Source organism: Peribacillus sp. YIM B13482, from assembly GCF_042787975.1.
In the GTDB taxonomy this organism is placed as follows: domain Bacteria; phylum Bacillota; class Bacilli; order Bacillales; family DSM-1321; genus Peribacillus; species Peribacillus simplex_A.
In genome coordinates, this window is the sequence record NZ_JBHZPF010000043.1 from 1 (window position 1) to 46,569 (window position 46,569).

General features: G+C 38.6%; 39 protein-coding genes and 2 pseudogenes. 8 read left to right on the forward strand and 33 right to left on the reverse strand.

The window, feature by feature from the left end; all coding sequences use genetic code 11:
• A pseudogene (locus tag ACFX4L_RS18305) lies at positions 1–808 on the forward strand (IS3 family transposase); the annotation flags it as partial.
• 538 nt (positions 809–1,346) lie between these two features.
• On the opposite strand, the gene ACFX4L_RS18310 reads toward ACFX4L_RS18305, so the two are convergent.
• Positions 1,347–2,174 carry a TrmB family transcriptional regulator gene (locus ACFX4L_RS18310; RefSeq protein ID WP_061462872.1) on the reverse strand — a complete coding sequence of 276 codons (828 nt, stop codon included), beginning with the start codon at positions 2,172–2,174 and terminating at the stop codon, positions 1,347–1,349.
• Positions 2,175–2,313: 139 nt separating this feature from the next.
• Between ACFX4L_RS18310 and ACFX4L_RS18315 the strand changes: the two genes are divergently transcribed.
• From ACFX4L_RS18315 to ACFX4L_RS18325, 3 genes are all read left to right on the forward strand, one after another.
• Complete coding sequence (locus ACFX4L_RS18315) at positions 2,314–2,943, forward strand: homoserine/threonine efflux transporter (RefSeq protein ID WP_061462871.1); 630 nt, start codon at positions 2,314–2,316, stop codon at positions 2,941–2,943.
• A gap of 313 nt (positions 2,944–3,256) precedes the next feature.
• The gene (locus ACFX4L_RS18320; protein ID WP_089363114.1) at positions 3,257–4,432 is read left to right on the forward strand and encodes an SLC13 family permease; all 1,176 of its coding nucleotides are present in this window, start codon (positions 3,257–3,259) and stop codon (positions 4,430–4,432) included.
• Between the two features lie 330 nt (positions 4,433–4,762).
• A complete protein-coding gene (locus tag ACFX4L_RS18325; protein ID WP_377383094.1) occupies positions 4,763–5,785 on the forward strand; it encodes an NAD(P)H-dependent amine dehydrogenase family protein in 1,023 nt (340 codons plus the stop codon).
• A gap of 350 nt (positions 5,786–6,135) precedes the next feature.
• On the opposite strand, the gene ACFX4L_RS18330 is transcribed toward ACFX4L_RS18325, so the two are convergent.
• From ACFX4L_RS18330 to ACFX4L_RS18460, 27 genes and pseudogenes are all read right to left on the reverse strand, one after another.
• Positions 6,136–6,891: an IclR family transcriptional regulator gene (locus tag ACFX4L_RS18330; RefSeq protein WP_377405823.1), complete on the reverse strand. Its 756-nt coding sequence runs from the start codon at positions 6,889–6,891 to the stop codon at positions 6,136–6,138.
• 206 nt (positions 6,892–7,097) lie between these two features.
• Complete coding sequence (locus ACFX4L_RS18335; RefSeq protein ID WP_377405825.1) at positions 7,098–8,825, reverse strand: PAS domain S-box protein; 1,728 nt, start codon at positions 8,823–8,825, stop codon at positions 7,098–7,100.
• A gap of 20 nt (positions 8,826–8,845) precedes the next feature.
• On the reverse strand, positions 8,846–9,307 hold the full coding sequence (locus ACFX4L_RS18340; RefSeq protein ID WP_284471003.1) for a GAF domain-containing protein: 462 nt from the start codon (positions 9,305–9,307) through the stop codon (positions 8,846–8,848).
• Positions 9,297–9,950, reverse strand: coding sequence for a response regulator transcription factor (locus ACFX4L_RS18345; RefSeq protein WP_061462865.1), 654 nt, complete (start codon positions 9,948–9,950; stop codon positions 9,297–9,299). Before ACFX4L_RS18345 ends, ACFX4L_RS18340 begins: the two co-directional genes overlap by 11 nt.
• A gap of 102 nt (positions 9,951–10,052) precedes the next feature.
• Positions 10,053–10,703 (reverse strand): sensor histidine kinase, encoded by a 651-nt coding sequence (locus tag ACFX4L_RS18350; RefSeq protein ID WP_284471005.1) that lies wholly within the window; start codon positions 10,701–10,703, stop codon positions 10,053–10,055.
• Positions 10,704–10,881: 178 nt separating this feature from the next.
• Positions 10,882–12,387 (reverse strand): nitrate/nitrite transporter, encoded by a 1,506-nt coding sequence (locus ACFX4L_RS18355; protein WP_284471006.1) that lies wholly within the window; start codon positions 12,385–12,387, stop codon positions 10,882–10,884.
• Positions 12,380–12,667: a hypothetical protein gene (locus tag ACFX4L_RS18360; protein WP_284471007.1), complete on the reverse strand. Its 288-nt coding sequence runs from the start codon at positions 12,665–12,667 to the stop codon at positions 12,380–12,382. The genes ACFX4L_RS18355 and ACFX4L_RS18360 overlap by 8 nt, the downstream gene beginning before the upstream one ends.
• On the reverse strand, positions 12,654–12,965 hold the full coding sequence (locus ACFX4L_RS18365; RefSeq protein WP_089363119.1) for a hypothetical protein: 312 nt from the start codon (positions 12,963–12,965) through the stop codon (positions 12,654–12,656). The genes ACFX4L_RS18360 and ACFX4L_RS18365 overlap by 14 nt, the downstream gene beginning before the upstream one ends.
• Positions 12,966–13,152: 187 nt before the next feature.
• Positions 13,153–13,680, reverse strand: a complete 528-nt coding sequence (locus ACFX4L_RS18370) for a QcrA and Rieske domain-containing protein (RefSeq protein WP_377405828.1) — start codon at positions 13,678–13,680, stop codon at positions 13,153–13,155.
• Between the two features lie 11 nt (positions 13,681–13,691).
• Positions 13,692–14,252, reverse strand: coding sequence for a 4Fe-4S dicluster domain-containing protein (locus ACFX4L_RS18375; RefSeq protein ID WP_377405830.1), 561 nt, complete (start codon positions 14,250–14,252; stop codon positions 13,692–13,694).
• The gene (locus ACFX4L_RS18380; RefSeq protein ID WP_377405832.1) at positions 14,253–16,421 is read right to left on the reverse strand and encodes a molybdopterin oxidoreductase family protein; all 2,169 of its coding nucleotides are present in this window, start codon (positions 16,419–16,421) and stop codon (positions 14,253–14,255) included.
• Entirely contained in the window at positions 16,408–17,490 is a 1,083-nt protein-coding gene (locus ACFX4L_RS18385; RefSeq protein ID WP_284471010.1) for a hypothetical protein, read from the reverse strand. The genes ACFX4L_RS18380 and ACFX4L_RS18385 overlap by 14 nt, the downstream gene beginning before the upstream one ends.
• Before the next feature lie 310 nt (positions 17,491–17,800).
• Positions 17,801–18,796 (reverse strand): 5-oxoprolinase subunit C family protein, encoded by a 996-nt coding sequence (locus ACFX4L_RS18390; protein WP_317778674.1) that lies wholly within the window; start codon positions 18,794–18,796, stop codon positions 17,801–17,803.
• Positions 18,796–19,560, reverse strand: a complete 765-nt coding sequence (pxpB, locus tag ACFX4L_RS18395) for a 5-oxoprolinase subunit PxpB (protein ID WP_377405835.1) — start codon at positions 19,558–19,560, stop codon at positions 18,796–18,798. The genes ACFX4L_RS18390 and pxpB overlap by 1 nt, the downstream gene beginning before the upstream one ends.
• 13 nt (positions 19,561–19,573) lie before the next feature.
• On the reverse strand, positions 19,574–20,365 hold the full coding sequence (locus tag ACFX4L_RS18400; protein WP_284471013.1) for a putative hydro-lyase: 792 nt from the start codon (positions 20,363–20,365) through the stop codon (positions 19,574–19,576).
• 76 nt (positions 20,366–20,441) lie between these two features.
• On the reverse strand, positions 20,442–21,581 hold the full coding sequence (locus tag ACFX4L_RS18405; protein ID WP_089363149.1) for an NRAMP family divalent metal transporter: 1,140 nt from the start codon (positions 21,579–21,581) through the stop codon (positions 20,442–20,444).
• A 119-nt stretch (positions 21,582–21,700) separates the two neighbouring features.
• Positions 21,701–22,462, reverse strand: a complete 762-nt coding sequence (locus ACFX4L_RS18410; RefSeq protein ID WP_284471014.1) for a LamB/YcsF family protein — start codon at positions 22,460–22,462, stop codon at positions 21,701–21,703.
• 553 nt (positions 22,463–23,015) lie between these two features.
• The gene (gene solA / locus ACFX4L_RS18415) at positions 23,016–24,140 is read right to left on the reverse strand and encodes an N-methyl-L-tryptophan oxidase (RefSeq protein WP_377405837.1); all 1,125 of its coding nucleotides are present in this window, start codon (positions 24,138–24,140) and stop codon (positions 23,016–23,018) included.
• Positions 24,141–24,312: 172 nt separating this feature from the next.
• Complete coding sequence (gene hutH, locus ACFX4L_RS18420) at positions 24,313–25,872, reverse strand: histidine ammonia-lyase (RefSeq protein ID WP_377405839.1); 1,560 nt, start codon at positions 25,870–25,872, stop codon at positions 24,313–24,315.
• Between the two features lie 95 nt (positions 25,873–25,967).
• A complete protein-coding gene (locus ACFX4L_RS18425; protein WP_284471017.1) occupies positions 25,968–27,353 on the reverse strand; it encodes an MFS transporter in 1,386 nt (461 codons plus the stop codon).
• 325 nt (positions 27,354–27,678) lie between these two features.
• Positions 27,679–28,328: pseudogene (locus tag ACFX4L_RS18430) on the reverse strand (amidohydrolase family protein); the annotation flags it as partial.
• 59 nt (positions 28,329–28,387) lie between these two features.
• Positions 28,388–29,710 (reverse strand): MFS transporter, encoded by a 1,323-nt coding sequence (locus ACFX4L_RS18435; RefSeq protein WP_377383115.1) that lies wholly within the window; start codon positions 29,708–29,710, stop codon positions 28,388–28,390.
• A 253-nt stretch (positions 29,711–29,963) separates the two neighbouring features.
• Positions 29,964–31,262, reverse strand: coding sequence for an imidazolonepropionase (gene hutI, locus ACFX4L_RS18440; protein ID WP_377405841.1), 1,299 nt, complete (start codon positions 31,260–31,262; stop codon positions 29,964–29,966).
• Positions 31,259–32,935: a urocanate hydratase gene (gene hutU, locus ACFX4L_RS18445; RefSeq protein WP_125162074.1), complete on the reverse strand. Its 1,677-nt coding sequence runs from the start codon at positions 32,933–32,935 to the stop codon at positions 31,259–31,261. Before hutU ends, hutI begins: the two co-directional genes overlap by 4 nt.
• A 180-nt stretch (positions 32,936–33,115) precedes the next feature.
• A complete protein-coding gene (locus ACFX4L_RS18450; RefSeq protein ID WP_377405843.1) occupies positions 33,116–34,195 on the reverse strand; it encodes a helix-turn-helix transcriptional regulator in 1,080 nt (359 codons plus the stop codon).
• A gap of 21 nt (positions 34,196–34,216) precedes the next feature.
• Complete coding sequence (locus tag ACFX4L_RS18455; RefSeq protein WP_377405845.1) at positions 34,217–34,609, reverse strand: response regulator; 393 nt, start codon at positions 34,607–34,609, stop codon at positions 34,217–34,219.
• A 292-nt stretch (positions 34,610–34,901) separates the two neighbouring features.
• Positions 34,902–36,221, reverse strand: coding sequence for an MFS transporter (locus tag ACFX4L_RS18460; protein ID WP_377405847.1), 1,320 nt, complete (start codon positions 36,219–36,221; stop codon positions 34,902–34,904).
• A 477-nt stretch (positions 36,222–36,698) separates the two neighbouring features.
• Here ACFX4L_RS18460 and ACFX4L_RS18465 point away from each other — a divergent pair, with 477 nt between their 5' ends.
• From ACFX4L_RS18465 to ACFX4L_RS18475, 3 genes are all read left to right on the forward strand, one after another.
• Positions 36,699–37,025, forward strand: coding sequence for a TetR/AcrR family transcriptional regulator (locus tag ACFX4L_RS18465; RefSeq protein ID WP_377383121.1), 327 nt, complete (start codon positions 36,699–36,701; stop codon positions 37,023–37,025).
• 124 nt (positions 37,026–37,149) lie between these two features.
• On the forward strand, positions 37,150–38,580 hold the full coding sequence (locus tag ACFX4L_RS18470) for an FAD-binding protein (protein ID WP_377383123.1): 1,431 nt from the start codon (positions 37,150–37,152) through the stop codon (positions 38,578–38,580).
• Complete coding sequence (locus ACFX4L_RS18475) at positions 38,577–39,134, forward strand: MFS transporter (protein ID WP_377383124.1); 558 nt, start codon at positions 38,577–38,579, stop codon at positions 39,132–39,134. The genes ACFX4L_RS18470 and ACFX4L_RS18475 overlap by 4 nt, the downstream gene beginning before the upstream one ends.
• A gap of 307 nt (positions 39,135–39,441) precedes the next feature.
• On the opposite strand, the gene ACFX4L_RS18480 is transcribed toward ACFX4L_RS18475, so the two are convergent.
• Both ACFX4L_RS18480 and ACFX4L_RS18485 read right to left on the reverse strand, forming a co-directional pair.
• Complete coding sequence (locus ACFX4L_RS18480) at positions 39,442–40,326, reverse strand: DMT family transporter (protein ID WP_377405849.1); 885 nt, start codon at positions 40,324–40,326, stop codon at positions 39,442–39,444.
• Positions 40,327–41,283 (reverse strand): DMT family transporter, encoded by a 957-nt coding sequence (locus tag ACFX4L_RS18485; RefSeq protein WP_377405851.1) that lies wholly within the window; start codon positions 41,281–41,283, stop codon positions 40,327–40,329. It abuts the gene before it with no gap.
• 117 nt (positions 41,284–41,400) lie between these two features.
• Between ACFX4L_RS18485 and ACFX4L_RS18490 the strand changes: the two genes are divergently transcribed.
• Complete coding sequence (locus ACFX4L_RS18490; protein WP_377405853.1) at positions 41,401–42,744, forward strand: aminotransferase-like domain-containing protein; 1,344 nt, start codon at positions 41,401–41,403, stop codon at positions 42,742–42,744.
• Positions 42,745–42,893: 149 nt separating this feature from the next.
• Here the strand turns inward: ACFX4L_RS18490 and ACFX4L_RS18495 are convergent, their stop codons facing one another.
• The 3 genes from ACFX4L_RS18495 to ACFX4L_RS18505 all read right to left on the reverse strand — a co-directional run bounded on the left by ACFX4L_RS18495 (position 42,894) and on the right by ACFX4L_RS18505 (position 45,923).
• Complete coding sequence (locus ACFX4L_RS18495; protein WP_377383174.1) at positions 42,894–43,493, reverse strand: nitroreductase family protein; 600 nt, start codon at positions 43,491–43,493, stop codon at positions 42,894–42,896.
• Positions 43,494–43,602: 109 nt separating this feature from the next.
• The gene (locus tag ACFX4L_RS18500) at positions 43,603–44,580 is read right to left on the reverse strand and encodes a ring-cleaving dioxygenase (protein WP_377383129.1); all 978 of its coding nucleotides are present in this window, start codon (positions 44,578–44,580) and stop codon (positions 43,603–43,605) included.
• A 419-nt stretch (positions 44,581–44,999) separates the two neighbouring features.
• Positions 45,000–45,923, reverse strand: coding sequence for a DMT family transporter (locus ACFX4L_RS18505; RefSeq protein ID WP_377383131.1), 924 nt, complete (start codon positions 45,921–45,923; stop codon positions 45,000–45,002).
• Positions 45,924–46,569: the final 646 nt, after the last annotated feature.

Consider the following 46,569-nt stretch of genomic DNA (forward strand, 5'->3'; position numbering starts at 1 on the left):
GCATTCCCGGTGAAAGCACTTATACAGCTCGCAGACATTCCGCGTAGCACGTATTACTATTGGGTGAAAAACTTCGGACGTCCTGATCCAGATGCAGAACTGAAAGTATTGATTAAATCTGTTTTCGATGAACATGAAGGTCGGTTTGGTTACCGTCGTATTCGTGATGAACTTAGAAATCGCGGACACCTAGTAAACCACAAAAAGGTACAGCGTATCATGAAAGAACTAGGGCTAAAATGTCTTGTCCGTATGAAAAAATATCGCTCTTACAAAGGAACTGTGGGCAAGATTGCACTAAATATTTTAGATCGGAATTTCAAAGCTGAAAAATCAAATGAGAAATGGGTTACGGATATTACAGAGTTTAAATTATTTGGAGAAAAGCTATATTTATCGACGATATTGGACTTATTTAATGGAGAAATCATTACGTATACAATCGGTTCAAGACCAACCTACTCACTCATTTCAACGATGTTAGATCAAGCTTTTGAACGTTTAACAGACGACGATACTCTCCTTATTCATTCCGATCAAGGCTGGCATTATCAAATGAAACAATACCGTAATGCCGGAACGTGGCATTACGCAAAGTATGTCTCGCAAAGGGAATTGTTACGATAAAATCTGTTATGGAAAATTTCTTTGGTATCATGAAATCGGAACTTCTTTATCTAAAAGAATTTTAAAGTGTGGAACACTTTAAACAAGAACTAGCAAAATATATAGAATACTATAATCACAAACGAATCAAGGCAAAATTAAAAGGGATGAGCCCGGTATACAATACCGAGCTCATGACTAACAAGCTGCCTAACGAGATAACCTGTCTAACTTTATGGGGTCAGTTCACGTTAAGGAATCGGCTTTTTTTAGTTTGCTTCTTCAAGTAAAGCACTGTGAGATTGAGAAGATTTATACTTCAAATACCTTATTTTTTGCTTTCGGGCTTAACACTTCTTCCGGCTTTAACACTGCTAATAGCTCTCCATTATTGACTTTATTGACCCAATCGCATCGGCTTCACCTTTTTCAATGAAATTTTCTGGAACTTCTTATTGTCCATTGACTATTGCAGGAACTCTCCCGTATTTTTTCGCTATAGGTGAAAATGATGCTTCCGCTAATGCGAGCTTCCATGCTTCAAATCCATTCATATTCATCAATCATTGTTAGTAATTCCCATCTAGCAATATTCGCCACTTGGGATTGCCCATAGACGCTGGATGCTGGTGTTAAAGCTTGAATTTGTACTGTGCCCCATACTACTTCCTCAAAACGTTGATTAATAAAAAAGTAATGCTTTTCTTTTTGTTGTTAAAACAGGAAAAAATAGTACAAATTTAGTCAATGTAATGTTTCTTAAAATCTGGATGGATAGAAAATTTTTTACGTAAATTGGCAAGGTTTTCACCAAAACTTTCTTCTAAAAGCTCTCTATGTTTCTCCATAATTTCCATGAGATACAAATCATGAATCATGACTTCTGTAATTGGCATTACCAAACCTACATGCATTGTCCATGCCGCACGACTATCTTTACCCAGCGAGACAATACCTGCTACTACTTCTGAGTCATCTCCACTAATAACAAGCCATCGTCCACCATACTCTTCTGTAATTTCATGACCCATATAATGGAGGTAAACATTAGCAAAATCACATACGATTTCCCCATAAGCAATAATTGTTACATTGACCCCTCTAGTTGCTGCCTGTCTTAGTTCAGACTCCAATTCTTCGAATTCCTCTTCCCAAATCTCTAAGAGGATTCTTTTTTCAGCAGATAATATACAAGCTTTAACCTTTTCGAGTATTTCATTGCGTCCAGTGATATTCCAGATATTTTCACGGTCATTTGCAGAACTTTCAAACTCTGCTAATGATTTTTCTGCCAGTTCAAAATTCTCTTCTGCTTTCATTCGACGGTTTTTTATTAGCTCCTTTGCAGGTACAGGAGTATACTGTGGTGTGTTACCAGGACTAACCAGAATATCCCCTCTTATTGCGAGACCGTCCAGAATTTCATATATTCTTGAACGTGGTACACCGGAGTTTTTTGCTACTGCATAGCCAGTCAATGGCGATTCTTCCAATAAGGTAAGATATGCTTTCGCTTCATATTCGGTAAAATTTAGATTTTTTAATGTTTCTAAAATGTTTTCTTTCATAAATCCTCCAACACAACCTTAGTTGCTACCTTAGTAACTAATATCTTAGCAAAATCTGTTGACCTTTTCCATAAGCATCCAATATAATTAATAAGTAGTTACTTGAGTAGCCACTAACAAACGAGAAGGGAGAAATAGTATGGATAGCTTACTAACTTACATATCAATAGTTGCAATGATGGTTATTATACCCGGAGCAGATACTATGCTCCTAGTGAAAAACACGCTTCGCTATGGTCCAAAAGCTGGACATTATACCGTTCTCGGAATGGCAACGGGACTTTCTTTTTGGACGCTTATTGCTATTCTTGGGTTATCTGTCGTCATTGCAAAGTCTGTGATTCTTTTCAGTACAATCAAATATTTGGGAGCCGCCTACTTAATTTATTTAGGGATTAAAAGTTTTTTTACTAAAAGCGCTTTTTCTTTAAAAGAAATACAAGCACAAGCAAATACACCCACGAAGTATTTAAATCGGCATAATAAGGATTCCTTTATGCAAGCATTACTTAATAATATTCTTAATCCAAAGACTATTTTAGTTTATATAACAATCATGCCGCAATTTGTCAATTTGAATGGAAATGTAAACCAGCAATTGATTATATTAGCCTTCATCTTAACCTTACTCGCTGTATTATGGTTTCTATTTCTTGTTTATCTAATTGATTACGCAAAAAAATGGTTGAACAACTCCAAATTCCAGAAAGCGTTCCAAAAATCAACTGGCTTAATTTTAATAGGTTTTGGCATTAAAACAGGAATATAAATTGTATAAAATAACTAATTTGATTCAATCCGTTCAAAAAATTGAACGGTTTTTCTATTCACTCCATATGTTTCTAACAAACTTGTTAACTACCTGCCCATTTAGTTCCATAAGAAAAGTGCTGCCCTTATAAACAGCTCTGATTTCAGCTAACGCACCGTTAGTTCATTAATAGGTACCACCTAATCCCCATCAAGCCAAGACAAATCATTACCCCCATAACTAAAAAAAGCTATTTTTCTGTAATTCCATGGAAATGATGGTGTTTTTTAAGTGTATATTTCAAATGTAAGAAACAGAGTAATGTAGTAGAATAGATAGTACTGGAGGGGGATTTGATGAAAGAATATATTTATGTGAAGTACGAAAAAAAGTGAACTTGAAATTTGGAATTTTAAAAAAAGACATTGTATTTACCATATCACTCTTGTTTGCAATCGTAAGCTGTTTATTCCATTCACCAAAACTGGAATATATTGATTTTAAAGTATTAGTCAGTTTATTTAATCTTATGCTCGTAGTTAAGGCTCTGGAAGATCTTAAACTATTGGATAAGTTCGCCATTGCCATACTGAGTAAATGTCATAATAGTAAAAGTGTTTCAGCAATCCTAATTTTATTATGCTTTTTTAGTTCCATGCTTGTAACGAATGATGTGGCATTAATAACATTTGTACCATTAACACTTATAATTAGTAAGATTATACAAACTTCTATGTTAGATACTATTATACTAGAGACAATTGCGGCTAACATCGGAAGCAGCCTAACTCCTATGGGAAATCCTCAAAATCTTTATATATTTACTAACTACGGAATAAGGCCCATACAATTTTTTACAACAATCCTTCTATTAGTGGTTCTTGGAATTATTCTATTATTCTTTCTTAATCAAAGATTGAATAGTAAAACACTGGAAATGGAACTTCCGTATATTTCTATAAAAAATAAAAAAAGGGCAACAGTATGGGGAATTCTATTTGGCATCATATCTGCATCCATACTTGGGGTTTTAAGCTACAAACTTGCGTTCATCATCGCTTTGGGAACCGCATGTTTACTTGATATAAAATTATTGAAGAAAATTGATTATTTATTGCTTATTACTTTTATATGTTTTTTTATATTTATAGGAAACATATCGGATTTAAAGGTAGTACACACATTTGCAAGCGAACATCTCAAAAGTCCTACATCTATCTTTTTCAGTTCCATAATTTTAAGCCAACTGATAAGCAATGTACCAGCTGCGATCTTTTTATCAAAATTCTCCGTGAATTGGCAGCCTTTATTAGTAGGTGTAAATTTAGGTGGACTTGGTACGATAGTTGCTTCCCTCGCAAGTGTAATTTCATTTAAACTTTTTATTAAGAGAGATCCACAAAAAAGTAAAATGTACCTTATAAGGTTTAGCTTTTATAACTTTTCGATTTTAGCTCTTTTAACTCTTGTTTATTACTTTACAATGAAAAATCAAAATTTCTTTTAATATAGGTTTAAACAACTTTGGGTTTTTTATATTGGATTTGCCTTAACATATGCCTATAGGGGTGCCGCCATATGCCCAGCAAGCTAGGGCATATCATTACCCCAAAAACAAAAAAACGCTATTCTTTCTGTAATATGTAGAAAGGATGGTGTTTTTTTATGTGTCACGCGGTTTCAGGTGAAGCAACCTCTTTTGCATATAGCCACACATTCATTGCGGTTATTCCTTTTATAACGATTATTTATAAATATATAAAAATTAACTATTTTTATTATTTATCTCTCAATGTTAACATTTTGTTATACCTTATTTTGAAAGGATGAGAGATGAATGGCTAAACAATATTCTGAATTTACAGTATTCGGACTCGGCCCCATTGGCATTGAAATACTACGCAGTGCTTACCAAACCAATCCACAATCGATTTTCGGAGTTGTTGATATTGATCCCGATAAGATAGGTAAGGACATTGGCTCACTCATCAATGAAAAGGAAACGAATAAATGTGTAGTCTCCCATATAAAGGAAGTAAGGCCTGACGCTGACCACCCTGTCGCCCTTCATGCAACTGGATCAAACGCACAGCAAGTATGGCCTCAAATCAAAGAGCTTCTAGATCATGGATTTTCAGTGGTTTCCACCTGTGAGGAGCTTTCTTTCCCTTGGCATCGCTATCCTGTACTTTCACAGGAAATAGATGATTACGCTAAAGAAAAGGGACTTAGTGTCATTGGGACCGGAATTAATCCAGGCTACATAATGGATACTATGGCCATTTCTTTTTCTACAGTATTGACGACGGTTAATAAAATTAGGGTCAATCGTAAAGTGGATGTTTCGAAAAGGCGCCTTCCCTTACAAAAGAAGGTCGGAATCGGGATGACCAAAGAAGAGTTTGAATTTTTAGCTGAACAAAATAAAATTGGACATGTAGGACTTGAGGAGTCTGTCAGATTAATCGCTTATGGGCTCAATTGGAAACTTTCAAGTGTACTCAATACAATTGAACCAACGATTGCAAGCGAAAATATTACCGTTCCCCTAACTAGCTTAAAACCTGGGGATGTTAAGGGGCTTCATCAAATTTCTACGGGCAAGACCACGGACGGAAAGGAAATTCACCTGGATTTAACGATGTCTGCAGGTATTAAACAAGAAGATGAAATCGTTATCGAGGGGAACGAAACCCAAAGATTGATAGTTCCAAACGGCATCTTTGGGGATACTGCAACCGCTGCAATGATTATCAATACCGCTAAGCAAATTGATGCCCTCCGTAAACCAGGTTTACTTACAATGGCTGACATCGGGGTGCCGAGAAATATAAATCAATCAGACTTTGTGCATATTTAGAGGCAGACCAACGATCATCCGTATGATTGTGACCAGATTCAAAAACTTGAATATAGCGATGTAGATTGCTTACTTTATTTGCATAGGTGAACCATCCCAAATTGTTCACCTATGCATCTTGGCTCAGTTAGTATGGTTGATGATATGCGCTTTCCTAAAGCTGCTAACATCAACCATTTTACTGCTGAGCAGCCCATAAAAGACAAAAAACCACCATGATCGGTGGCTTTGCAGGTTATTCCCTATTCATTTTTTTATATAGGAATCAACCAGCTTATGTAAGTCATCGTAATTAAGGAAACTATCGATTTAAAAGATGATTGTTTGGAAAATATCATTTTCTAGTTTCTTTAAGATTTTTTAGAACCTAGTTTCATGGAAATTTCCTTGGCAGCTTTCGTTACTTTGTCAATCAATTCAGGCAAACGACCTTCCTGAAATCTAGCCTCTATCCCAGCCACACTAATGCCAGCTACTATTTGATCTTTGCCATTGAGTATCGGCGCACTCACCGCTTTCGTATAATTCTCCAGTTCAGATGAAGTTATCGTGTAACCTTTCATTCTAGCTTCATCTAAAGCATGACGAAGTATATCTTTATCCATTATCGTTCCAATGGCAATTGGTTTTAATTCAATACTTTCCAAATAAGCTTCACGCTCTTCTTCTGGCAAATGCGCTAGTATGATTCGAGAATCGCCAGCGTATAATGGCGAACGCCTTCCAATAGATGTATAAAGTCGAACAGGATGCAATGTGTCCACCTTTTCAATGTACATGGCTTCGTCCTTATCCCTCACAATTAAATTCACTGCTTCTTCTACATCATCCCGAAGGTCTTTCATGATGGGATAGGCAATTGATCTGATATCCAAACGCTCCCCTACCAGTTGACCAAACTGCAAGAATATCAGTCCAAGTGAATAATGGCCGTCATCGTCCCTTGTTAAAAATCCCATTTCTTCTAATGATCCCACCATACGGTGCAAAGAGGTTTTCGGCAGGTCGGAAAGTTCCACCATCTCATTAAAGGTGAGTTTCGGATGATTTATGAAAAGGGTAAGGATCTGCATGGACTTCACGACGGTTTTGTTATGTGCCTGCATACTTTTTCTCCTTCATGTTTTTAAGTTTTTAGTTAATAATTCATTAGATAGGTGTTTTCTATTATAAAACATGAGCACTTAATCCTATTAGCTTCTTAGCGTTTTTCTTCAAAACTTTCAGCTTTAGTTTTTGAGGCATAGTTCTAACTGCAGCCCCAATGGGACCCCCCCAGGAATTCCTTGTATATAAATTGACTTGGATTTCTCTACAAAGGTATTTCCAAAAATACTTTTGTCCCTCTTTCCTCTACTGAATGAATGGAAAGGTTTCCACCGGCAGCTCTGGCTCTCTCCTCCATACTGAATAAGCCTACGCCACGGGTAACCTTTTTAATATCAAAGCCCTTTCCTTTATCCTCTATGACCACACGAATTTCTTCATCAATTTCCCGAATCGTGACTGTTGCTTCTTGAGTATGAGCATATTTACGAATATTCGTTAATGCTTCTTGGATTATACGGTAAATGGTAATTTCTTTGTTTGTGTTCAGACGGCAATTTAAATAACAGTCAAAATGGACCCTGATATGATGATGCTCTGAAAACCGGACCAAATAAGAGCGAATGGCAGGAAATAAACCAAGATCATCGAGTACTGATGGCCGCAGTTCCCATGATAGGTGTCGAAGTTCTTCGATTATTTCAGTCGCTTCATCTCGCATCTGATCTAACAGGGGATGACTCATTTCTGCCTGCAGCCTGTTAATCGTGATGAGATGGCTGTACAGGTTCTGTCCGATACCATCGTGAAGCTCGCGGGAAAGGCGTTTCCTTTCATCTTCCTGAACATCAATGATTTTACCCGTCATTTTCTGAATCTCTTCTTCCGCAATCTTCCTATTGGTCACTTCATGGCGAATCGCCAAATACTGGTAAGGTTTTTTGTGCTCATCAAGAAACGGAACTATTGTCGTATCTACCCAATAATAAGTTCCATCCTTGGTCATATTTTTAATCTCGCCTTTCCATACATTCCCGGATGAAATCATTTTCCATAGATCATTGAAAAATTCTCTAGAATGAAATCCCGAGTTAATAATTCGGTGATTCTGTCCAATCAGCTCTTCCTTTGAAAATTTGGAAATCCTGCAAAATTGATCATTAACATATTTGATGGTCCCTTTTTGATCGGTTATTGCTACAATTGATGAAGCATCCAAAGCAAATTGAAAATCGACCAGTTTGTGTACGGATTTTTTCAGTTCCTCTACAACTCGTTTATATTCGGTAATTTCCTTCCGAATTGCCAGGTATTTATACGGTTTCCCCATTTCATTTAAGAAAGGGACAATTGTGGTATCTACCCAATAATAGGTTCCATCCTTTGCTCTGTTCTTAACCTCGCCTTGCCATACACTTCCTGCTGAGATTGTTCTCCAAAGATTTTGCATAAATTGCTTTGAATGATGACCTGAATTGATAATTCGATGATCTTTCCCTAAAAGCTCTGATGCTGAATATTTGGATACCTCACAAAATTTCTTATTGAAGGATTTTATCTTGCCTTTTTCATCTGTAAAAGCAACAATCGTTGATTCATCTATTGCGTACATTATATCAACCAGCTCATTTATGGGATAGGATTGATTTTGATTAAGCCGTGATTGGTCTTTCACTTTATGGAACACGACTAAGTAATGGACCTCTTTTTCAAGAGAAAAGGCATTCATCCTGAAAAAAAGGGAAAAAGCATGACCATCCTTGTGAATTCCGAGCTGGTGGATTATTTCTCCTTCCCCACTTGCCTGAAGGTTTGCTCCTGGCATAAGATTCAAAATTTTTTCTCCTATTAATTCATGATTTGAATAACCAAAATTTTCATATACCCGTTGATTCGCAAAAGAGATGATGCCAGATTCATTGACGAGAATTGTCGCATCGCCGGACCCAGAAAAATTCTCTTTTTCCTTTTCCAAATGATTATTCCAGTCCATACATAGTCCTCCTGTTGCCGTTAAATTGAGCTGTTTAATTCCTTTTCCAATTTTTTCGCTGCATCAAGGATCGTTTGCTGGTCACTTTCAGAAATAGGCTGAGTTGTTCTATTACCTACCAATAATACTCCTTTGAGAACACCTTTAAATTGAATTGGAACTGCGAAAGCGAATCTAAGATTTTCCGCGAGCATGATAGGGTATTCTAGTGCTTTGCCGAGGATATTATTAGGAAAATCTTCAATTTTCATCGGCCTGCCTGTAGAGATGACCTTACCTGCTATCCCTTTCCCATATCGAACAGTTATTCTTTTGTATTTATCATTTCTGTTCCCTGCGGCATAATGCCAGCTTACATCTGGACCGTTACTGTTTTGTAAAGCAAGACCAACAAAATCACAGTCCAACTCTTTTAATACTTGTACACACGTTTGTTTAAATGGTTGATCTTTTCTTGATTTATTGTACACGTTAAATTCCATGCCCTAATAACCCCTTTTTTAAAGCAAATGCAACAAGTTCAGGTCTTGTTTTCATCTGAAGCTTCTCCATCAGGTTTCCTTTATGGGTTTCAACCGTTTTCACACTTATGACAAGTTGTCCGGCAATTTCTTTATTGGAAAATCCTTTCGCAATCAATGTCAGCACCTCTTTTTCACGGTCCGAAAGCAGATTGAAAATATCAGAGGTCCCCTGCTTCACACTGCCTATGTATACTTCCATTAACCTTTTTGTTGCAGATGGATGAAGGTAAGCATTTCCGGTCGAGACAGAGCGAATAGCTAGTAATAATTCTTCATGTGGTGCACTTTTTAAGATACAGCCTGAAGCCCCTGCTTGAATGGCTCTGAATAAATATTCTTCATCATCATGCATTGTAAGTATTAATATGGATACTTCAGGCATTAGTTTTTTCAGTTCTGAAGTTGCTGATAAGCCATCTTTCCCATGAGGCATGCTTAAATCCATGACTACCACATTAGGCTGGTGCTCTAGCGCTTGCTGTATTCCTTCGTTCCCTTCAGAAGCTTCCGCTATGACTTCCATATCAGCATGATTATTTAATAGCATCTTTAAGCCCATTCTTACAACGGCGTGATCATCGCAAAGCAAAATTTTTATCAAAGCCTGCTCCCCCTTAGCTCTGTTCGTATATGTATTGTTATTAGTTGAATATGAAACAACAACGGGGATTGCTTAATTAGCAAACCCCTTGTTTAGTACATTTTAATATAATGGAAGGGAAATCTCTATAGAAGTCCCTTCATCTATTTTTGAAAATATGAAACATTTTCCTCCAATCAAATGCATTCTTTCACTCATGGCTGCAAGCCCGCTCGACTTATTCATAGCGGTTTCCACCTCAAACCCTTTTCCTGAATCTTTAATCATGATCAATAACCTGCTTTTTTTCCATTTGAATAGTATACTTGCCTTCATCGTATCAGCATATCTGGCTATATTCACTAATGCTTCCTGGCAGACTCTGAAAAGTGTAATGCTATCTCTATCAGATATTTTCGATTCAACACCCAGATTCTCTACCTCAACTTCAATGCCATATGTTGAAGTGTATAATTTTATATAGCTTTTCATAGCAGAAATCAGACCCAGAGTTGTAAGGGTAGGAGGATGCAATTCCACAGCCAAGAGCCTGATTTCTTGAATTGTCTTTTCCAATAGCTGGTTCATATCGCCTGCATAGCTTTTCATGGCAGGCTGTTCGATTTCCTTTTCAATGAGCTGCATACCTGTAAAGAGACTGTAGAGGGACTGTCCCACACCTTCATGAAGCTCCATTGCAATTCGTTTAATCTCTTCTTCATGAGTTTGAATAATGTAAGAACTAATGTTTTTTTTGAGTGGCTGAGTATTCATTCCCACCCTCCTTACTTGTTTGTCGCAAATTATCGGTCAGACCGACTTACGCCACGTCCTCCCAAAAGTTACGCTTTCTATCGAGCGATGTATTCTTGTTCAGTGGGAAAGTTTGCACTAAATTTTTGTACGTCAAAAGCTCCGCTTCAAGACTGAGAATTTACGATATATAATTTCTTTATGCTTTTTTCACTATATTACTTGAAATGTCACTAAACATCCCGGCATATTGAACGACATCCCCGGCATCATTTTTTATTGCACTTATTGTCAGCCATTGTAGATATTGTTGTCCATCCTTCCGGCTATTCAAGATTTCACCTTGCCAGAAACCATTTTTTTTAATAGAATTCCATAATTCCTCATAAAAAGTTTGAGGTTGTTTACCAGACTTAAGTATACTAGGATTCTTTCCAAGTACTTCATTTTCCTGATAGCCCGTAATTTTAGTAAATGCAGGGTTTACTGAAATGATTTTACCACTGATATCGGTGATCAAAATGCCTTCTATTGTATGGTCAATCACTTCTTTGGCAAGCCCCATTTTACCTTGGAAATACATCCAGACAACTAAAATCAAACTTGCGAGGGCAACTTCGGACAATGCCATGAACCCGATTGCATAATGACCTGTAATATTGAATAACAAGGATAGAATTAACGGAGGAAAAAAACCTCCCAAACCACCCATTGCTGACACAATTCCATTCACAATACCAGCCTGCTTTTGAAAATACATCGGCACAAGCTTAAAAATAACACCGTTTCCTATTCCAGCACAGAGAGCAATGCTTAAACAGCCGAATGTGTACCATCCGAATGATGGAGCAAAGGATAGGATCATGGCTGAAATCGTATAAACACCAAAAACAAACATGAGCAGAATAAGAGAATGGAAGCGGTCGGCTAGCCACCCGCCAATTGGTCTCATAAGAGTAGCAAGGACAATAAAGCCAGCTGTCCTTACTCCGGCATCAACTTTATCTAATCCAAAATTCTCTACAAGAAAGTTTGGCAGATAAATAGTAAATGCAACAAAAGAACCGAATGTTATAAAGTAAAATAAGCTTAGCAGCCACAGTTTTTCATTTTTGTAGACACCCTTAATTTGTTCTAAAAGCGGGGTTTTTACTTTCGGTTCCTTTTTATCCCCCAATAGGAAGTTACAAACGATAAAGACTGACAAAATCACAAGATAAAGCTGTACGGTTGTCGACCAGCCAAACTTCGTAGCTACAGCGGGGGCTGCGAACGCTGAAATGGCCGTTCCGAGGTTTCCTGCACCATAAATACCGTTAATAAAGCCATGGCGTTCCTTAGGATAATACTTCGGTAAAGAAGTTACTCCAACAGAGAATACGGCTCCCCCAATTCCCAGGAAAAGCCCCCCAATCAACAAATCAGCAAGAGAATCCGCGATACTGATATAATAAACAGGGAATAACAGCGATATAAAGCTAATCAGGAAAATTTTCCTGGCCCCGAACTGATTGGCGTAAAATCCAAGGGGTATGCGAAGGATAGATCCTAAAATAACCGGGACAGCTGTTACCAGTGCAAGCTGACCATCCGGTATATTGATATCTTCTTTAATAAAAGGCAGCAGGGAAGAAATTAATACCCATACCATAAATCCTACAACGAGATTTAAGGTGTGTAATGGCAGCTGAATTTTTTTAAACATCCTGACCACTCTCTCTTCTAATTATATATTGTAAACCCGAATTTTCATCAAAAGCTACCCACTCATTTACACTTTTAGTCAAAATCGATTTCAATGGGACAGCAAAAAAGTTAATGTCGTCAAAATAAATGCGCAGATGTGTGATGTCAGGACAAAGCTCCACCTTAACAATCGTTTTTGTAACGAAAGAAGCTTTATCCTGGCCACCATCATCTAGGATGGCTACACTCGCTTTTTCTGATACTAATGGTTGTATATCTTCTATTTTAATGGGCTCCACAGGTATTGCACCCCCTCTTTGTCATGTAAACGTTTAGTTGATACCCGTGCAAATGTTTCCAGAATAAATCTCCTGCATGAATCTCGATAAATTCAATTGCTTCCTCTTCAGACTCCCATCTGCTCATTCCTTTTACTTCAGCAACTACAATATCGACCCCATCGATTGACTTTTCATCTAAATACCAGTTTAGTCGGACATCTTTAAAAAGATCTGAAAGGAGCATATCGATTTCAACAGCAAAATTTCCAGATGCTTCTTTTATAAAACAAAAATCAAGGTACGTTTCACTGTTCATTTACATTCACGCCTTTTCATTTTTCGTTTTTTTATATGTAAATAACGCTAAGGGAAACACCAGTATGTTTAATCCCACAAATATTAAAACATTCACATAATTTTCATAATAATATTGGTGAACCATAAATTGGGTAAATACTATATTCATCATAAAGAAAGCACAGAGCAACGCGACACCAATAAACTTAAGCCTCATAACGCTTCACCCTTACTGCGTATACCGCTCCATTTTCCACTTTCAGCTGAATCTCTGGCAGCGGCCTTCTTGGCGGACCCGCAGTTGGAACACCTGTTTCAACATCAAATTTCCCATGATGGCAAGGACAAACCATCTCTCCCTCTTCCTTCACCCAGAAAACCGGGCAGCGAAGATGTGTGCATGCATTTTGGTAAGCTGCGTATTTCTTTTCTGATAATCTGATCAAAATGGCATCATCATGATCACCTGGAAATTTAAAATTCATTGCGTCACCAATTGCAAGTTTGCTTACATCTGTGATTTTTTTGTGAGGATACTCCTTCTCCCCAAGCCCCAGCAATTCTTTAGCCGCTACCGCCCCCCAAGGGAGGGAGGAAATGGCGAATACGCCAGCAGCACCCACTAATGTTTTCATGAACCCACGTCTGTCAAGCTTTCTTTCATTATTCCGTTCAATATTATGAGTGTAATTATCTTCATTAAAGGGAATTTTATTATTTTTATCTGACGGCATCTTAATCCCTCCTAATATAACTTAGTTATCCCCTGTAAAATACCTGGAAGATTTACCTTAACGTTCGCTTCACTTTCAAGATAAGGAAGGCTAGTCACCCATTTTCCATTATCTAGATTAAATTGTTTTCTCTTATTTTCAATTTCTTCATCGGTCAACCATTGAAGTGTATTGGATGGGCAAACACTTGCACACATTGGCGGGATACTGTCTTTTGTCCGGTCGATACATAAATCGCATTTGTACATTAGGTTTTGTTCAGTGTCAAATTTCGGTATTCCGTATGGGCAAGCAATCGTACAATTTTGGCAGCCGATACATTTTTCAACGAGTGCCGATAATACGGCACCTGTCTCATGGATTTGGATTGCCTGGGCCGGACAACTCCTTGCACAGGCCGGATTCACACAATGAAGGCACATAAGAGGCATCGTTTGCCGATTAACCAGAGGGTTTACATCATATACATAGTTTCTGTTCCTCTCTTCATGCCCCCCGCATTGTGTACAAGCCGCTAGGCATGACCGGCATCCTATACAGTTTTCAAGTTCTAAGTAGAGCCTCTTTTTCATTTATTGCACCTTCTTTATTTCGACTTTTTCCATTTGAGCTGCACAGACCTTAAATTCCGGCATACGGGAGATTGGATCAAGCGCTGCAATTGTTAATAGATTGATAGATTGCTCGTGGCCAAAGTGGTATGGAACAAATACAGTGTCTTCACGAATGGCTTCTGTAATTTTCACTTTATAGATTGCCTCGCCTCTTCGGGTAAATAGACGGACTTTATCCTCATTTTCCAAATTGTATTTTTTTGCAAGTTCCGAATGTACTTCGACATACGGTTCGGGACACATATCGTGCAGGAACTGGATTCTTCTCGTCTGGTTCCCTGATAGATAATGGTAAACGACACGTCCAGTTGTTAAACGAAGCGGATATTTTTCATCTGGCTCCTCAGCAGGGGGGCGATAAGGAAGCGCACAAATTTTCGCTTTACTGTCTGCGTGATAGAATTTTTTATCCAGGAACATATGCGGCGTTCCCTTGTCATTGTCATCCTTACAAGGCCAAAATACTCCGTCCTGTTTGTCAATCTTATCCCATGTAGCGCCGTAATAATCGGCATTTCCGCCTTTACTAGCCAGTCTGAATTCATCTGCCACATCTTTTGCAGTTTTCAAATGGGAAAAATATCTTCCTCTCCCAAGACGTTCTGCAAGCTCTACTTGTATTTGCCAATCGGGCTTAGAATCTCCGATTGGTTCTTGTGCCTTATTTATCTTAATAATTCGTCCTTCCAGGTTTGTAACTGTACCTTCATCTTCTGACCACGTTACAGAAGGCAGGATCACATCCGCAAACTCTGCTGATTCAGAAAGATAGAAATCCGAACACAACATAAAATCCAGGTTTTTCATCGCACTTCTGACGAAATTTAAATTCGGCGCAGATACTGCAGGATTAGAACATAGCAGATACAATCCGCGGATCGTTTTTTGTTCCATCAGTTCAAACATTTCATAAGCAGAAACACCCGGCTGAGGCATTTCTTCCGGAGTGATTTTCCATACTTTACAAACTTCTTCTACATGTTTAGGATTTGTAATTTTCCGGTATCCTGGCAATAAATCCGCTTTCTGCCCATGCTCCCGACCCCCCTGTCCGTTTCCTTGACCAGTGAATGTTGCTACACCAGACTTCGGACGGCCAATCTTACCTGTTACAAGCGCCATGTTTGTATATCCAGATACATTGTCAACACCCTTACGCTGTTGTTCAATTCCACGGGCAAACATGACAACTGCATTCGGTGCTTTTCCATAAATCTCTGCTGCGCGAATGATCTTTTCCGGTGAAACACCTGTAAGCTCACTCGTATATTCCGGCGTAAATTCTTTTACTAGCTCTTTTGTTTCTTCAAATCCGTTTGTATGATTATTAATAAACTCTTCGTCAGCATAACCATTTTGAATTAATAAATTTAAGATTCCATTAGCAAGGGCAAGATCCGTTCCCGGTTTCAGGTCAAGGTGCAGATCTGCTCTTCTCGCAATAGGCGTTTCGCGGGGATCCACCACGATAATGTAACCGCCTCTTTCTTGTACGTTCCAGACACGAAACATAGAAGTTGGATGGCATTCTGCTGTGTTGCTTCCTGCAATAAATAAGCAATCTGTTTCATGAATATCTGTCCAGGGTAATGTTGAACCTCTATCTACGCCGAAAGAACGAAGGAATCCCCCGGCCGCACTTGACATACAGAAACGGCCATTATAGTCAATGTAGCGTGTTCCAAGAGCCACACGTGCAAATTTTCCTGTTAAATAGCATTTTTCATTTGTCATTGATACGCCACTGAAAACGGATAATGAATCTTTTCCATATTTTTTTTGAAGCTCACTGAATTTTTTCGCGATTAAATCATATGCTTCATTCCAGCTTGCTTCACGAAAGCCTTCCTTTGTTCCCTTTAATGATGCATCATCACGAATAAGCGGTTTTAAAATACGATCATCATGGTTCGTCTGCTGGTAAGCTGTGACCCCTTTTGGACACATTTTTCCAACCGTTACAGGCCAGTCATAACGTGGTTCAACCCCAATGATTTTATTTGTCGCTCTATTTACCCTTAAATTCATTCCGCACTGCATTCCACAATACGCACAATGCGTTTTGACCAATGTTTCATTCGGGTGTATCACATTCTCTACTTCTTTAAAAAACTTATCCCTTTGCATTCTGGTTTGCCTCCTTAACTTTTAGCTCATGGATAGGGAAACCGGAAAATTGAGCAATCCGGTATTTTCTTCGACAAGGTAGGCACATTTCAGCGAGATGATGGCCTTCCTTCGTTTGAAATTCGATATCATTCACGCCGAGAACCTCTACGACATCTTTTGATTGTTCTGATGAAACAAACTCATCACCACATACTTTGCATCCTTTCATGGATTGTTCCGCATAATGCTCTCTGTAGTTTCTTGCAAATACACTCAGTGGGCGGAAAGGTATGTGAGCAAGTTTTCCGAACGGAAGATAAATCAATGTAATAATGACTGACCACTGATGAATCAGGGACATAGCTGGCTGTCCTGTACCATGCAAAAAGATGTTCATGAACGTTAATGCCAATCCTGTAACACTGACTAATAACAGCATATATAATGGAAGAAAGTCATACATGAATTTTTGTTCTGCTCTTGCCTGCATATTTTTCAAGCGGCGGTAAAGTGCCATGCATACTCCCGTGATAACCATTACAGCAGTAATGTTCAGAGCGTTATATGATAAGTCCGCAATGATCCCATCAGCTGGTACTGTTATTACCTTGATCCCCATTGCGACGATGTTGTAGTAGCCATTGTCGTCCATGGTGAAGTACATCCATCCAAATACTAGAGGGAATGTCACAAAGCAGGAAAGAATACATCCCCAGCCGATTAGAACGTGCTGAGTCCATCGGTAAATTCCCCTATTCCAGATGAAATTGTATGTTGCTAAATGTTCAACTGATGTTTTAGGCGTTGATTTTTTAAATAGAAGTTTGATGCCTTTTTTTATAAAAATCTTTGTTGGCGGCCTTTCTCCCCAAGCGATAAACCTGTAAAAGAACCCCCCAATAAAAATAATCGTCCCCACCATATAGCCATAAAGGTTTAAATCTACGTGTGTAAACATTCTCGTGCCAAAAAACGATAAGGTTACAAGTCCGCAAACTGCTAGAAACATAGACTTGGCAAAATGTGATGCAAAAGCATTATCCATTGATTTTCCTGTTTTTTGATTTGCTGCTACTTTTGCCTGCATTACTATTCCTCCTCATTACAATTACCATACCTTTATTGTAAGAGGTGCCCCGATTTTTCCATATCGGGGAACTTCCCTATCCTAAGGGGAAAATTCCCCTATCTTTGAAAATAAAAAAACAGTTCTAATGTGCAGAACTGTTGTACTATATTTCAATTAAATTTTCTCTTTTCCAATTTTTATCTTGTAATGGAGGAGAACCGTTGGAAGTTTCTCTTAATATTAGCTTTTTTAGGAGAATGAACAAAAAAAGAAAGAACCCTAATATTAAGAGTACTTTCTTCCTTTTTGTTACTTCTTGATGAAGTAACTATATAACCTGCTGTTTTTTTAGGGCTAATGAAATCGAAACCTTCAATTCATTCAATTGTTGTTCTTTTTGAAGGAAAAGCTGCTCGGCTTCTTTTAAGGTTACTCGTGAAAATTGAATGGATTCCCCTGGTTTGATCTGGGCGATCATTGGTAAATCTGCCGTAATAACCTGAGCTATCTTAGGGTATCCTCCCGTTGTTTGGCTATCCGCAAGGAGAATGATCGGGTTTCCATCAGGAGGAACCTGAACAGAGCCGTTAGTTACTGCTTCAGACAATAGCTCACGTTTCTCGTTTAACTCAAGCAAAGGGCCAGAAATCCTATAGCCCATACGATCAGATTGGTTTGAAACTTTAAATAAATTCTCTGTAAAACTGACTTTACTGGAGTCCGTAAAATAATCGGACTGGCTTCCATCTATGAAACGAATAGCTGGCATGCGACTTGGCATAAACTCCTTATCATTGACAAACCACTTTGGAGCGGTGAACGCTTCCTTAAACTCCCGGTTATTTAGAATAGTAGAAGTTACATTAAAATCCACAACATCATCTACTTTTAACGCTCTTCCTTTATAGCCGCCGATTTCCCCTCTTAAATATGTGCTTTTACTATTCATAACTGTAGAAATAGCGTATCCTCCCGCAACAGACAAATAAGACCTACACCCTGATTTACACCCTTCAAATCGAAGAATGGTGCCTTTTTTTACATAAACAGGCTTCCACATTGGTACAGTCTGACTGTCAATAGTAGGTGATAAATTTCCACCTGTTATCGCGATCAAGCAATTTTTTTCTATTTTAAGTGTCGGACCCATTAACGTAATTTCCAGGGCCGCTTCACCTTCTTTATTACCAACTAACATATTGGCAATTCGAAGGGAATATGCATCCATTGCCCCGCTTATAATCACCCCATGTTGCTGAAATCCTTTTCTTCCAAGATCCTGAATACTAGTTAATAATCCCGGCTTGATTACACGCAGGCTCACTATACCCCCTCCTTTAGAGTCATTTCTTTATACTCTTGATTAGAAATTGGATGGAATTTCACAATGTCTCCTGCTTGTAATAAACTTGGGGGATCTACATTTGGCAAGAATAGTTTGGTTGGCGTTTGTCCGATTAATTGCCATCCACCAGGTGTTGATATAGGATATACTCCCGTTTGCATACCAGCAATTCCTACTGCCCCTGCAGGAATGGTCATTCGGGGAGAGGAACGCCTAGGCGTTGAAATTTTTTCTGATAGTCCACCGAGAAATGGAAAGCCTGGTGCAAATCCAATCATATAGGCCAAATACTCGCCGTTTGAATGAATATGGACGACTTCATCAGTAGTTAAATTATTATAACGGGCTACATATTCCAAATCCGGGCCATATTCATTCCCATAGCACACGGGAATGGACACCGTTCGATGTGAGAGCTTTTTATCTTCTTTTAAATCCTTTAATTTCGTTTCCAAGATCGAACGTACCACTTCATAGGGAGAAATGGTTTCAGTTTCATTGCTTTGTTTTTGATTCTTATAGATAACTAGAGGGTCGTAAAAAACCGTCAAATTAGTAAAAGCCGGCACACATTCTATAAATCCAGCAAAAGGTTCATCTTCAAGCAAATCCATAAACAGTTTAATTTTTTTGTGGATGTCGTATTTCATTTCATTCCCAAATGTAATCACGATTGCGGAATCGCCTAAGGGAGACAGTACGCATGTAGTTTTATTCAAAAGCTTTTCCGGCATAGAACTCATCTCTTTCTGTCTATTATAAAACGCCTAATTTTTCATCACGAATATCCGTTATAAACATATGTCCTGGTGCATGCGTAATCATAATCGACGGTTTGGTTTCCATTGCGATAGATTGAGGCGTTACACCACAAGCCCAGAAGACTGGCACTTCTCCTTCACGAATCGTTACTGCATCACCAAAATCAGGTTGCTGTATGTTAGAAACGCCAATCGCCTCCGGATCTCCAATGTGGATTGGACCACCATGAACAGCAGGAAAACGCGATGTAACTTGAGCCGCTCGCACGACATCTTTTTGTGGAATCGGACGCATGCTCGCTACCATTTTCCCGTGAAATATCCCTGCTTCAATACATGATATATTCGTTTTATACATTGGTACGTTACATCCCTCTTCAATGTGACGAATCGATATATCATTATTCAAAAGGGCGTGTTCGAATGTAAAGCTGCACCCAATTAAAAATCCAACCATATCATCTTCCCAATAGTCTGAAATATCCGTTACTTCTTCCGCTAATTCACCATCTTTATATACCCGATATTTTGGAATATCTGTACGTATATCAGCAGACTGGGCAGCAAATTTAGGAATAGGAGAACCAATCTCCGTTACGTCTAGAAGTGGACAAGACTTAGGATTACGCTGACAAAATAATAAAAAATCAAAAGCATGTTCTTTTTTTAAAATTGCAAGGTTTGCTTGTGCATAACCGTTTGCCATTCCAGCAGTTGGTTTAATCCATTCATTGTTGCGGATCATTGCGCGCAATTCAGCCGGAGTTGCTTGCGAAAGATTAATCATATTAACATCTCCTATAAGTAACTAGCAGTTTTTCACAAACTGCTAGTCGTATGAATCAGATTGAATCTTTTAGTTATTAAAATAGTGATGGCAGTTGATTAATCAAAGTATATCCGCCCATTAACGCCATAACAATTACCACGAACACACCAGAAATCGTTAACCATAAAGGATGTTTATAGTCCCCCACAATATTCTTCTTATATGCCGCAATTAAAAGTGTACCAAGTGCAATTGGTAAAATCAGACCATTGATTGCCCCTACTACAAGCAGCACTTTAACCGGTTTGCCAATTAACATAAAGCAAAGTGTTGAGACGACTATAAAGCCAATTATAATCCAATTAGCCCTTTTATTTATTTTTTCACTGAATGTTCTGATAAACGACACAGAAGTATATGCAGCGCCAACTACTGATGTGATTGCTGCAGCCCACATAACAATACCAAAGATTTTATAACCAACATTTCCAGCAGCAAGTTGAAAAACGGATGCCGCAGGGTTTCCTGAATCAATTTGCAAGCCTTTAGATACAACGCCTAGAACTGCTAAAAATAAAGCAATCCGCATAACTGTGGTTATTAAAATCCCCATTACTGAACTCTTTGTGACTTCTGGCAGTGCTCCTACACCTTTTACGCCTGCATCCAATAGACGATGTCCACCAGCAAATGTAATATAGCCACCTACAGACCCCCCAACCAAAGTAACAATTGCGATAATGTCAATCTTATCAGGGGCGAATGTCTTTACTACTGCTTCTCCAACTGGAGGAGCAGTTGTCCATGCAACATATATCATCAAACAGATCATAAAAAAGCCGGCAATTTGTGTAAAGCGGTCCATCGCTTTACCCGCTTCTTTTACAACAAAAATTAATATTGCAATAACTGCACTAATTGCTGCTCCAGTTGTAGGGGATATTCCTGTCATCGCATTCAGACCAAGTCCAGCACCTGCGATGTTCCCTATATTAAATGCGAGCCCTCCCATAACAATGAGTGCCGCTAGAACATAACCAAGGCCTGGAAGAACCATGTTTGCAATCTCTTGTCCCCGTTTTTCAGATACAGCAATAATGCGCCATACATTTGTTTGTGCAAAAATATCAAGAATTACTGAAATTAGAATTACAAACCCAAAACTCGCTGCAAGACTTTGGGTATAAACAGTTGTCTGCATTAAAAAACCCGGCCCTATGGCTGATGTTGCCATAAGAAATGCTGCACCTAGTAATAATGTCCGGTTAGTTTTTGGCTTAGAATGATTTTTTTCTCGTCAGGTATATTTTTAATTGGCTCCAATGGAATCTGCCTCCTAGGTGTTTGTAATTTTTATTTAGAAATAGACTTAACTGTAATTTCAGATATTTCTAAGGATTTTTTTACATGACGAGCAAAGGTTAAAGCATGTGTTCCATCCCCATGAATACAAATGGTATCTGCCTTTAAAGTCACATCAGTGCCTTGCTGTGACAGAACCTTTCCTTCTTTAACCATTCGAACTACCTGTACAACAGCATCATCATCATTTTCTATCATTGCATGCGCTTCCATTCGAGAAGTCAATGAACCATCTTGTTGATATGTCCGATCCGCAAACACTTCACTAGCCGTTTGTAAACCAATGGTCTGTCCAGCACGTATTAATTCACTTCCAGACAGGCCAAATAAAATGAGCTCAGGATTAATCTTGTATACAGCCTCTGCAATGGCAAGGGACAACTCTTTACTCTTTGCCGCCATATTGTACAAAGCACCATGTGGTTTAACATGTTGCATATTCCCGCCTTCAGATTGCAAGAAGCCATTTAATGCACCTATTTGATAGACAACAATATCATAAGCTTCCTGTGGAGAAATATTAATATTGCGTCGGCCAAAACCAATTAAATCTTGTAATCCTGGGTGGGCACCAATTTTTACATCTTTCTCTAATGCAAGTTGAACCGTTTTTCTCATAACGGTAGGATCGCCAGCATGAAATCCACACGCTACATTGACAGATGTTACAAAATCCAAAATCTCTGCATCATTTCCAATTCGATATGTGCCAAAGCTCTCACCTAAATCAGAATTCAAATCAACTGTATTCATTGTACACTCCTCCTATTTACAGAAATTTCTAACAATAAAACTTATAAATATGTAGAAAAAAATAAGTATTTCGCTTTCAACAAATTCCGAAATTCGGAATTGACGTTTCATATTTCGGAATATTCTTATTCTATCATTTTTTTTTTATTTCGACAATACTTTGTTAGATAACCTAACATATAGTTAGATTCAAAATCTAAATGGTAGAATATTAAGTAATAATAAAAAAACCATTGTTTCCTATAATAAGGAAGCAACGGTCTTGATTACAAGTTTAAAGGGAAGTGTATATAATTACATTCGATGTGAAACGGAAAGGACTTATTTTATTTGGCTGTTTTCACATACTATGTTGCTATTTACCAGGTAGTGAGTTGTCGTTGATTTCCCCTCCAGATGCTCGCTTTCCGCGGGGCGGGCGGTGAGCCTCCTCGGCGTAAACGCCTGTGGGGTCTCACCTGTCCCGCTGCTCCCGCAGGAGTCTCGCACTTCCGCTCCAATCAACCTTAAATAGTTTCATTTTAAAAACAACAATCTTTACAAAAAGAGCCTTTTATTTAAATCGATTTATAGAAAATACTGAGATATCATTCTCACTCTTACCTGAAATAATAAGATCACTTAAAATCTCTCCAATAACACTACTGAATTTAAACCCGTGCCCTGAGAAACCTGCTGCAATAGCAATGTGTGGATAATTAGGATGTGTATCCACTATAAAGTTCTCATCTGGTGTCATTGTATAGATGCAACTTTTTCCATGTTTTATTTTTTGACCGGTAGGCATAAATTGTTGTAGAAACTGTACCAAATCCCCCTCATCTTCATCCAATACACCAAACCGTGCTATAGAATCATCGGGATTAATGTAATTTCCTCCATCATGTCTTCCTACTTTTAAACCACTGTCATTTATACTTGGAAAGCCATAGTATGTACCTACAGACGTATCAAAAGTGAAGGCCGGGAAATTTTTGTAATTATATAATTCATTTGCTTCAAACCATGCAAATGTTTTTCTGATTGGGGCTAGAGGAACATTTAAGTCTAACATTGCTAAAAGTTTTGGTGACCATGCTCCTGCCGCAACAACTAAAGCCTCTGCGTAGAATGTCTGTTCATCAGTTTTAATCGTGACCCCATTTCTATGAACAAATAACTTCCTTACTTGGCTATTCACAATGATGTTAGCACCATGTGACTCCGCAAGTTGTTGATACGCTCGAATACACTCTTCACTTTTTAACACACCCGAAGTCGATTCAAAGCAACCAATATAATCTTCTGGCAGTGAAATACCTGGCCATCTTTTATGGATTTGATTTGAATCCAGGATTTCTAAAGGTAAATTAAATTTTTCTGAACTCGTGATTACTTGATTAATAAATGTGGATTTTTGACTGCCAGCATTCAGTACACCTGTTGGAAGAAATAACTGTTTTCCCGTAAGTTTTTCTAAGTCATTCCATAGTTTTTGTGATTTAAGTGCCAAAGAAACATATTCTTCACCTTCTCCATAGGCATGTCTAATAATTCTTGTTTCTCCATGATGACTGCCTTTATTATGAGGAGGAACAAAAGAATCTAATAATAATACCTTTTGTCCATTTTTAGATAGAAAATACCCTGCCGACATTCCCATAGATCCAGCTCCAATTACAATTACATCATAATGCATTCTTTTCTTTCCTCCTCCCAATTTTGATGATTGGATATTTTCGAAAGTATAGGTTGTGATAAAACTGTGCTTTCAGCTATAAGCGTGCTGAAAATAAATAAATTCCTAACTTAATGAAAAAGGAAGCCGCTTTACTGAGATTGGTCAGAGTAAAACAGCTTCCACTATAGTTTTAGAACTCAATTTCACCAATCGCCATTTCGACTAGTTTGACTATCTCTCCTTCATGAATTTGCCCATAAATCGTTTCAATATCAGGATAAAAAAATCGATCTTCCTTTACCATCGGGACCTGGTCGCGTATTAAATGGTACACACTCTCAGTAATCGGTGACGGTTTCAATGGGTGATGAAAATCCATTGCTTGCGTGGCCGTCATAAGTTCAATGGCTAAAATATATTCAAGTTTCTTTGAAATCTGATATGCTTTCTTCGAAGCATAATAGGCAAAACTTATCAGGTCTTCTTGGTTAGCGCATGTTGGAACATTATCTACGGTTGCAGGATGTGAAAGAACTCTAATTTCATTCAATAGTCCCGCAGCTGTATATTGTGGAATCATGTAGCCGCTATTTAACCCTGGATTAACTACTAAGAAATTAGGAAGTTCACTAAGATGATGGTTTACTAGGCGATCAATTCTTCTTTCCGTAATTTTCGCTAAGTTCGCTAAGGCAATACACATTGTATCCGCGTAGATTCCTACGTAGGAACCATCAAAATTTCCACCCATGAGTGCAATTCCATCTTCCTCTTCCGGAAATATAATTGGATTGTCACTTGCAGAGTGCATCTCATTCTCTATAGTTACTGCAGCGTCCTTCAATACTCTCTTTACAGCACCATGAACTTGGGGAATACATCGTATGCTAAGCGCATCTTGTAATCTGTGTTCCTTGTATGTATCGATGATTTGGCTGCCCTCAAGAATTCTTGTTACATTTCTGGCTGTCTTGGCCTGTTCCTCATGTTTCTTTACCGTGTGGGAACGAGGATCAAATGCTTTAATTGTCCCTTTTAGCACTTCTAAGGACATAGCTCCTGTAATGTCGGCAGTTTTCGCTGCTTGTATGCTATTGTATAAGGCTAACACAGCCATCGCTGTGACGGAAGTAGTTCCACTTGTAAGTGCCAATCCTTCTTTAGCACCCAACGTAATAGGTGCTAATCCAGCATGCTCTAACGCTTCTATTCCAGGGATGAGCTCATCTTTATACCATGCCTTACCCTCTCCAATCAATACTAAGGCCATGTGAGATTCAGGAGAAAGATATCCCACTGACCCATCCCCTGGAACAAACGGAACAATATCGTGATTTAATAGTGAAGCAATTAGTTTTAATACTTTTAAACTGACTCCTGAATAACCTTGGCCTAAATTCACAAGAATCATCAATTGAATGGCTCTCACTACTTCTCTTTCTAAAGGAGGACCAACAGACACCGCATGTGAACGAATAATATTTCGTTGAAGAGTTTCTGCATCTTCAGAAGAAATTACCTCTGTCATATTACTGCCAAATCCTGTTGTTACACCATATATCAATCTATTTTCATCTAAAAACTTGTCTATTAGGCTACGGGATTTATCCACCCTATCACAATATGTATGTGTAAAGGAAACTTTAGCCCCATATCTGGCAACCGCAATCACTTCATGGATCGAGATAGCACCATCCCCAAGTACAATCTCTTTAATCTCTTTAGGGTGTATACAATTTATAGTTGTCATGATTCAACACTCCTCACCTTTCGGAAAATATACTTCAAGATTAAACAAGGAGACGAGAGAAACGTTTCTACTCAATAATTTACTAGAAAATAATCTTATGTTATTTTCTTATTTTCTGTAAAGGGATTATCGATTCCCTTCGGAGAGTTTCCCGCTTCTAGCAATGGGTCACTTGCTTCATGTAAGGAAAGATTCTTCGTTTCAGGTGCCCAAGCGATCGACACGATCAAGCCGATTAGCAGAATGACTGCCATTCCTGCCATTGAGGTACCTAATCCGAATGAACTTAAGGAAACAGGCAGCAGAAATGTTCCAATTGCAGAACCGATTCGACTAATTGCAGTAACCATACCTATTCCAGAACCTCGAATCTCCGTTGGAAAAAGCTCTGCTGGGTATACTAATGTAAGATTCGATGCTGCTGACATGAAAAAAGTAAAGATCAAGAAGGCTGTCAACATTAAGAATTGAGAACCATTGTGTAAGAAGCTGAGTGAAAACAATGAAACAGTAAGGATTGTAAAAGCCCCGATGGTAAATCCTCTACGAGTAAATTTTGCAAGCAACCAAAGGCCAAAAATTGCCCCAACAAGCAAGAATAGATTTAACATTGTATCGGCAAAAAAGTTTTGTTCAAAACCCATTGTACTTAGTATAGACGGTAGGAAAGTGTAGATTGCAAAGTACGGAATAACAAGAGTTAATTTGAATATTCCACCAAAAGCCAGACGCTTACGAAGCTTTTTACCGAAAAGTCCACGAAATCCTAGAGTCTTTTGATTTTCAGCACCAGTAGTCGTTTCGCCCATTTCAACGTTCGATCCAAGGTGCTTTTTTACAATCTGGCGAGCTTCTTCGACACGCCCCATGCTGACAAGCCATCTTGGTGATTCAGGCGTCCCTATTCTTAAGACTAAAACCACAATAGCCGGAACAGCAGCACTAACAAGCATCCAACGCCATGAGTCTGAACCAACCTGTCCCAGGTAATGACCAACAAAGTTTGATGCTACATATCCAAGCGTCCATACTACGTTAATAGACGCGAGGAGCGAGGAGCGATACTTTTTTGGTGAAAATTCGGCGAGTAAAGTCGTACCGACAGCGTAATCTCCTCCAAGTCCAAAACCAATTAGTAACCGTAAAATAAAAAGCTGTTCTGGACTACTAACAAAAAATTGTAAAATAGTAGCTATCGTGATAAGTAAAAAGTTTACGAGAAAGATTTTCTGTCTGCCTACACGATCTGAAAGTCTTCCAAGGGCTAAAGATCCCGCAAACAGACCTATTAAAGCAGAACTGCCGATCAGCCCTGTCCACATTGAATTCATATTCATTTGAGGCCCGAATACTGTCAGGGCCATCGCAATGATCCCTAGAGAATAGCCATCACAGAAACTTGAACCGAATGTAAGTCCTGCAATTCGAAAATGAAACTTATTAAATGGGGCATCGTCAATTGTGAATTTTTGTTCGTTCAAAGAATCTCCTCCATTTTTTGATTTTTCAGATATATAAATCCAAAAAAATACCTTTAATGCAATTATCAGGTAGCACCCCTGAAGTTTTTAGTTCACATAAAATAATGATATTTTGCCGACCCTATCAAATAAAGAATGTACACCTGCATGCAAGTTAAAATTTACTTACAGGTAGTTTTTCATCCACGATTCCCTTAAAACACCTTTACTTAATCTTCACTGTAAAGCGGTAAAGTGTTTAACGCTGACAATGGGTAGGGTGATAATCCACCATCCTACGATTCAGCACTATTACATGTTGACAAATACTTCTATAGCCCATTCCATCCGCTGGATTTCCGACTTCAAGCGAACCTACCTTTTCTTGCTGTTGATTGCACAAGCAGTATTGTATGTTACCGCCGTAAGTGCTTCAGCAGGGGTAAAACGCATCGCGATTCATGCCAGGTTCATGACAAGAGGCTTAGAAAAGTCGGCGGCGAGGATCCGGGATTGCAATCGGTCTAAATGGCAACAGCTACACCTTCCTCAACCATTCAACGTCCTTGGGCCGCATCTTCTCTTAAATTCAAAGCTGTGGCTGGAAGCAAGCAGGCAATGGTTCCTGACTTAGCCATGACTTGAATCCCTCTTCGGAAGCCTATAAATGCTCAGCAGAAATAGCCCCTATTTTGGCAGCTAGTTCCGCGCCCTCGTTTGGTTCTATTTCATCAGCATGAATTTTAGGATCAATCCGTACTTTTTCCCGGCCTTTAAAATACCCTCTGATTGTTCAGGGGTAAAGACTCCCTTTTCACAAAAGCCATCATTGAATTCAGCAAGCTTTTCTTGTGAAGATTGGAAGCATATTATTAATCAGATAATCGACAAATTCATCCTCAGGCCCTTATAATCCTTGGGAACCGCATGGGCTCTCATAATAGTAGGAACTAGATCAATCGGATGCTCTTCCTGTAACTTCTCTATTCTTTTTAAAGTGAAATGAAATAAATTTTAAACATATTCTGTAATTAATACACACATGATTACTTATCTTAGCTAACCAGATTATTGGTAGCTTCAGATGAGTTACCTTGTTTGCCTGGTTTCACGAAAACCATGGCTATCATGCCAATCGTTACGGCTATTGAAGCAGCGATAAACATGGCATTATATCCATATATGGCGACAAGACTTCCTGTTAGGGTTGGGGCAATAATAGTCGCTAGATTCGCAATAAAATGAGTTACTCCCCCAAAAGTTCCTGCTTTATTTGGTTCTGTATCCAGAACCACAATCCAATAGATGGAATTTGGTAAATAATTAAAGGCATTGCCTATACACATTAATGCAAGTACTGCGGCAGCACTCTCGACAGTTGGGATCAACATAAAACAAACAGCTGTACAAAATAAGGATGCTACTGTGAACCAAGATCTGGCAATACGTAAATTCCCTGTTTTTCTACGTAATATATCCGAGATTTTACCACCTAATAGTCCAGTGATAATAGCTCCTACCCAGGGAATCATACCAATATATGAAAGAGAAGAAAGTGAATAATTAAATTCATCTTGCAGATATTTTGGAGTCCATGTAAGTAATAAAATATTTACATATAAAAAGGCAAAATATCCAATGGCATTAAATACTAACGTAGGGTTTTTAAAAAAATGGTACCATGGCACATTTATTTGTTCGTCTAATTTCGTCTCACCTTTAATTAAAATATCTGCTCTTCGAATTTCTTCTAGTTCGGTTTTCGAAACTCTTGGATGATCTTCAGGTAAGTTTGTAAATACTTTGTTCCAAATTGCTACCCAAATAAAGCCTAATATACCGAGAATAACAAATGTTACTTTCCAGTTAGTGAATGTTAGAAGACCTACTACGATGGGTGCAGTAATTAATGCTCCAATTGGCGTTCCAACTAATCCAAGTGCTACAGCAAACCCTTTTTCCTTAGGGGATACCCAGTTTGCCATCGTTCGGTTCATCGTTGATAAGGTAGGTCCTTCAGCAAACCCAAATAATACACGAAATACAGCAAATCCTGCTAATGCAGACCCTCCAAAAAATGCTGCACCTATGTGACCTGCGAATATTGTCCCGATTTCAAAAAAAGACCATGTGGTTCCAGCAATGATCCACATGAATTTCGGGCCTTTTTTATCTGCCAATGCTCCTCCAAATAGCGCACCGAATATATAACCATATCCAAAGTAACCTAGTATTGCTCCCCAACTTACTGGATCTAAATTGAACTCCTTGATGATTTCAGCTTGGGCATATGAAAGTGCACCTCTATCAATATAATTAATGATTGTAATAAGAATAATCATAAAAATGATAAAATAACGATAGTTATTTCTCAACATGTAATCCCCGCCTTGATGTTTATTAGAGAGCAGCAATACTTACTGATTTTAAATATAAAAACAGTAATCCTGCCCTTTATCTAGTTTTTTCTCTTGTTGTAAGGTATAAAAGCCTTTTTACATCCGCCATAATTTCAGCGGATATAAAGAGGCTCCTGATACACTGATTGAAGTCCATCAAATGGTTGTTTCATGAGAGATACGGTCAACCAAATGATGGGCGATAGGTATAGCTCTCTTCTTTTAGTGAATTTTATAAACCAGTCAGACTTTTGGATTCAGTCTTCACTCTATCATTCACAACTTGCACACCCTTTTTCCATACGGACTTAACGTGATTGACACCAAATAAATATTGCAATTCCTGATAGTTTTCTACATTCCATAAAACGACATCCGCTTGTTTTCCGACTTCAAGCGAACCTACCTTTTCTTGTCTGTTGATTGCACAAGCAGCATTGTATGTTGCGGCCGTTAGTGCTTCAGCAGGGGTAAGCCGCATCGAGATGCATGCCAGGTTCATGACAAGAGGCATGGAAGTCGTCGGCGAGGATCCAGGATTGCAATCGGTCGAAATGGCAACTGCTACACCTTCATCAACCATTCGGCGTCCTGGAGCCGCATCTTCTCTTAAATACAAAGCTGTGGCTGGAAGCAAGCAGGCAATGGTTCCTGACTTAGCCATGGCTTGAATCCCCTCTTCGGAAGCCTTTAATAAATGTTCAGCTGAAATCGCTCCTATTTCGGCAGCCAGTTCTGCTCCACCGTATGGCTCAATTTCATCGGCATGAATTTTAGGGATCAAACCGTACTTTTTTCCTGCCTTTAAAATACGCTCTGATTGTTCAGGGGTAAAAACCCCCTTTTCACAAAATACATCATTGAATTCAGCAAGCTTCTCTTCAGAGACAATTGGAAGCATATCATTTATCAAATGATCAACAAATTCATCCTCACGGCCTTTATAATCCTTTGGAACTGCATGGGCTCCCATAAAAGTAGGAACAAGGTCAATCGGATGCTCCTCCTGTAACTTCTTCATCACCCGCAATTGCTTTAATTCAGTTTCCAAATTCATTCCGTAACCGCTTTTACCTTCTACTGTAGTCACGCCATGAGCAAGAAACGAATCAAGACGCCTTGTGGTTTGTTCCATCAACTCTTCTTCACTTGCTTCCCGGGTCATGCGGGTGGTTGCATGAATGCCCCCGCCCCCGTTCATTATGTCCATATATGTTGCACCTTCAAGACGCATTTCAAATTCACGCTCACGACTCCCGCCATATACAACATGCGTATGGGGATCAACTAGCCCTGGCGTCACTAAATGGCCAGAAGCATCGAAAACTTCAGCTTCATGCATTCTATCTGCATAGAGTTCTTCCAATTCTTTGGTCGTACCGATCGCTTGGATCAAACCAGATTCCATCCATATGCTTCCATCTTCGATCAACCCCAGCTCCGACATTGCCTCTTTGGAACGAGGACCTTTCCTATCAGAGGTAAGGGTAGCAAGTTGAGTGGCATGTTTTATCCAAATTGGTTTTGTCATTGTTTATCAATTCCTTTATCAAGCATTGGGATATTAATTCCTCTTTCACGAGCTGTTTCCTCTGCCAGTTCATACCCTGCATCAACATGACGCACTACGCCCATCCCAGGGTCCGTTGTCAACACTCTCTCAATCCTTGCTCCTGCTTCTTTGGTTCCGTCTGCCACAATTACAACGCCTGCATGCATGGAGTAACCCATTCCTACGCCGCCGCCATGATGTACGGAAACCCAGGTTGCACCGCCCACTGCATTCACCATTGCATTTAAGATCGGCCAGTCAGCCACTACATCCGAACCATCCTTCATGGCTTCCGTTTCACGATTCGGCGAAGCAACAGAGCCTGAATCCAAATGGTCACGCCCAATTACTATCGGGGCCTTCAATTCACCGCTTGCAACCATATCATTTAGGATTTTACCAAAACGGGCGCGCTCCCCATAACCAAGCCAGCATATGCGGGACGGCAGGCCTTGGAACTGGATTTTTTCTTGAGCCATTCTGATCCAGTTACATAAATGTTCATTATCAGCGAATTCGCGTAAAATCGCTTGGTCTGTTTTATAAATGTCTTCTGGATCACCAGATAAAGCCACCCAGCGGAATGGACCTTTACCTTCACAAAATTGTGGACGGATATAAGCTGGAACGAAGCCCGGGAAGTCAAAAGCATTCTCTACCCCTTCATCTTTCGCAACTTGACGGATATTGTTGCCATAATCAAACGTCACGGCTCCTTTTTCCATCATTTCAAGCATCGCTCTTACATGTTTGGCCATTGAAGCTTTAGAGAGTTTAATATACTCTTCCGGATTCGCATTCCGTAATTCTGCAGCTTCCTCCATAGACAAACCTGAAGGTGTATATCCATTTAGCGGATCATGGGCGGAAGTTTGATCAGTCAGGACATCCGGAATAAAGTTCCTTGCGATCATTTCAGGAAGAAGATCGGACGCATTCCCAATCAAACCGATAGATAAAGCTTTTCCAGCAAGTTTTGCTTCTTTAGCTAAACGAATGGCTTCATCCAAAGAATCCGTTTTCACATCGGTGTAACGGGTCTCAATCCTCCTGTCAATTCTTGTCTCATCAACATCGATCCCGATACAGACACCACCGTTCATCGTAACTGCTAGCGGCTGTGCCCCTCCCATTCCGCCTAAACCTGCAGTTAGAGTAATTGTGCCTTTTAACGAGTTATTGAAATGTTGTTTAGCAAGCTCGGCAAATGTCTCGTAAGTACCCTGAACGATTCCTTGCGAACCAATATAAATCCAGCTACCAGCTGTCATTTGCCCATACATCATCAATCCCTTTTTATCAAGTTCATGGAATGTTTCCCAGTTCGCATACGCCGGGACGATATTTGAATTTGCAAGCAGGACACGTGGTGCATCCGTATGCGTTTTAAAAATGGCCACTGGTTTCCCTGATTGGACCAATAAAGTTTCATCTTCTTCAAGCTCTTTTAGTGATTTGACGATTGCATCAAAGCATTCCCAGTTACGAGCTGCTTTCCCAATCCCTCCATATACCACCAAATCTTCTGGACGTTCTGCGACTTCAGGATCCAGATTATTCATCAGCATTCTAAGCACTGCCTCTTGTTGCCATCCTTTCGTATGCAAATCAGTACCTGTATAGCGGATAACCTTGTTTGTAATCGTGTTCATTTTTATTTCCCCCTTGGTTTTTGTTATATTTTCATTCTATATGAAAAATTCAGAATAATTTATTATAATTTAATGATTATTTTATAAAATAAATCAAAGTTTTGTAGTTAACTTTACTTTTTTACGAATAGTATTAATAATTTAAAAAAGGACGATTCAATATAACTGAATCGTCCTTTTTTATAATCCAGACCGATAAGCTGATGGTGTACAAGCTTCAAGCAGTTTGAATTTGGCATTGAAATAGGTTTGATGTGAATAACCGGCTAATTGTGCGATTTCCTCCAATGATAAATCCGTTTCCTTTAATAAGCGTTTAGCTTCCCTAATTCGAACTTGATGCAGCGTATTGCGAAAAGACTCGCCGGATTCAGCCGCAAAACGACGGCTGAGTGTGCTTTTATTGACACGCAGAGTATCTGCACAGGTCGCTAGATTCCACTGGGCGTCCCAATAGTTGGACTCGATCAGCTCTCTTGCTTTTTCGCTAAGTGTACGAGCTCCTTCCTGTAATTGCCCATGATCCTGCAGAAGTAAATGGGTGGTGAACGCATGCAGCTCTTTTACTATTTGATGAATGACTGGTTTATGGACGATTTGCTGAAATACGTCATAGTATATTGCTTCTAGAGAAGCATTTTGCAAATTATATGATTTCATATGCCTACGGATCTGCGCAAGTACGCTTGTAAGGCGAATACGAACGATTTCCGGGTCAGGGTATGGTTGTTGAAAAGTAAGGAATTCACGTTCGATCCAGTTCCTGATGGCTTTTGCATCCCGTCTTTCGAGCATTTCTATCCAAAGTCTTTGTTCAAGGGGAGTGAGGAATGGATCCATCTCCTGAGGCGAAGTTTGTTGACTTTCGGCTAAAATGATATCATATCCATCGAAAAAGATTTGTCTTGTAAATTCACGTGTTTGCTGGTACATCCTTTTTAAAGATTCATCAGGATTTGCCGCTTTTATTATGATGGCAAGAGGCTCATCCATTCTTTCTTTCCAGTGAGCCAGGAACGCTTGGTATTCTTCCTTATATACATCAGTTTCCTTTGTTTCCTGGACGCATAAAATAAAATCCGATAAAGCGAAGATTTGATTCTTCCCAGTAAAAGAATATCGTTGCAGTTCATCATAAACTAAAGGAAGGGTCTTGTTATCAGGTGTCAAAAATGCCACCATGGTTATTCGACTTTCATGCTTCCGGTCTGTCAAGAAGAAATCAGGATAACCAATATCAAGTGTTTTCTCACCATCCATGGCGTTTGTCGAGAAAAGACCTTAATCATTTCTCAATTGAAAACGCAATTGTTGGATATGCTTTACCAAATCCGCTGAAGAAAAAGGACGGAATAGGACATCTTCCGCACGAAAACGCAAGGCCCGATAAGCTGTTTGAAAGATTCGCTCAGATGAAATGCCTAACCATCGAATTCCCCTCCGCTTTAACGAAACACCCATCGCCTCACTTTCATCCGTCCAAATATCCATATCCAAAATAACGAATTCCGGTTGCTGATTACGAATGCCCTTTTCAAATTCTTCAATCGTTCTCCATAAGATCAGTCTAACTCCCGTTAGGTGCGACTCGACTATCCAACGAATTCCTTGAGCCTCAATCTCATCTTTTGCCACCAAATGAATTTCCACATCATCCCCCCATTTCCACCTCATATTCCTTTCATCTAATAAATATGAAGTCAGCCTTTGAAAGAAAAGGAATCCCAGGTCTTTACAAAGTAACTTGTATCTAATCTCCATTCTAATCCCGCCGAATACTTCAAACAAGTCATATTAAGCAGAACCTGCGATTAGGTTAATTTTGACGTGCTCAAACGGTACTTTATATCCATGGAAAGTGCCATTTCTAACACGTTATTAGCGGTATAACAATATGAAAATATTAAAAAAACACCATAGAAACTTGTGGTTTCCAATGATGTTTCTTAGTTTTCAGTTAGATCTGTTATAAATGATTAATATTGACTTCAACTTCTTTTATGTTGTTTTCTTCTGAAGCACTTGACAATTTTAATGATAATAGAGTGATGACTCCTATTACAAGTAATCCTGATAAAATAAACATACCTTGAGTAAATGCAACAGTTCCAAGAATCATCGGTCCTACAAAACCGCCTAATGCCGCAAATGAATTGACTAGGGCTATGCCAACTGGTGCAGTGGACTCAGTGAAGAAAAATGTCATATAGGCAAAGAAACATCCACTGAAACCGTATAACCCGAATGATGTAATCGTTAACATCAGCACCATCATAAAGACACCATCTGAAAAGCCGCACCCGATAAATCCGGTAACTGCTATCAGGAGACAAACGAGCAAGTGTGGTTTATGTGCATTCGTCCGATCAGAATTCCAGCCAACAAATATAACCGCAGGTATACCGACTAACGAAGGAATCATCGCTAACCAGCCTATTTCTAAATTGGTTGTTGCATTTTCCGATAAAGATTTTATGATGGTTGGCATCCAGAATGACAATCCATAGATAGATGTGTACCCAGCGAAATAAAAAAGTGCCAACTTCCAGATTTTCGAATCTTTCAGCATATCAAGCTTAGTGACTTTATTTATTTTCGAGCTTACTTTTCTTTCAGCACTTAACTCCCCTTCTAACCAATCGCTTTCTTCCTTAGATAACCATTTAGCGTTAGTAGGTCTATTAGTTAAATAGAAAACAACAACAATTCCAATAATAATGGCCGGAATGCCTTCAAGGATGAACATCCATCTCCACCCTGCCATACCGAACCAGGAAATATTGTCAAGAATCCATGTCGACACAGGTGCACCAATCAATCCGCCAATCGGTAAGGCTAAAAGCAGGGCCGCTGTTGCCCGTCCTCTTTCGCGGGCCCTGAACCAATAAGTTAAATACAAAATTATACCAGGGAAAAATCCAGCTTCGGCGACACCTAATAAAAAACGGAGAATGTATAAATGCATCGTTGTTTGCGCAAAACCTGTTAATATGACCACAAGTCCCCATGAAATCATTATACGGGCAATCCATATCCGAGCTCCCACTTTATGCATGATCATGTTGCTTGGAACTTCAAAGAAGAAATAGCCAATAAAGAAAATACCGGAAAGCAATCCAAAAACCTCAGCGGATAAGACTAATTCTGCGTTCATTTGTAAAGCAGCATAGCCTAAATTGACCCTGTCCAAGTAAGCAATGCTATAAAGGATCAAGATAAATGGAAGAATGCGTCTCATCGTTTTATTGATCGTTCTTTTCTCTATTTCACCACTGAAATGATTCATGATTATTTCCTCCCTATTCAAGCTACCTTTTCCCAAAAAACATACGATTATAGCGGACTTTTCCTTGCTCCCCGACTCTCTGGTTCAATCCCGATACCACCAAATTCAATACCACCTCCCCTCCATTTACATTCATTGAACCCAACAATATTATTAAAACGAGTCCATATCCACAGGATAAAATAACCCTTCGTTCATGAAAGTTACTGATTGGATAGAGATCTTTAGGAAAATTTAATCACCCTTTTCACCCATTTTTTTAGAAAAACCTCCTGATTTCACTGGATTAACATCCCCTCATACATGATTTGGAACGTTAGAAAGCGCTTTCAGAATATACCAAATGAAATGAAGAAAGCGTTGTGATTATTCATAATTTACGATAGATTAAATAGACCATCCGCTCTCTAACTAGACTGTAGTCTGATATTAAACTACATAGGAATATTATGTCAATTATCCCTCAGTGGTTTTTCCATGATTGAACCAAGAAAGAAACAGCATACGGCAGAAAAGACTCGTGAAAAAATTCAAAAAATATCCTTAAAGCTATTTAGCGAAAAAGGTTATGATAAAGTTACAGTTGACGAAATCGTGAAAAAAAGCGGCACGTCAAAAGGGTCATTTTACCAACACTTTTCAGCAAAATCGGATATTTTTTTAGTAGGGTTCACAGAAGTCCATGAATACTATTGCGAAGTCTTCCATTCTTTCCCGGACGATACGGAAATTGATGTGGTTTTCTGGAAGAAGAAAATGAAAGTGATTTACTGGTCCGCATTAGATAAAACAGCTGACTGTTAATGAATATTAATCCCAGCAATCTCACTGAACGGTGTGGTAACTCCATTATTCTATAAAGTTCATACGTTTTTATTATTTCACTTGAGTGTCATACAGTTTTAACGAGGAGTCGAAAGCCAGTTATATGAAACGATTTTTCTTTATCATCCTATATGCAATATTATTTGGTTTTTCCCTGCAGGCCTTTCATTTCAAGCTTGACCACCCCATTGCAGAAGATATCAGCCGGTTGATGCCAGTTAAAATGAAAGCGATAAAGGCAGAAGATAGTGAAGAAGCAATCAAAAAGGTCGTTTTGGAAGCTGCAAAAAATGATGATCCCATTTCCATTGCCGGTATGCAGCATAGCCAAGGGGGACAGACACTATATCCAAAAGGAATCCTGCTTGATATGAAGCAATATGATAAGATCCTTGATTTGGATGTAAAAGAAAAACGCATCACGGTCCAAAGCGGAGCAACCTGGGCTGATCTACAGGGATATATCAACCCATATGGACTTGCACTGAAGGTCAGTCAATCCCAAAACATTTTTACCATAGGCGGTTCTTTGAGCGTTAATGTCCATGGCCGCGATATCCGTCATCATGCCTTGATAGAAACCGTGGAATCTTTTAGATTGCTTAACGCGAAAGGACAAATCCTGACGGTGAGCCGCGATGAAAATCCGGAGCTCTTCTCTTCGGTTATTGGCGGATACGGTTTGTTTGGAGTGATACTTGATGTGACACTCCAACTTACCGATGACGAACTTTATAAAATTAAAACTAAATCACTCCATTATGATGAATATACATCGTATTTTAAAAGAGATGTTCTTCAAAACGATGATGTCAAAATGCATCTGGCAAGAATATCTGTTGCTCCTGGCTCCTATTTGGACGAAATGTATGTAACGGATTATTATAGGGCAAATGACCAAGCACAGCTATCAAACTACAATACTCTCAAACGGGAAACGATCGTTGCCGTGCCTAAATTCTTTCTTGGTCTATCGCGTTATAATGACTGGGGTAAAAAAAGGTTTTGGGAAACTCAAGAGACTTACACGGCCAATATTGATGGTAACTTGGTTTCCAGGAACAATGTGATGCGGTCGGACTCTGCCTTTATGGATTACAGCAATCCCTCCAAAACTGAAGTGCTGCAAGAATACTTCATTCCGATTGATCAATTTGCTGATTATATCGATGACCTAAGAAAAACTTTATTAGATGAAAAAGATTTTAATTTATTAAATATTACAATTCGTTATGTGGAACATAATGATGAATCACTCATGTCCTATGCCAAAGATGATATGTTCGCACTTGTAATGCTCATCAATCAAGGGACAGATAACGAAAGTAAGGAAAATACGGGAAGGGTCATCCGCGACATGATCAATGTGACGCTTGACCATAATGGCAGCTACTATTTGCCCTATTATGGGTATCCAACCAAGACACAATTATTTGAAGCCTATCCGCGTACTGAGGAATTCTTTCAATTAAAAAAGAAATATGATCCTGATAACCGCTTCATGAATCTTTTCTATGAGGAGTACCATCCATGAATTATAAACGTTTCGTTTTTTACCAAGGCACTGTTGGAATGGCTGCCAGCATGATCTTCCCTTTTTATATTTTGCTAATCAAAAATGTAGGTACCAGCTATTCGCAATTCGGATGGGCATATGGCATATTCTCACTGACTGCTGCACTTAGTTACCCTCTAATCGGAAAATTAACTGATAAAGCCGGTGACAAAGCATTTCTCCTTATCTATTCATGGGGGATGGCACTTATCCTTCTTGCCTTTCCTCTCGCATATGAAATTTGGCATGTCTATCTCCTGCAGATTATTATGGGGGTTCTTGGGGCTGTTCAAAAAAATACTGAAAAAACGGTACTTGCAAGGTATGTTAAGAAAACAACTGCGGGTAAGGAAATTGGAAACTACCATGTTTGGACATCCATTGGTGCTGCAGCTGCCGTGATTGCAACCGGATATTTAGTCGACTTTTTAACGATTGGAAGCATCTTTTATCTTGCATCCTTAATGTTTGCCTGGAGTGGATTTATTATAATGAAGAGGGAGAAAAAAGCTTCACTATCTAATGCAGAATAAATAAAAATATAAGCATTTATTGCTGGTTACGATAATAAATCAGTTACCCTTTTTTAGTAAAAAGAAGCATCTGCTTAAACCTCAGTAGATGCTTCTTCTACAATAATTGAAATACTTAATAGCGTCGATATAGAATCTAGTTATCATAAAAAGGTTTGTAGTTCTTTTGCTATCTCTATCAATCATTCCATCTTACAAAGATAAATTAAACCTGCTTCCCTTTAACCACTTTCGCATCGCCATTTTTACGAATTCTAAAAGTACTGCGTTTATTTGTACAAAGCTATGGACCAGAGCATATAAAAAACTACTTTCTTATCAACTTTTTCATTAATTTTTTGTCTAAAAAAACTAATGACATCATAATTATACCCATTCCAATCAATTGATGAATAGACAACGCTTCATGTAAAAAGTAAAAGCCTAAAATCATTCCGATGACAGGCACTATATAATTACTAAATGAAGTAAATAAAGCGCCTTCTTGCCGAATCAGCCTATTAAATAATGCATAAACAACACCCGCATGGAATATGCCTAAAATCGCTAAGTAGATGGATTGGGATCGTTCTATATCCAATTTGAAAGATTGCTCAAACAAAAGGGACATGGGGATTAGTAATGCACTGGCAATCAGTAATACATTTCTCATATGGATAACGGAAGACCCCTCGTTTAATTTCTCCATGATAATCAATGATAATCCAAAACTCATGGCAGCCAATATCAATAGGATACTACCCTGAATACTGTTAAAAAAGTCTTGGAATCCTTGTGTTGGCCATGATAGGAAAGCAATACCTGCAAATCCGAATAGGATACTTGTAATCTCCCCCCTTGTGCTTTTTCTTTTGAAAAATGCTATTAAAAAGAGGATGGTAAAGACAGGAACCATTCCAATCAGCATCGCTGCGATACTGCTAGGCACCGTTTTCTGCCCTTGTGCAATAAACGCGAATGGCAGTACAACCTCGAAAACCGCAATGATTATATACCATTTATAATAACTCCTATTTACTCTGCGCTCTTCTTTTGATAAGAAAAAACCAATGAAGAGTAAACAGATACCACCGATACATGCTTTGATGGCTGACAAAGTAATAACCCCAACATCATCTATAACTAATGCAATAAAGAAGAATTGAGATCCCCATATACCACTAATCAAGAGTAACAACACATATTTATTCATTCACTTTACCTCCCTTTTCATCAATGGCTCGGCAATAGTTTTACTAATATGCTTTGACCGATTTCCACCAAAATAGTTCGTGCCGATTACACCAACAAGAATAATCATTGCACCTACAACGTGATAATAGTGAATGGTTTCATGTAAGAAAATTACCCCAGCTATGATCGTAATCAATGTCGCTAAATTACTAAAAACGCTCATTTTAGAGGCAGGTAATATAGATAATGCATAGTTTGATAAAAAACCAGTAAGCAGTGACGATAATGCACCAAGATATACGGTTGAAATGAGAAATGAACTACTTGTTAAGGGTAAAAAAAAGCTACTAATTGATTGATTAATTATATGGTTGATGATGGCCATACTATTAAAAGCAACAAAACCAAAGAACGTCATCACATAAGTTAACGCAAATAGTGAATATTGCTTTGTTAATGTCTTTGCTACCACATTATAGAGAGCGGCAGCAATCGAGGATAATAAGATCAGGATCGTTCCTTTCAAACTATGAGCCTCAAGTTGCAAGTCGTTCATGACAAAGATAAAGATAACCCCCATCACAGATACATAAAGGAAAAATTTTTGACTTTTACCCGCATATTCTTTCAAAAATAATGAAGCTGATAATAACGTGAAAATTGGTATGGTCGCTTGGATAATACCCGCCTCTGAAGATGAGGTATATACGAGACCAAACACTTGAAAGGTAAAGAATGAAATTGGATAAAGGAGCACCAACGGAAGAATTTTCAAAGTATCCTTTGCACTCATTTTCACTGATGTCCTCCTATACAGCTTATATATTATCGCGATCAAAAAAGCCATCGTAAATCTATGTGCCAATATATCTAGCGGACTCGCTTCCATTAATGATATTTTTGTAAAAATAAATGAAAATCCAATAATAAAAGCATATAGTATCGCCGCAAAATAGGCTTTTTTTTGTTCTGGCATATTGAGTCAATCCTCCTTTTTAACACCCGGCCGGTTGTTAATATCGTATTAAAAGCTTCACTACGATACAATACAAATAAGAAGCATCTGTAACGGTACAGTTTTTAGGAGGAATCCATGTTAAAATACGAAGCTTTGTTTAATGAATTTGAATCTCTGATCCAAAATGGACAGCTCAAAGCGGGCTTTAAACTCCCATCGATTCGTCGATTAAGCGAACAACACCAATGTAGTAAAAGTACAGTATTGAAAGCCCTGCAAGAATTGGAAAAGAGGCATTTAATCTACGCGGTTCCTAAAAGTGGATATTATGTCGTTCAAAAAGAATTTGATGGTAAAAGTGAACCAACCGCGGAAATCGACTTTGTTACCTCCGCTCCCTCTTGGCATCAATTTCCGTATCATGACTTTCAACATTGTATCAACAAAGCCATCGATACCTATCAGCAAGAATTGTTTATCTATGGCACCCCAAAAGGACTACCCTCTTTAATTAAAGTGATACAAAAACAATTAGAGCAGTATCAGGTTTTCGCAAAAGAAGAACAGATTTTCATTACTTCTGGCGTGCAACAAGCACTTTCCTTATTAACGTTCATCCCATTTCCTAATGAACGTACCCATATACTTGTTGAACAGCCTAGTTATCATCTATTTGTGGATCAATTGAAAGCGTACAAGATTTCCGTGCTAGGAATCCAACGAACAGCAGCAGGTATTGACTTTGGGGAATTAGAGCGGATTTTTAGCAGTCAGAAAATTAAATTCTTTTATACGATGCCCCGTTTCCATAATCCGTTAGGGACTTCTTATTCTAAAAAGGATCGAGAAGAGATACTAAAACTTGCTGTAAAGTATGGTGTCTATATTGTAGAAGATGATTATTTAGCAGATTTCGAAGAGAATATGAAGGTAGACCCCATTTTTTCCGGGGATACTCATCACATGGTCATTTATTTAAAAAGCTTCTCTAAAATAATGTTTCCAGGATTGCGCATAGGTGTTGCCGTATTGCCTAAACCATTAGCGGTCAACTTTCAACTTTATAAAAGAACAGCGGATATTGATAGTTCAATGATTTCACAAGCAGCCTTGGAAATCTATATAAAGAGCGGTATGTTTGAACGCCATAGAAACAAAGTACGTCTGTCCTATCTAGGGCGTGCAAAATTGCTATATGATGCTCTAGAAAAGCACTCTGCTCAAGGCTTTTATCGCCCATCATCCATATGTATGAACGCTCATATCGTACTGCCTAATCGTTTAAATAGTGCTCACCTCATCAAAAACTTACAAAATCAACAAGTACTGGTAGAGACGATAGGTCAAAATTATATAGATGATTTTCACCAGGAAAAAATAGTAAAGATAAACGTGTCCAATACAAATATACAAAAACTTGACCAAGGAATAGCTCTCATTTTTAAAGAATTGAATAACAAGCAAAATTATTACTTATAGAACTTTTACATAATGTATAGCCACTATATAGCAAAAATTAGTGGAAATATTTTTTGCTATTGTAATACTGAAAACATGGGCAAATGAGCACAAACAAAAGAGAGCCAATTAGAATTGGCTCTCAACAATGTTTCTCTTATCAGTCCACTTTATTTATAAAATTTTATACGATCCTCAAGTGGTTTGAACTCTTTATCACCCGGTTGAGCTGCTGGATTTCCAAATGGCATTTGCGCAATCAATTTCCAATTACTTGGGACATCCCATTCTTTTTTCACTTCATCATCAATTAGAGGATTATAATGCTGTAAAGTTGCTCCCAACCCTTCTGCTTCAAGTGCAGTCCAAATAACTAATTGATGCATCCCTGATGTTTGTTGTGACCAGATAGGGAAGTTATCGGCATAAGTTGCAAATTGTTCTTGAAGTGATTTCACAACAGATTCATCTTCAAAGAATAAAACTGACCCATATCCCGCTTTAAAGGAATCCATTTTTTGTTGAGTGCCAGAGAAATCTCCCTCTCCAACAGCTTTCCTTAACGCTTGCGTCGTAATATCCCATAATTTATCATGTGCTGAGCCTGTCAAAACAACAAGTCGGGAAGATTGGGAATTAAAAGCCGATGGAGTGTGTTTTACGGCAAATTCAACAATTTCTTTAATTTTCTCATCCGATACTTGGATATCTTTATTGATTCCATAATATGAACGTCTCTCTTTAATGGCCGTGTAAAAATCTTTTGTCATGAGTAATTCCTCCAGAGCATTTTTATATTTCAAATGATTATTCCATTTTTTATTTCTACCTGATTTAGTATGGGCATAAACCAATATATAATTCGCAAAAGGCTATCATTTATTCTTTAATGAATTCCTTGGTGCTTCTTACTGTATCAATGGGACGGACCAACTTTTCGATTTGATCCCTTTTCGGTTCTAAGAACGGTGGTAAAGATAACTTTTCCCCAAGCGTTTCATATGGCTCATCCCCCATAAATCCAGGACCATCCGTGGCAAACTCGAATAAAATTTGCGGCGCCACTCGCACGTAAAGCGACTCAAAAAAGTGACGATCAACATAACCAGACGTATGAAATTGAAAGCTTTCCATTCTTTTGATCCATTCTTCCAGAACGGAACGGTCTTCTACACGGAAGGCTGTATGGTGAACAGTCCCAAAACCCTGCCGTGCCTGAGGAAGGATCGAATTATGTTCGACAATTACTTGTGCACCATTCCCACCTTCCCCTACTTCGAATAAATGAAATGATCCTTCAGTGTCTATTTCTTTGAATAATAGGACTTTTTCCATCATTTCTTTAAAGTATTCGAAGTTGGCGATGCGAATGAAAATTGGTCCTAATCCTGTTATTGCATACTCCAGGGGAATCGGTCCTTTTTGCCAAGGGATTCCAGCTGCTATCCCTTCATTGTTTTCATCTGAGATCAATTGATATTGCTGATCATCAAAATCAACAAAAGAAATGATTTTTTTACCAAATTGTTCTTGGATTCCTTTATTCCCCACTTCTAATCGATCGAAGCGCTTAACCCAATAATCTAATGCTGCATCATTCGGTACACGGAAGGATGTTTTTGAAATCTCATTAGTCCCATGCACTCCTTTTGGAATACCAGGAAAGTCGAAGAAAGTCATGTCAGTACCTGGACCGCCTACATCGTCAGCAAAAAAGAGGTGATACGTTTGGATATCATCTTGGTTAACTGTTTTCTTGACTAAACGCATGCCTAATATATTTGTGAAAAATTCATAATTCTTTTCTGCACTGCTTGTTATGGCCGTTACGTGGTGTATTCCTTTTAATCCGTTCATATTTTATTCCTCCCATTAAAACAATTCAACTTTTGGATGTTCAGCTTTTTCCTTAATCCCCTACATTTTTCCTTCAATAAGAGTGGCCTATTCATTAAAGGAGGTTTATTATCTCGAATTGATATATCTTTATTTAAAGATAATTTATCATGAATAACATTTGTTGTCAACAACATTACCTCAAATTAATATATCTCAGCTTCAAAATAATTTAAGACAAAAAAACACCCTTGTCCATTTTCATTTCTATAATATCCATTCTAAAGCAAATGCCATTTTTAAATATGGGTTACTGCTATAGCTATAAGTCGCGGCAAAGACGATCCATCACTTCTTTGGCAAAATTGAATTAGAGTTAAATACGAAAGCCCCCAGGAAAAAACAAATCCTTTATGTGAGGGCTATTTCGTTTTGTTTTTTTATTTTACGTGACGCAATTCCCCATGTTTTCCGGATGAAGAGTTTGTACCATCATTTACTTTTGACTTCTTAGATGAAAGATAAACTCCTGCGAAAATAATCAGCAGGCCAATAATTACATTAGGATTAATCGCTTCTCCCAGCAGGACATAGCCCCAAACCATAGCGGTTGCAGGAATAAGATATGTGACCGTTGCGGCTAACTCTGGGCTGCCATTTTTATTGATGTAGAAATAGATCAGCTGTCCTAGCCCAGAGCCAAAGCACCCAAGACCGACTATGGATAAAACCGTTAGCGGTTCCAACAACATCACTGGCTTAATCGGCTCAGTTATCAGCATCCCGATCAAACCGATAACGGCACCCGTGAGCAGCGTAAACGTCGTAATGACCAATATGCTGGTATTGGAAAGAAATCTTTTCGTAAATTGGCCGGCAAAACCATAACAGGTGGACGCTAGCAGCATTGTCCCAACCCCAATGAATTCCTTGCCGAAAAGCTGACCGACTTGAAAATCCATCAATACTAGAATTCCGAAAAAACCGATAAGAATGCCCACCCATTGTCGGGCGGTTAAAACATATGAAAAAATGATAAATCCGATGATACCCGTCCAGATCGGAGTGGTTGCATTAAGAATCGATGCCGTGCTGCTGTTAATCTCTGTTTCACTTAAAGCTATTAATCCCCATGCTAATCCACAATTGAAGATTCCGACAACGACCAGTGCTTTCCACGGCAATTTCCAGTTGATATCCCTGCGCTTCAACCATAAAATGGGAAGCAGCATTACAGCACCTGCCAAACAGCGGAGAAAAACAATTCCCCAAATGCCCGCTGGCGGGAGCAGCCACTTCATAAAAACAAACGATAAACCCCATATCAAACTAAGGCCGATTAAAGCCCCGTATAATCGAAGCATGATGTTCCCCCTTCCTACTTTCTTATTATGACAAACATTGTCAGGGATTTCATATAAAATATAAGATGAACTTGAAATTTATTTTCTGCCAAAATCGGTATAGAGCAGGATAAAAATGCCACAGATTTCGAATCAAATAAATGTTTTTTCATATCATAAAAAACTAAAGAAGCTGGAGATCATTAAAGAAGGCAAGCCAGTCTATAGGCTTGCCTTTATCTGAAAAATAAAGTAAAAAAACTTAACATGTTATTTCGTTTCTTCTTCCTACCGCCCGTTTAAATTCTGTGCTAAGTTTTGAGGTAATACTTTACATGTTCACCAATCACTGTGCCGCGTACAACATTTAAAAATTCACAATATTCATTGCTAATATATCGAATTTATCGACAATTACAATTCCATAATATGTACTTTCAAATACCATATCTAATAGTTTATTATTGGAGAATTGTCCAGTAAGTCTCCTTTACCCAGAATCATTTACCATATAATGCCGCGCTTTTGTTCAATACATCCTTACAAAATGAAATTTCTTCAAAAAATCACTGCGAAATAAAGTGTTTTTAAAAGGCTGTTTTCACATACTTTGTTGCTATTTACCAGGTAGTGAGTTGTGGTTGATTTCCCCTCCAGATGCTCGCTT

Coding starts and splice junctions, on each gene's coding strand:
- ACFX4L_RS18375 (WP_377405830.1), bottom strand. CDS start 14,252: ATGAAAAAGAGGCTCTACTTAGAACTTGAAAACTGTATAGGATGCCGG.
- ACFX4L_RS18315 (WP_061462871.1), top strand. CDS start 2,314: ATGGATAGCTTACTAACTTACATATCAATAGTTGCAATGATGGTTATT.
- ACFX4L_RS18485 (WP_377405851.1), bottom strand. CDS start 41,283: ATGCCAGAACAAAAAAAAGCCTATTTTGCGGCGATACTATATGCTTTT.
- ACFX4L_RS18505 (WP_377383131.1), bottom strand. CDS start 45,923: ATGCTTCGATTATACGGGGCTTTAATCGGCCTTAGTTTGATATGGGGT.
- ACFX4L_RS18475 (WP_377383124.1), top strand. CDS start 38,577: ATGAATTATAAACGTTTCGTTTTTTACCAAGGCACTGTTGGAATGGCT.
- ACFX4L_RS18330 (WP_377405823.1), bottom strand. CDS start 6,891: ATGCAGGCACATAACAAAACCGTCGTGAAGTCCATGCAGATCCTTACC.
- ACFX4L_RS18405 (WP_089363149.1), bottom strand. CDS start 21,581: ATGGCAACATCAGCCATAGGGCCGGGTTTTTTAATGCAGACAACTGTT.
- ACFX4L_RS18465 (WP_377383121.1), top strand. CDS start 36,699: ATGATTGAACCAAGAAAGAAACAGCATACGGCAGAAAAGACTCGTGAA.
- ACFX4L_RS18325 (WP_377383094.1), top strand. CDS start 4,763: ATGGCTAAACAATATTCTGAATTTACAGTATTCGGACTCGGCCCCATT.
- ACFX4L_RS18410 (WP_284471014.1), bottom strand. CDS start 22,462: ATGAATACAGTTGATTTGAATTCTGATTTAGGTGAGAGCTTTGGCACA.
- hutI (WP_377405841.1), bottom strand. CDS start 31,262: ATGACAAAACCAATTTGGATAAAACATGCCACTCAACTTGCTACCCTT.
- ACFX4L_RS18370 (WP_377405828.1), bottom strand. CDS start 13,680: ATGCCGTCAGATAAAAATAATAAAATTCCCTTTAATGAAGATAATTAC.
- ACFX4L_RS18310 (WP_061462872.1), bottom strand. CDS start 2,174: ATGAAAGAAAACATTTTAGAAACATTAAAAAATCTAAATTTTACCGAA.
- ACFX4L_RS18365 (WP_089363119.1), bottom strand. CDS start 12,965: ATGAACAGTGAAACGTACCTTGATTTTTGTTTTATAAAAGAAGCATCT.
- ACFX4L_RS18385 (WP_284471010.1), bottom strand. CDS start 17,490: ATGCAGGCAAAAGTAGCAGCAAATCAAAAAACAGGAAAATCAATGGAT.
- solA (WP_377405837.1), bottom strand. CDS start 24,140: ATGCATTATGATGTAATTGTAATTGGAGCTGGATCTATGGGAATGTCG.
- ACFX4L_RS18335 (WP_377405825.1), bottom strand. CDS start 8,825: ATGGACTGGAATAATCATTTGGAAAAGGAAAAAGAGAATTTTTCTGGG.
- ACFX4L_RS18495 (WP_377383174.1), bottom strand. CDS start 43,493: ATGACAAAAGATTTTTACACGGCCATTAAAGAGAGACGTTCATATTAT.
- ACFX4L_RS18435 (WP_377383115.1), bottom strand. CDS start 29,710: ATGTTGAGAAATAACTATCGTTATTTTATCATTTTTATGATTATTCTT.
- ACFX4L_RS18400 (WP_284471013.1), bottom strand. CDS start 20,365: ATGATTAATCTTTCGCAAGCAACTCCGGCTGAATTGCGCGCAATGATC.
- hutU (WP_125162074.1), bottom strand. CDS start 32,935: ATGAACACGATTACAAACAAGGTTATCCGCTATACAGGTACTGATTTG.
- ACFX4L_RS18350 (WP_284471005.1), bottom strand. CDS start 10,703: ATGAATACTCAGCCACTCAAAAAAAACATTAGTTCTTACATTATTCAA.
- ACFX4L_RS18450 (WP_377405843.1), bottom strand. CDS start 34,195: ATGGATGGTGAGAAAACACTTGATATTGGTTATCCTGATTTCTTCTTG.
- hutH (WP_377405839.1), bottom strand. CDS start 25,872: ATGACAACTATAAATTGTATACACCCTAAAGAGATTAAAGAGATTGTA.
- ACFX4L_RS18480 (WP_377405849.1), bottom strand. CDS start 40,326: ATGAATAAATATGTGTTGTTACTCTTGATTAGTGGTATATGGGGATCT.
- ACFX4L_RS18355 (WP_284471006.1), bottom strand. CDS start 12,387: ATGTTTAAAAAAATTCAGCTGCCATTACACACCTTAAATCTCGTTGTA.
- ACFX4L_RS18380 (WP_377405832.1), bottom strand. CDS start 16,421: ATGCAAAGGGATAAGTTTTTTAAAGAAGTAGAGAATGTGATACACCCG.
- ACFX4L_RS18490 (WP_377405853.1), top strand. CDS start 41,401: ATGTTAAAATACGAAGCTTTGTTTAATGAATTTGAATCTCTGATCCAA.
- ACFX4L_RS18470 (WP_377383123.1), top strand. CDS start 37,150: ATGAAACGATTTTTCTTTATCATCCTATATGCAATATTATTTGGTTTT.
- ACFX4L_RS18455 (WP_377405845.1), bottom strand. CDS start 34,609: ATGAGGTGGAAATGGGGGGATGATGTGGAAATTCATTTGGTGGCAAAA.
- ACFX4L_RS18460 (WP_377405847.1), bottom strand. CDS start 36,221: ATGAATCATTTCAGTGGTGAAATAGAGAAAAGAACGATCAATAAAACG.
- pxpB (WP_377405835.1), bottom strand. CDS start 19,560: ATGAGTTCTATGCCGGAAAAGCTTTTGAATAAAACTACATGCGTACTG.
- ACFX4L_RS18340 (WP_284471003.1), bottom strand. CDS start 9,307: ATGGAATTTAACGTGTACAATAAATCAAGAAAAGATCAACCATTTAAA.
- ACFX4L_RS18500 (WP_377383129.1), bottom strand. CDS start 44,580: ATGAACGGATTAAAAGGAATACACCACGTAACGGCCATAACAAGCAGT.